This is a genomic window from Pseudocitrobacter sp. 2023LY-00077, from assembly GCF_055796175.1.
On the sequence record NZ_JBSPEI010000017.1, the window covers coordinates 1 to 57671 of the forward strand.

Sequence of the window (57671 nt, forward strand, 5' to 3'; positions counted from 1 at the left end):
TTGCCTGGCGGCACTAGCGCGGTGGTCCCACCTGACCCCATGCCGAACTCAGAAGTGAAACGCCGTAGCGCCGATGGTAGTGTGGGGTCTCCCCATGCGAGAGTAGGGAACTGCCAGGCATCAAATTAAGAAGTACGACTGATAAAAATCAGTCATAGTGACAAAGAAATTCGGTGGAGCGGTAGTTCAGTCGGTTAGAATACCTGCCTGTCACGCAGGGGGTCGCGGGTTCGAGTCCCGTCCGTTCCGCCACTTATTAAGAAGCCCTGAGTTAACGCTCAGGGCTTTTTTTCGTCCACTGATTGATTATTGCGTTATCAGCAAAAATCCTCTGCATTTTTCACTCTTTTTCTCCCCCATCCGTATCGCCATAATCCTCTTTACTATCAAAACAAAGGATTTAAGAGGAACACTATGTCTATCCCTGCATTTGGTCTTGGTACTTTCCGTCTGAAAGATGACGTGGTCATTGCTTCGGTAAAAACCGCGCTGGAACTGGGTTATCGCGCGGTTGATACCGCACAAATCTACGATAACGAAGCCGCCGTGGGTCAGGCGATTGCTGAAAGCAGCGTACCCCGTGAAGAGATCTTTATCACCACCAAGATCTGGACCGAAAATCTGAGCAAAGAGAAGCTGATCCCAAGCCTCAAAGAGAGCCTTAAAAAGCTGCGTACCGATTATGTCGATTTAACGCTGGTCCACTGGCCATCGCCAAACAACGCCGTCTCTGTCGAAGAGTTCATGCATGCGCTGCTGGAAGCCAAAAAACAGGGCCTGACGCGTGAAATCGGTATCTCTAATTTCACCATCCCGTTGATGGAGCAGGCGATAAGCGCGGTTGGTGCTGAGAATATCGCGACCAATCAGGTCGAGCTTTCCCCGTACCTGCAAAACCGGAAAGTGGTGGACTGGGCGAGTGAGCACGGCATTCACATCACCTCTTACATGACGCTGGCTTACGGCAAGGCGCTGAAAGATGAAACCATTGTGCGTATTGCCGCAAAACATAATGCTACGCCAGCACAGGTGATTCTGGCATGGGCGATGGGGGAAGGTTACTCGGTGATTCCTTCTTCTACCAAACGTGAAAACCTGGCAAGTAACCTGCTGGCGTTGAAACTGCAACTGGATGGCGAAGACAAAAAAGCGATCGCTGCCCTGGATTGCAACGATCGCCTGGTCAGCCCGGAAGGCCTGGCGCCGAACTGGGATTAACTCTCCTGCGTGCGGGTAGCAAAGCTGCCCGCATGTTCACTCAGGAAATCAATGAATGCCCGGATACGCGGGCTCACCGCTTTATCACTGTAATACACTGCGCTAAACGGCATCTCGACCGGTACCCGCTGTTCGGCGAGCAGTTCCACGAATTCTCCCCGCTCCAGTTCCTTCGTAATCATGTAATCCGACAGACACGCAATCCCATTTCCGTTCAGGCAGAGTTGTTTAATGGTTTCTCCACTATTGGACGACAGCCCACTGGTAATTTCATGCAACTGGCCATCACAACAGGAGACCGGCCAGGTATTCAACGTAGCCGGTTCGGTAAAGCCTAAACAGAGATGATCCTTAAGATCGGCGACGGTATCAGGTTTACCATGACGCGCGATGTATTCCGGCGAGGCGACTATCTTGCGATAACTGGTAAATAGCGGCCTGGCGCGCAGGCTGGAATCGCTTAACGCCCCGGCTCGAATCGCCACATCGACCTTTCTCTCAATCAGATTGATAAACGTCTCCGAGGAGACCAGCGAAAGCGTGATTTCCGGATAGCGTTCGCGAAAGGGCTTAATCAGCGGCGTCAGGAAATTGAGCGTCACGGGCGTCGCGGCATCCACACGTAGCACTCCACGCGGTACGCGGCGCGTCTCCATGACTTCATCTTCAGCAGCGGCCATCTCCTGAAGAATCACCTGCACACGGCGGAAATAGCGCTCGCCTTCTTCCGTCAGGCTGAGCTGGCGCGTCGTGCGGTTGAGCAGGCCGACGCCCAGCTTAGACTCCAGTTTTTTTACGGCCCGGCTGACCGCCGAGTTGGCCTGGCCGAGCTGCTCCGCCGCACGGCTGAAGCTGCCGCTTTCGACGACGGCAACGAAAATGGCAATTTCTTCTGAGGTTGCTTTCATTGTTGCACCTGATGCAAAATTCAATTGAGATTTTGATGGTTTTTGTTATTAAAACATCCCGGCATACTTCGTGTCATCTTAATACTGAATGATGTGGAGTAAATTATGCCTCTGGCTTTACTTGCGTTGACTATCAGTGCCTTTGCGATAGGCACAACGGAATTTGTGATTGTTGGACTGGTGCCAACCATTGCTGACCAGCTATCTATCTCTCTGCCGTCCGCCGGCCTGCTGGTTTCTATCTATGCATTAGGTGTCGCCATTGGCGCACCGGTTCTGACTGCACTCACCGGTAAACTGCCGCGCAAACAGCTGTTGCTGGGGCTGATGGTGCTGTTTACGTTGGGTAACCTGCTGGCCTGGCAGGCTCCGGGCTATGCCACGTTAGTGTTGGCTCGCCTGATGACGGGCCTGGCGCATGGCGTATTCTTCTCAATTGGCTCCACAATCGCCACCAGCCTGGTGCCGAAAGAGAAAGCTGCTTCCGCGATTGCTATTATGTTTGGCGGGCTGACCGTCGCGCTGGTGACCGGTGTACCGTTAGGCACGTTTATCGGTCAGCACTTCGGCTGGCGTGAAACGTTCCTCGCGGTCTCCATGCTGGGCGTGATTGCCTTAATCGCCAGTGCGATTCTGGTGCCGAATAACATTCCCAGCCGTGCGCCAGCCAGCCTGCGCGAACAGGTTAAGGTGCTGACACATCCGCGTTTACTGATGATTTATGCGGTAACCGCGCTCGGCTACGGTGGCGTATTTACGGCGTTCACCTTCCTTGCGCCGATGATGCAAAACCTGGCCGGTTTTACACCGAGTGCAGTGAGCTGGATCTTACTGGGGTACGGGGTTTCGGTGGCCATTGGCAATATCTGGGGCGGCAAGCTGGCAGATAAACATGGTGCGGTGCCGGCGCTGAAATTCATCTTTGCTGCGCTGATGGTTTTGCTGTTGGTGTTCCAGTTCACCGCCTCGATGCAGTATGCCGCGCTGGCGACGGTGCTGGTGATGGGGATATTTGCTTTCGGTAACGTTCCGGGTCTGCAGGTCTATGTGGTACAGAAAGCGGAGGAGTACACGCCTTCAGCGGTTGACGTGGCTTCCGGGCTTAACATCGCCGCCTTTAACATTGGCATCGCATTGGGTTCTATTATCGGCGGCCAAACGGTAGAGCATTATGGCCTGGCGCAAACCCCGTGGATTGGCGCTGTGATTGTTCTGGTTGCTCTGTTACTGATTGGCCTGAGCGGTCGCCTGGATAAGACGCCTCGCGTAGTATTAGGCTAATACAAACCGAGTAAGCACTTGCTTACAGAAGTTCACACAGCTTTATCGCGATTGGCGTTGAAACTGTAAGCAAAAATCCCTATAACTGAAGAACCACCCTGGAAACAGGTTGGTTCTTTGTTTATTGAGGTCAAAAAAAGAAAGTGCGAAAAAATACCTATGCTATGCGTTACATTGCCGGTCAACCTGCGGAGCGAATTTTGCCTCCGCCTGGGATGTATGCAGGTATGGGGCAGGCACTGCCCGCGGGTACACCGTTAAGTACTGAAGAAAATATTCGCGTTCTGGTGTGGAACATCTTTAAGCAGCAGCGAGCCGAATGGTTGTCGGTGCTGAAAAATTTTGGCAAAGATGCCCACCTGATGCTGCTTCAGGAAGCGCAAACCACGCCCGAGCTGGTAAAGTTTGCGACCACCAACTACTTAGCCGCGGATCAGGTTCCTGCATTCGTCCTGCCACAGCATCCCTCTGGTGTGATGACGCTCTCCTCTGCGCAACCGGTCTATTGCTGCCCGCTGCGCGAGCGCGAACCTATTCTGCGCCTGGCAAAATCTGCGTTAGTGACCGTTTACCCACTTCCTGACTCGCGTCTGCTGATGGTGGTGAACATCCACGCGGTGAATTTCAGCCTTGGCGTCGATGTTTACAGTAAACAACTGCTGCCAATTGGCGATCAGATTGCGCACCACAGTGGCCCGGTGATTATGGCCGGTGATTTTAATGCCTGGAGCCGCCCGCGCATGAATGCGCTCTATCGCTTTGCCCGCGAAATGTCGCTGCGCGAAGTACGTTTTTCCGATGACCAGCGCCGTCGCGCGTTTGGTCGCCCACTCGATTTTGTCTTTTATCGCGGTTTGAATGTGCACGATGCATCGGTTCTGGTGACGCGTGCTTCCGATCATAACCCGCTACTCGTCGAATTCAGTCCCGGCATACCTGTCAAATAGAGGTGCGTCAGGTCTGCCATGGGCAGACCTGTTCCTTCAGTGCTGCCCTTTATTTCAAACACAACCAAGGACAGCACAATGACAACACATTCCCACCATGACAACGTTGAAAAACAGTTTGGCTCTCAGGCGCAAGCCTATTTAACCAGCGCGGTACATGCCTCTGGCCGTGATTTACAGCGGCTGAAAGCCCGTCTGAGGGATTTTCCTGAGGCTCACCTGCTGGATTTAGGCTGCGGTGCAGGACACGCAAGCTTTGTCGCGGCGGGTGAAGTGGCGCAGGTCACGGCTTATGATTTATCCAGCCAGATGCTGGCGGTGGTCGCTCAGGCGGCAACGGAGAAGGGGCTGGATAATGTCTCTACCCGTCAGGGTTATGCCGAATCATTGCCTTTTGAAGCGGCTAGTTTTGATGTGGTGATTAGTCGCTATTCGGCGCACCACTGGCACGATGTGGGTCAGGCCCTGCGGGAAGTGAAGCGAGTACTGAAGCCGGGCGGTACGCTGATTATTATGGATGTGATGTCACCGGGTCATCCGGTACGCGATATCTGGCTGCAAACGGTTGAAGCGCTGCGCGATACTTCCCACGTTCGCAACTACTCCAGCGGTGAGTGGCTGGCGCTGGCGGCAGAAGCCGGGCTGGCGGTGGATAATCTGATTACCGACAGGTTGCCGCTGAATTTCGCTTCATGGGTTGAGCGTATGCGCACGCCTGCGGCGCTGTGCGAGGCGATACGGCTCTATCAGGAGAGTGCGTCTGCGGAGGTGAAAACGTGGTTTGCGTTACAGGAGGATGGCTCCTTTACCAGCGATACCATCATGTTTGAAGCGCATAAAGCACGCTAGAAACAAAAAAGGCACCGGAAAACGGTGCCTTTTTTCTTATTTGCCGATCAGGAATCCGGACGGTCGTTATTTTTCACAAACAACGTCAGCTGATCGCCGGGTTTCAGGTTGTCAGTATCATCGTTCCAGCGCATCACATCTTTGATGTTCACACCGTGACGTTTAGCAATACTGGACAGCGAGTCGCCTTTACGCACGCGATAGGTAATGCTATCGCTGTTTTTAGCAAGCAGCGCTGCGCTGTTACCTGCGCCAACCGTTAAGCTCTGACCAATCTTCAGATTATTGCCGCGCAGGTTATTCCACTGCTTCAGGTCGCTTGCGGACACGCCGAGACGTGATGCGATACCTGACAGGGTGTCACCTGAGCGCACTTTATAGCTGCGGCTCTGCAATGGCGTATTGTCAGCAACCAGCGTTGGCTGGACTGCGGCAATATCACCTGAAGCCAGCGATTCACGCAGCTGGTCAGCATGCTTCTGCGGTACCATCACGTACTTCGGGCCACTTGCGCCCAGCGTGGAGCCTTTTACGCCCGCGTTAAACGTCTTCAGCTTGTTGACTGAAATACCTGCCATATCGGCCAGTTGTTTCATTTCAACAGGGCTATCGAGACGTACTCGCGCCAGTGCACGGCTTTCATCTGGTGTTGGCAGTCGCACACCGTAACGTTTACTGTTTTTGAGAATATCGCTCAAAGCCAGCATTTTCGGTACGTAAAGCTTGGTTTCCTGAGGCAGCGGCAGCGACCAGAAATCGGTGGGTTTACCACGCGCTTTGTTCGCTTTCATTGCCTTCATTACACGGCCTTCACCGCTGTTGTACGCCGCCACGGTTAATAACCAGTCGCCGTCAAACATCTTGTTAAGACGCTGCATCATGTCCAGCGCTGCTGTTGTGGAGGCAACAACATCGCGACGTGCGTCGTAACTGCGGGTCTGTTTCAGACCGTAATTGCGCCCTGTGCTCGGAATGATCTGCCAAATGCCTGCGGCATTGGCGCCAGACGTTGCGTGCGGGTCAAAAGCGCTCTCCACTATGGGTAGTAATACCAGCTCCATAGGCATGTTACGTTTCTTAACTTGCCCGGCTATCCAGTACATATACGGCTCTGCCCGTAAAGTTACATCGTGGAGATAGCTCTTATTGCTTAAATACTTCTGTTTCTGTTCGCGAATCCGGGTATTTTCCGGAATTCCCATCTTTAGCTCGTCGCCAATGGAAGCCCACAAGTCCTGATCCTGCGCGTAGAATGTCCCATCGTCCATCCACCGCGCCTGACTTGCAAACTTACCCGCTTCTCCTTGACTAGCCGCAGAAAGGCTCTGTGCGTGCTGTTGGATATTGCCATCGTGCTTTGACGCCTGGCACCCCACGAGCAGGACAGAGGCGAGTAATATCGCTTTTGCCTTCATGTGTGTGTCAATAGTTGCTTAAAAGACGACCGATCATAACGGCGAACTTTTCAAAACGCAACCGTGAAGTATCAGAAGTTGTCTTTCTTTGCCCTTAACCATGCAAAACGCTCAGAAGGTTGTAGCAATTTTGTTTCTTTTGAAATTTCATTAATAAAATCAGTGTCATCCGTTCTTAAAAAAATATTATTACGACGCTCATTTTTCAGAGTAACGGGGAGTGTCTTTTGATTTTTAGCACGTAACTCCTTAACTTCTCGATAGTATTCATTTATGAACAAATCATGTGGTAGGATACTCAGGGCAAACTTCATATTTGATAAAGTGTACTCATGTGCACAACAAATTAACGTATCGTCAGGAAGCGCGCTTATTTTCTTAAGTGATTGATACATTTGGATTGCTGTGCCTTCAAAAAGCCGCCCGCAGCCGCCAGAGAACATAGTATCGCCGCAAAATAGATAAGGCATGTTAAAGAAACAGATATGTCCTAAAGTGTGACCTGGCGTGGCGATAATACAAAATTCCTGTCCGAGAACGGACACATTGTCCCCTTCAGCGACCACTTTAGTGGTTCCCTTATCTTGCGTTTCGGCAGGGCCATAGACCTCAATATGTGGAAAATGCTGACGCAATTCGGCCACGCCGCCAACATGATCGGCATGGTGATGGGTCAGGAAAATCGCTTCCGGCTGCCAGTTATTTTCTTTTATTGCACGCAGAACCGGTGCGGCCTCGCCGGGATCGACAATCAGGCAGCGGCCTGCGTCGTCGCTCAGAACCCAGATGTAGTTGTCCTGAAATGCGGGAATACTGTTAAGATTCATAAATTACCTCTTAAAACGAACGGAAGGTTGTGATGAAACCGGCAAGGATACCTCAAACAGTCGCAGCGCCCGGTCATTGGGCTGAAATGCCCTGGGGTGAGTATTATCGCGAGGCGCTGGAGCGTCAACTGAAACCCTGGCTTACGAAACTCTATGGTTTTCATTTGCTTAAAATTGGGAACCTGAGCGCAGAAATTAACACGGAAGCCTGCGCCATCTCGCATCAGGTTAACGTCTCGCTGGCAGGAAATCCGATTCAGGTAAAAGCCGACCCGCTGCAATTACCCTTTGCCGAGAAGTCGGTAGATGCCTGCCTGCTGGCGCATACGCTTCCCTGGTGTTCCGATCCTCACCGCATGTTGCGGGAAGCAGACCGCGTGCTGATTGATGATGGCTGGCTGATTATCACCAGCTTCAACCCCATCAGCCTGGTCGGTTTACGCAAGCTTGTCCCGGTGCTGCGTCATAAAATCCCGTACAACAGCCGCATGTTTACCCTCACGCGTCAGTTGGACTGGCTGGCATTGCTTAATTTTGAAGTACTGCATCAGGGAAGGGTGCAGGTTTTGCCCTGGACGAAGCAGGGCGGAAAACTGTTAAGCACGCATCTGCCGGCATTAGGTTGCGTGCAATATATTGTGGCGCGTAAGCGGACGATCCCCTTGACGCTAAACCCGATGAAGCAGAACAAAGCGAAAAGCCGCATCACACAGGCCGTGGGCGCAACGCGTCAATATAAAAAGCCAAACGCTTAAGCGTCTGGCTGGTATCCAGTATCTTCCTGAGTGGGCGAAGACGCCGCCGCGCGCGCCAGTTCATCACAGCGTTCGTTCTCCGGATGCCCGGCGTGACCTTTTACCCACATCCAGCGAATTTCATGCTGGCCAAGCGCCGCATCCAGACGTTTCCACAGATCGACATTCTTAACAGGTTTTTTATCTGCGGTTTTCCAGCCGCGCTTCTTCCAGTTGTGGATCCATTGTGTGATCCCCTGACGTACATACTGACTGTCGGTGCTTAATACCACTTCACAGTGTTCTTTCAGCGCCTCGAGTGCGACAATTGCCGCCATCAGTTCCATGCGGTTGTTGGTTGTCAGATAATAGCCTTCGCTGAAGGTTTTCTCCTTCTGACGATAGCGTAAAATGGCGCCATAGCCGCCAGGCCCTGGATTACCGAGGCAAGAACCATCGGTGAAAATTTCTACCTGTTTAAGCATCTCTGGTAGACTTCCTGTATTGAAATCGGCACGTAAACGACAAGTCTGACATAAATGAACGATATGAGCACTGCAATTACACGACAGATCGTCCTCGATACGGAAACCACCGGTATGAATCAGATCGGGGCGCACTACGAAGGGCACAAGATCATCGAGATCGGTGCCGTCGAGGTGATCAACCGTCGTCTGACCGGAAATAACTTCCACTTTTATCTCAAGCCCGATCGGCTGGTGGACCCGGAAGCGTTTGGCGTTCACGGTATTGCCGATGAGTTCCTGCTGGATAAACCGACCTTTGGCGAGATTGCCGACGAGTTTATGGATTACATCCGTGGGGCTGAACTGGTCATCCATAACGCATCGTTCGATATCGGCTTTATGGACTACGAGTTTGGCAAGCTGAATCGCGGCATTCCGAAGACCAATACGTTCTGTAAGGTGACCGATAGCCTGGCGCTGGCGAGGAAAATGTTCCCCGGCAAGCGTAACAGTCTCGATGCCTTATGTTCACGTTACGAAATAGACAACAGCAAACGTACTCTGCACGGAGCATTACTCGATGCCCAAATCCTGGCCGATGTTTATCTGCTGATGACCGGCGGCCAGACATCGATGGCTTTTTCGATGGAAGGCGAGGGGCAGCAGCAGGCGGGCGATGTCGGGATTCAGCGCGTTACCCGTGCTGGAAGCAAACTGCGCGTTGTTTTTGCCTCTGACGAAGAGCTGGCGGCACACGAGTCCCGTCTCGATCTGGTGCAAAAGAAGGGCGGAAGCTGCCTCTGGCGAGCGTAAAACACCTGTTTTTGCTGTGAAAATAGTCACGTGGGCGATTTTTGCAGCAAACGATTCAAAACGTCATAAAAAGCGTTGACGATTCCGAGGCTAACCCGTAATATTCGCCTCGTTCCCAAGGGAACACAGCGGAGCGGTAGTTCAGTCGGTTAGAATACCTGCCTGTCACGCAGGGGGTCGCGGGTTCGAGTCCCGTCCGTTCCGCCACTATTCAAAAGGCCTGAATCAGCAATGGTTCAGGCCTTTGTCGTTTCTGGTGGTTTGCAATCGTCTTAACTTCCCTCCGAAATGTATCTATTTTTTTTATATATCCAGTAAAACATTTGCCAAAACTATAGTTTAAAACGTAAGACTATTATCAGATTAATTTTCTCTTTATTACGTGAACATAAGTTTATAATCTATACCGCTATTGAAAGTGTGGCCTTTAACGGTTAGGGAGAAATTATGTTTTTCAGGGATGCTATTATTTTATCTTTAACATCATTGTTATTGATGGGCTGTATGTCTAAGTCATCTATTGATGCCAAAAAAACAGGAGCAGTTTCGTCAAAAAATGTTAATAGTAAAGATTCCGGTGCGTACTTAACGGACAAAGATATTTTTGGTAATGAGACTACCCTTGCTGTATCTGAAGAAGATATCCAGGCTGCATTAGAAGGAGATGAATTCCGAGTTCCCCTTAATTCTCGTGTGATCCTGGTTCAGTCCGGAAGCCGTGCGCCAGAATCGATAATGCAGCAGGAAATGAATAAATATTATATGGTCGCAACATTTTCAGGTATTCCGGATAGACAGAAAATAGGGGCCTGTAATAAAGATAAAAATAAAGATGATAATCAAGATGGGGCTATTGCTGACAACATGAATTGGATGCAGGCGCTGCGATTTGTTGCCGCAAAAGGTCATCAGAAAGCCATCGTCGTTTATCAGGATACATTACAGGCAGGAAAATATGATTCTGTGCTGAAATCAACGGTGTGGTCCGACTATAAAAATGAAAAACTTACCGACGCTATTTCACTACGTTACCTGGTACGTTTCACGTTGGTGGATGTGGCAACGGGTGAGTGGGCCACATGGTCGCCGGTGAATTATGAGTATAAAGTGCTTCCGCCACTTCCTGGGAAAACACAGGCCAGTGTCACTGATGTTACTGAACAACAAATTACACAGTTTAAGCAGAGAGCATATACTTCGATGGTGAAGGACCTGGTTAACCGCTACGAGTGATTAATTCTTGCTGCCGCCAGGAGGTTATGGTTGCAGCAAGATGGGATTGTAAGCATTTCGGAACGTAAACCGAATATTTTATCCAAAGTCCAGCAATCCAGGCTGGATTATTATCCGAATGGCTTGCAGTCCTTGATGTCTTTAGAAAATTCGCTCACTCCACAGGCTGTACGCACTGGTTCCGGCGATGCTATGCTCCCAATTAATGCTCTCATAGGTAAATGACACAGATTCTTCCGGCTGTCCTGGGCTGTCGTTAATGGTATGGGGAACGGAAAGGCCGATGTTTGAAATCCGGGCGTTAGTCAGTTTTAACTTGTAGTATGGTTCATTAATACCAAATCGGTTGGTGCGGTAGAATACAAAACCACAGGCTAGACATTCATTCTCTGAAATGGCCTTTCCCAGCAGGGGGGAGGATTTGTCCACCGGTTTCGTGATGGTAAGCTCCTGGTGGTTGACGTTCTGTGCGCGGCTCAGACCATGCGACAATGAGGTCACCATAATTTGATCCTGATGTGCAATTTGGGCTTTGTTACCGATGGACGGCATAGATGAACATCCGGACGATATCAGACCCTGAAGTTCTCCATTCAATGTCAGATAGACGAGATTTGCCATTATTGTTCTCCTTAACTTCAATGAATTGGATGGATTGGTCCGGTTCTGTTATCCGTTGCCATATCCTGTCCGGTATTTTTCAGCAGCAGCCAGCGGCTTAACAGCCCGTCCAGCCTTTCGTTGATCTCTTTTTCCAGCGCCTGTGTGTCCTGACCCAGTGCACGAGTCTCCTGGTACTGCGTCAGAATGTATTCCAGCGGTGTTTCCTGATTAAGTAACCGTTCTGCCTGCCAGGTCACCGTTTTGATATATGAGAGGGTGAATCCCTGTTTCTCCGTCTCCTTCTTCATCATCAGATCCGCAAAATCCCGTAAATTCTGCCGCGCCTGTTGCCAGCCCTTCATCTGCGGACTGGCTTGCGCTCGGTTTCTCAGCGTGTTACTCCACATCCGGCTGGCTTCCTGCTGTTGTAGGCTTTCCGGCCAGAGGGAGTCTGCGGTGTGCATCATCTGCATTCCGGTTTCCAGCGGTTGTAGTGGTGGGGCATTCAGAAGCTGTTGCAGGTAAGGTTCATATTCCTTTATTGTCGGTGAGGTCAGCCAGACTGTGGCAGCTCCCTGCGCGGTATCCCTTACTTGCGCAAGCTGCTGCTGCATTGGGGACGCCTGCCACCACCAGAGCGCGGCGGCGAAAACGGCAGTAGTGGCGGCACCGGCAACAAAACCTTTTACCATGCCGCCCTGCCTGACGTTGTCGGCGTTATCTGCCACACCACGCACCTCCACCCGCATTTTCGGCAGGTCGGGAAGGGGAGGCATGGCTTCCGCTGTCACGGAGTCTGTGCTTTCCGGCGCATAGACCAGCGTTCTGACCGTTGTCTGTGCCGCCCTATCGGTACGATTTCCGGGCTGTGGCTCAAACCGCTTACGTGTGTTCTGCACAAAATAAAGCAGGTTTTCCACGCGGGGCTGGCGCTTCAGTTCCACCTGTTGGAGTTTGTCGCAGATAAGCTGCAAAGCTCGTTCCGTGCGGTAGAGCAACGGCAGATCGTCTTCGGAAAAGGACACCTGCTGGCGCAGGATATTCCCGGTGCGGGTGTTGAACCAGTCCAGCATCTCAGTTCGCGCCGGGCTACCCTGCGGCCAGAATTTATCCCATTCGTGGTTGATCATCGCCGCCAGCAGTTCCGCGCCTTCACAGAACCCTGCCAGTCCCTGATTACGGGTACGCGCCAACGTGTAATAGGTGGCGGTATGCAAATCCACTCCGTTGGCCTTAAAAATCGACAGCGCCAGAGACTCCACCAGTTTCCAGTTCAGCTCCGGCTGTGACGGGTGATTAGCCTTGTTAATTTCTTCGCGGACGGCGCTGAACTCCGGCAGGGCGCGCGGATCGCTGCCGGTAACGATAGTTTGTGTCAGTGCGTTGTTGCTCATCACAACCCCCTTAATACAACGTATCCGGTAAACGGAACTGGCTGAACAGCCCGCCGGTGAACGGGTTGTCCTCGGTATCCACATGTACCCGGTAAACCATCGCGCCGCCGTCCACAGCAAACCGCACGTTAAAGGTGTCACTGGTCACGTTGGTTAACTGGCCCGCGCCGAACAGGCGGAACTGCGCCCACGGTCCGCTGAAGGCGATACTGCGCGGTGCTCCGCCGCTGGTGCCAATCAGCGTCAGCTTGCTTTCATTGCCTTCACGCATGTTGTTCGGCCAGACCAGATGGGCGGTATAGTTGCGTCCCTGGCTGTAGTCCACTAACTGGCCGTCCAGGTTAAGTACGCTGCGCCGTTTATTGCCGGAAAGCGACACCGTTTCCACGGCAAATTGTGTGCCCAGCCCGTTCTGCTGGCTGAAGAAGATGTCGCGGATTTTCTGCGCGGTATCCAGTTGTTGCCGGATATCTTCACGGATCAGCACCCTACCGTCCTCGCCAAAGGTCAGATCGTTTTCCAGGAACAGGCGCAGGTTGTCTTTATAGAATGTGTCCAGAATGCCATCCGGTTTAAAGAAACGCTCAAACGCATCCAGTGAGGCATCCTGTGGGGCGCGTGGATTAAACGGATAATTGTCGGCAAGCTGTTCGTTGAAGGGTTTTACTACATTGTCGCGCCAGTCCACTTCCATGTAATGAACGGCTTCCACCATCACCACATGCCAGGCCTGATCCGCCAGTTTGCCCACCCAGCGGTTAAGCGGCGCAGGCAGAGTTTTTGCCATCTGGCGGGTGGCGAAGATTGGATCGCTGCTGTTTTGATCCAGCCGCAGTTGTACTGCTTTCAGCGCCGATTTCCCCGGCACTGGCGAGTTCTGGATCGCCAGCAGGTAACGGTGCAACTCGGTCAGTTGCTGGTACACGGCCTGTAGCGTACTGGCCTTCTCCTTTTGCTCCTCCAGTGCGCTGTTTTCCGGCGCGAACTCATGCCCCAGCCGGGACAAGAGGCGGTAATCCATCTCATTTATCGCCGCTTCCCGCTCCTTATCGTCCAGTTTGCCGGAGAGCGTCAGCGCGTGGGTATTATCGCGCAGCGCCGTCAGCGCACGCTGGAACGGCTGATCGCCGCTGATAATCTGTTCCAGCGCGTCGGTCAGCTCCGGCATGGCCTCATAGTCACGGACGTTGAGGTTATCCATTCCGGCACGCCAGGTGGCGGTATAGTCGCTGATATACTGTTCGGTAATATGGCGCTGGATCTCTTCACGATCGGCCTCGCTGTAGGCGACGCTTTGCGTCAGGTTCAGTACCCACGAATCCAGCGCGGTCAGTTCAACGAGGCCCTCACGCTGTTTGACAAAATAGCTTTGCAGGCCATAGCGGGTGAGAAACTGCGGGATGACCAGTTTTTCATCATTACCAGCGACGAAAACTTTGTCGAAGGTGGGGCCAACCTGGTCGCGCAAATTCAAATCGGCGGGCAACACGCTTAATGCTTTGGTGCGCAGGGTCTGGTAGACACGCTGGTATATAGGCAGCTTGCTCAGTTCATGTTGTGCATTAATGACCGGTTTATCATAGGGTGTCCAGCGGCTGACAGCATCGCTGTCACCGGACTGGCGCTGCGCGTGCCAGTCCGTGTGCTCAAGCGCATACTCCAGATGCGCCATCAGTTGCGCCTGAATATCTCGCTGGCCGTGAAATTTATTGCTCCAGCGCCGCGCCATGTACTGTTTTACCGCCTCGTTGTTGCGCCCGCTTTTGTCTTCCATCATGCGCACTACGCGCAGTACAGCGAGCTTTTCTTCGCTCTCAGGCGGGGCATTGTTCAGATCCCGGATCAGGCCGTTCATTAACGAGGGGAGATAACGCTGCTCAAGAAGCTGAATGTAGGTTTGTTCCACATATGGCCCTACGCGGACGCCCTGGTACAATCCCATATCCGCCAGAAAACCGTGATCGCGGTAATCGCCGTAGGCGAGGGTGGCATCGCGTACCGGGTTGAGCAATGGCAGTTGCAGATTGCCAAATTCATCGGTTCCCTGCGGTGGTGGGACGTCCATAAAGGCTTTCGCCTGTGCAAGTACGTTAACGCCGGACTGCCAGTTCTGGTTGTAATAATGATGCCAGCCACCGACCAGCAATGCGGCCACCGCTGCACCACAAGTAGAAAAGGCGGTTAGCCTACGACGGGATCTACCCAGCCAGACGCTATTTTCACTCGCAAGGTTTGGCTCGGCCAGCAAGACTTCCGGGAAGAGGCGGCGGGTGAAATACGGAGCTGTCTCCACCATAGGCCAGGTCATCAGCGAGCTATTACCCAGTCCATACTGGCGGGCGGCGGACTGCGTGAAAAGATCGTCTACCTGGCCGCGCTGTAGCGAGGATGTGAGCCAGACGCCACGCAGCATTACGTCCATGTTCTCACCATCCAACAATGCGGCGAGCAGTGAGGCGACGATTTCTCCCGTACTCTGCATCTGACGAGAGAAACTGAACACGGCGCTGCGCAGTGCAGCACCGGTCTGCACAAGCATCAGGTCTGCCAGAGCCAGGTTCATCTGTTGCCCCCACGTCTGCCAGAAGGCGCTCAGCTCGCTGCGCCAGTCATCATTTTCATGAGCGCGGCGGGTAAACGTGACGCCGAGAATCGCATCGCGGTCCTTTTTATCCAGCGAATGGAACAGTGCGGCAAAGCCGGTCAGTTGATCCAGCCGGGTCAGCACCACATAAACGGGCAACCGGCAGTGCAGGCACTGGCGGATCTCCTGGAGTTGTTGACGCAGATTTTGTACCAGTGCTTCGCGGCGGGGTTTATCCGCCGTCAGCAGATCGGGAAGATCGAGTGTCAGGATCAGACCGTTGAGCGGTTGGCGTGCGCGTGTTTGCATCAGCCATCCCAGCCAGTGTTCGCGCAGGCGGCGGTGGAGCAGATCATCCCCTTCTGGGGAGGTCAGTACGCCGTCAACATCGAAAATCACCGCCTGGTTGCCCACTTGCGGTGTAATAAGCGGATGGTATTCCGTACCCCTGATGCTTTCCGGCGTGTAAATAATGTCAGATGGAAAGCCCTCTCGCAGCAGAGCGCTTTTACCGCTACCCGCAGGACCAATGACCATATACCACGGCAACTGCCACAGATAACGGCGGTTATCCAGATGGCGACGCAGGCGCAGTAGCCAGTGATCCAGATATTGTTGTTGGTGGTTGAGTTCCACCGTCAGTGGATCTTTTTCTTCCTCGCGCTGTTGTTTCTGTTGTTTTTCCAGCTTTTGTAGACGCTTCATCACTCGCCAGGTGAGCCAGATCAGAGCGATAAGTCCCCAGACGGCGGTCGCCAGCCAGCGGTTTGTTAGAGGCGCCAGCCAATGCTGCTCATAGAGCGTCCATTTCGGGCCTTGCCACCAGATCCACACCAGCAGAAAAACCCATGCCAGCGCCAGCAGCCAGGCGGCGGAAACTTTAAACCGCGGCATCGCTGGCCTGAGCGCAGATCTCAACGTGCTGAACAGTCGGGATGTGGGAAATTTGAACACAGTAACTCCTTGTTATCTTTTACTGTTCTGCCGTGAGTTTTTGTTCCAGTGCTTTCAGCAGGGAAGGCTCCCATTCGGATAGCATCATGTGTAAGCCTGTTCTGAGGAGCATCCGGTACTGCTGTTGTGCAAGCTGAACCATACCGGCCTCTTCCAGTAACTGCGCGCCGAAAAACTGGCGGTGAAACTGGTGGCGGGGATCACCTTCGGGCAGGTTTTCCAGGTACCGCAGCGCGGCTTCCAGCCCGTTTTCATCGAAGCACGCCCTGGCTGCCTGTAATTCTTCATCGGTCTGTACAACCGGGGGGGGGTGGTTGGCAGAGCCGGATGATGCCAGCCACTGTTTCGTCTGTTCGGAAACAAACGGAGTGCGGTCGTTAAACAGCAGGTTGAGCAGCATAGGAAGGCGGGCCAGAAAATCGGTAACTTCATCACGGATAGCATCCGCCACCTGTTTATAACCGAGGCGCAGCGCGGTCTGTGCTGAGAGGTAATGGCCGTCCAGCCAGTACGGGGCCAGCAGCAGGCTTTTTTCCACCTGCTGCCACAGCGCCATGTCGGCATTGTTCAGCCGCGCCAGATAATCATCCATCATATCGGCAGGGAAGGCTGCCAGAGGCGTCCGGCCATCGCTTTCTGCCTGCGGAGAGCTGGTGATGGTCTGCCACAGCGCATGGCGGCGCAGTCGGTATCCTTGCGGTGACTCCGGCTGGCGCTCACAGAGAATGGCGGCCACCTTCAGCAAGGTGTCGCGCCATGCTTTATCGTCGTGGCTGTCAACGGTGACCTGCGGGATTGGAGTGGCCGCAACAGAAGGCTGAGCGGCAACCGTGTGCGGTGACATATCCGGCACAGAGCTGGTCGTGGCCTGCGGCGCAATGGCGGCGGTTCTTGCCGATGATGGCATTTCAGGCGCTACATCACGAAACGCGCGCTGAAACAGGGCAAATAAATCGTCTGTCGCCTTAGCCAGCTCCGGCGCGTTGTGCGCCTGCCAGCACTGTGCCAGTTTTGCCAGCTCTCCCAGCAAAGCATCGCGCTGTGTTGTCGCAGCATTCCCGGCAAAGTCCTGAACGGCAGACTCAAAGCGTTTTATCACCTGGGCGGCAAAGCGCTTTTTGTGGGTCATGTTCTGCGGCGCGGCACATGTCCAGTAGTGCTCGGTATATTGTGCCAGCATTCTGGAGGCCAGCAGAATATCCCCGGCATGTTGCAGGGTACGCAGCAGGTGGGCCAGCAGGCGAAAATCTTTGGTTTCTGAGGCCAGAAGCATCAGGCCCCGGCGCTGAAGTTCCGGGATATCAAGCTGGCTGTGCGCCAGCGAGCCGAGCTTGACGATTTCGCTGTCGATAAACTCCCAGTCTGCATTGCCATCATCAAGCGCGGCGGACAGCTTATCTTCCGGCAGATTTTCCAGCAGGTGTGCAAGCCATACATCGGGATTACGTAAATCCATTGCCATATTATTCTCCCGCCCAGTGGCATGCGTCGCGTAGTGGCGCTATAACCCGTGCCAGCCCGTCAATGTTAAAGGTCAGCCTTCCGGCGGCGTTGTCTGCGCCGGTATCCACCGTCAGCGTTTTGGCGTCAAATAACTGCTTAATTTCATCAATCCCGGACAGCCCCCGGCTGGATTCCAGTAGGGTGCCGTTCTCGCGTACAAACCAGCGGCTGCGCAATGCCCGGCTGTCGGCATTCAGCGTGACGGCAATATCATGCGTATCCAGCGGGTGCATTAGCGCCACCTGCATGCGGGTGATATTGTCCACACAGCTGAACATCAGCACCGGGCGCGGCGGAACATGGCCGATAGCCGGGGTGGTGATCACCACTGTCGGGCGTTCCCCCGGCATCTGCGTCACCAGCAGCTCCGTGGTGTTGCCCTGGCGGCGTTTTTCCTGCTCCGTGGCGCGGGTCCAGGCTTCACCCACGAAGCTGGCTTTGACCAGCGCGGCGTTGCCAAAGCCGGGTTGTTCCGGCGCAAGAATGCGGTCATAACAGTCAAGCCGCTCCAGCGCAGCAGACTCCCGCCGACAGGACTGCATGGACTGTAACGTGGCTGTCATACCGTCCATTGACGAAGTATCTGCGGGCGCGGCACCAACTGGCAGGCCTGCCACCAGGCCCACTATTAGCCATCCTGTCTGCCGGAAAACGCGCATCCTCATAAAACGGTTTCATCCTCTGTCTGCGATGTCACGGCATCATCGGGCTGCGCATCTTCCACGTCTGCCGTGAACGCGCCGTCTGTTGCCGACAGACGAATCCGGGCAATCGCGGTGTTTGCCGCCATTTTCTGCAACAGCAGCAGCGAGAGCGGCGGCAACATGTCGCCATCGATGACCGATTCCAGCATCCTTGCGCCATTTTCCGCACGGGTGACACGGCTCATGATTTCGTCCGTCACTTCCGGTTCAATGACCACTTCTGCACCAAAGCGGCTGCGCAGCACGTTATCCAGACGGGCCAGTTTCCCGGCTATAATGGTGGCGAGCGTCTCGTTCGACAGCGGTAGGTACGGCACCACTTCCATACGCGCCAGCAGGGCAGGTTTAAAGAAGTCCGCCAGCACCGGATAGAGGGCTTCCTGCATGGTTTCCGGGTCATCGGCGTGCTCGACAATCACCTGGTAGCCGAGGTTAGACGTCAGGAAGAAGACGATATTTTTGCAGTCAATCAGGCGGCCTTCGCCGTCCGCCATCTCGCCCTTGTCGAATGCCTGGTAGAACAGGTTGAGCACATCCGGGTGTGCTTTCTCCACTTCATCGAGCAGCACCACCGAGTACGGTTTCTGGCGGATCGCTTCAGTCAGTACGCCGCCTTCACCGTAGCCGACATAACCCGGAGGGGAGCCAATCAGCCGCGAAACGGTGTGTTTCTCCTGGAACTCAGACATATTGATGGTGGTCAGGTACTGGCGACCGCCGTAGAGCAGTTCCGCCAGTTGCAGGACGGTTTCGGTTTTACCCACACCGCTGGGACCAGCGAGCAGGAACGCCCCGAGCGGGCGTCCCGGACGGCGCAGGTCGGCGCGTGCGGTCAGCAGATGCTTATGCAGGTTGGCAATCGCCAGGTCCTGGCCCTTGATGGTGTCGCCCAGCCATTTCGGCAGGTCGGTGATAACAGACATTTCATTCTGCGACAGGCGGTTGAGCGGTACACCGGTCCATTCGGCAATTACCGCCGCAATCTGTTTTTTATCGACGTGCGGAGAGACCAGTAGCTGGTCGTTATGCAGGGTGTCCAGTTCGGCGGTGAGCTGCGCCAGTCGCTGTGCCGGGGAAACGGGTTCAGTGATTTCTTCCACCGCAGCATCAGTGTTTTCTGCTTGATCCAGCAATGCCTGGCGCAGCGCGATAATTTCCTGTACCAGCGTCTGCTGTTGCTGCCAGGCCGCTTCCAGTTCGTCCAGCGCCGACAGCGTTTCATCATACTGCTCCAACACCTCAGTCATCCGTGAGGTGTCGGTACGCAGCCCGATGCGAAGTTCGCGCTCAAGCTGGCGAATTTCCGCCTCCTGCTGGTGGTTCATGGTGGTCAGCGCCGAGATTTGCTTCGGTGGCGATGAAAGGTTGATGGCCACGCGGGCGCAGGCGGTGTCCAGTACATCAATCGCTTTGTCCGGCAACTGACGTCCGGAGAGATAACGCTCGCTCAGTGTTGCTGCGGCTTGTAAGGCCTCATCGTCAATCAGCACACCGTGAGATTGTTCATAAACCGAAGAGAGGCCGCGCAGAATAATCGTCGCTTCGGCAGCGTTAGGTTCGCTGACCTTCACTAGCTGGAAACGGCGCGATAAGGCAGCGTCTTTTTCGAAGTATTTTTTGTACTCGCTCCAGGTGGTGGCGGCGATGGTTTTCAGTTCGCCACGCGCCAGCGCCGGTTTGAGCAGGTTGGAGATATCCAGCCCGCCCTGCTGGTTGCCCGCGCCAATCAAGGTGTGCGCTTCGTCAATAAACAGAATGACCGGCACCGGGGACGATATGACTTCCGCCATCAGCCCCTTGAAGCGTTTTTCAAACTCACCTTTCACCGACGCACCGGCCTGCAATGCGCCCAGGTCAAGGGTCATAATATCGGTGTTTTTCAGCTTGTCCGGCACCTGGCCTGCCACGATGCGCAGCGCCAGCCCTTCAATCAGCGCGCTTTTACCCACGCCTGCTTCGCCAACCACCACCGGATTGTTTTTACGACGGCGGCAGAGAATGTCGATCATCAGGTCGATTTCGTGGTCACGGCACAGCACCGGGTCGAGTTTTCCGTTACGGGCGTCTTCGGTCATGTTTTTGGCGTAACGGGCTAGCCCGCTATCGCCGGTTTCTGTTGCGCGGGGCGCTTGCCCGGCAACCAGATCCACAGATTCGGCGGATTCTTTTGTCCATGCGGCGAAATCCTGCTGTAACTGGTCGCGGTTTATGGCCGTCAGCAGACGGGCGGCGGCGGGTGGAATGTAGCGCAGCGGTGAATGCAGCAGGGTAAGCAGCAGGACGCCACCGCGCAGTTCGCTTTGCTGCATCTGGGCTGAGGCCAGTAGCCATGACTCCTTGAGCCATTCGACCAGCATCGGGGAGAAGCTGGGATAGCCTTCGGCCGAACGTTCTCCCGGGTAGCTCTCCATGGTCAGCGCCTGGCGTAAATCCTCCGTACTGATGCCTGCGTGTTCGGCAATTACCCTTAAGTCGCTGCGCGGGATAGCCAGCATCTGCAACAGCACATGGGCAACGGTGATCTCACTGGCCTGCTGGCTCATACACTCCGAGGCAGCCATTTCCAGCGCCTGTTTTGCGAAGGGGTTAAGCCGCTTTACCAGCGTGGCTAAATCAATCTGGATCATAAGATGTCCTTATCGGAGTAATTTATTGAGCTGATGCAGAATATCTTGCGTCTGGCTGTCCAGACGCAGCAGATAAAACAGATAAAAAACGACCAGCACGACAAGACCGCCGCACAGTACATGCCTGATGGTCAGCCTCCGGATTAACTGATAACGCCCGCTCTGTATGTTGTTCTTCTGGTGGAGTAGCGGAAATGGCGCGTCGCCGCGCAGTTTGTGCAGGGCATGGTGCAGGCGCTGGTAGATCCGCTCAAATTCATCCTGTTGCTGAATGGCCACCTTGTAGCGCCCGCGAAAGCCGAGCGAAAAGCAGAGGTATAAAAACTCCAGCAGATCCTGGTAACGTACCGGCTCGCGGATCAGGCGTTCGAGCAGGATAAACACTTTCTCACCGCCCCAGGCTTCGTTATGGAAATGAACCAGCAGCGACTGTTTAATCCATTCGTTTTTATTGGACCAACCGTTGCCTAGCGCCGCTTCGTCTATAAACGTGCAGAGAATGTAGCGGAACGAAACAATGACGCCCGGCTCGTAACCCTGCTCCTGGAGTAGTTGCTCCACAGCCTGGACATCGGTTACCACCTGGGCAAACAGGTGTTCCGGCATGGCCTGGCTGTTCATGGTGGACAGACGCATCACCATACCGAGTAGCGGCGTGGCGGCGTCAATCATTGGATTCAGACTATTGCCGCGAAGCGAAAGGCGGTACTGGCGTCCTGGGGTTCCGCTCTCCGGCTCCACGGGAAAAACTGACGCTTCACTCACATCGCTGATATCGCTCATTCAGTTATCCCCTTATCGCCCAAAGCTGGAGGTTCAGATCGGGGAAGGTGCCGGAGATATGCAGCGCCAGCGCGCCCGCTTTTATTACGTCCTGCCAGGCCGGGGTGCTTTTTTCCAGTTCGAAATAGACATAACCCTCATGATAGGGTAGCTGACGCGGCGCGGCGGTAAGCGTGTGCAGCGGAATACCCGGTACTTGAACGCTGACCACGCTGCGGATTTTGTCGGTAGCCGCCACTTTTGACTGCTGGATAAACTGACGCTGCACCTGGTCGTAGGGCATCCTGGCGCGCACCGCCAGTACCAGCTTGCAGGATTGCAACAGCGTGGGATCGCTGATGGTGGCTATCCATGTCCCCTCCGAGAAGAACAGTGGCAAGTTCTGCGCACGCGGCACCAGCACGGTATTCAGCGCGCGCCGCAGTTCAGGGAGCACGATTCTGGTGAAGGTCGCGGTAAGATCCCGGTGGTTATACGGCTCCACGGTGCAGGGCAGGCGATTACCTTCGGTGAAGGTCATCAGTTCTCCCAGCAGCTCCACCAGATCCCGGTAGAAGGCTTCCGGATGCAACGTGTGCAACTGTGAACTGTGCGTGAACCGCATTTGATGGCGGTTAAGCATCTGCAACATCATAAATTCGGCCACATCAGCAATCCCACTCTGCTCAGGCGAACCGATGCGTCCGGCCAGATCGGCGGAGCGGGTGGCAAGCAGCCCCTGTACCTCGCTGGAGAATGCCCCAAGCAACCCGCTGACGCGGACGGCCTGGATGGTGGGAATAAAGGTGTTGTCCAACACCAGCGCGCCGGTGGCATTTTTATTGAGGATACGGCACAGGGGGAGGGTCACCATCGCGCTGAGATCATCTGCGCCGCTGACTATCCTGGGGAGCAACTGCCCCAGACCGACCGGCTGTTCGTCGCCTTCGTCGGTGTGAAAATCACGGACGCGGGCATGGGTGAGGCGATAACGTTCCGTACCCTGACCGGCGCTATGCAACCCCTGGATTTCATTGATCACGTCGCTTATCACCGGCAGCGCCAGATAAATATTGTGGCTCTCTTTCGATGAAAGAGTTCCCGGCAGGAAAGGCTCTGGCAACAGATCCTGGTCTGGAATACTAAACACGGTGCCGTCAGGCATACAGCCCGCCGCACGATCAATCATGATTTTGCCCTGGGCGAGCAGTTCGGTATTGATGGAGAGTTCCGTAAAACCCCAGAAAAAATCACCCAGTGCATCCAGACGACGGGTCAGCAGATACTCGAAATGGCGCTGCTGTTGCTGAAAATGCTGCGGCAGAGCAAACAGCCCTTCCTGCCAGATCACCTTGTTTTTCATTGTTGCCATCGTCAGTTTTCCTCTTTTTTCATCTCAATCGCACTGGCGCGGATATGCACGAGCAGGCGATAGTGGTGCCCGATGCTTTCCACCGGCTCAATTTGTTTCCATTCTGTGGTCTGGTCGTCTGAAAAATAGACAATGACGCCGATATAGCCGGTCTTTTCATCCAGCTTGATCGGTGGCAGCGTTTTTACAGTGTCCGGCAACAGGTTGAAGTCCTGGTGATCGATATAGTTTTTTCCCAGCACGTCCGGCAACGCGGTGGTGGCAACCTGGTCGTAATCGGCTGCCTGGAATTTGGAATCGTCGCTCAGATAAACCAACTGAACATCCACCGGCGCGGCTTCACCGTCAGCCGTCAGATTGCTGTCCGGCTCGGTCAGCAGCGTGACGGTCAGCTCGGTTGACTGATCCATCAGCTTTCCGACCTGAATATCCGGATTGCGGATCACCTGGCTGATTTTTTTCGCTGTTTCACAGCCAGTTAACACAACGCTCATCAGAACGCAGGCCAGAAACGCTTTGCCGTTCATGCTTCCGGCTCCCGCTGTTTTTCGCGCAGCACCCGGTCATAGACCTGGGCATAGACTTCATTGAACAGCATTTCGAATCCCTGCTGTCGGCTGGAGGCCAGCTCATCGTAATAGTTGCTGTACATCTGCCATGCCCAGGCGTCGTCCATTTTCTGGCGTAGCTCATGGCTGCGGCGGTACTGCGCAAAGCGGCGCATCAGGTTGCCCGGCGAGAAGGCGTCCAGCATGACGCGCAACGCTTCCACAATTGCTGCCCGGTTGGCCTCGTCATGATGTCGGATGTTGCGCAGGCTTTCGCCGATGGCCGCGGGTGCTGCGAGATGTACCGGGCTTTTCCCTTCCGCGAACATGACGTTCAGCGCGGTGTCATAGTCCATATCAAGGCGCAACGGGTTGTCTTCCAGTGGACGCAAATGCTTATCTGACAGGCTGTTCTGTTGCTGTTGCAGACTCAGCAATCCCTTAATGGCAGCCTGCAACGCTCGTCCAGCTTCTTCGAGAAACTCATCCGCATCCTGAGAATCGTGCAGCGTCAGCGGGCACTCCATACCGCGCAGCAGCGGGGTCACGGCCAGGTGGTACTGCGCCATGGCAGAAAATTCATCGCCGTCCTCATAACGGGTATTGCCGGGCGGCAGATCCATAAATGGCGTATTGATCCCGTTTGCACCTGTTAGATCGGAGGCGGGGGCGACGGGCCGGGAAACGCGTGGTGCGATCGGATCATCTGCCACCATCAGGCTTTCCGTCTGTAGTGCCTGGAGAGGATCGCTGGAAAAACCGTGCGCCACCGTGGCGGCAAGCTGATGCTGGAACGGCATTCCCGGATACGCCGGTTGTCCCTCGGTGGTCAGCAGGGTGTCCGCCAGACTGTCGCGGTTCATCACAATCGTTTCCGGGGTTGCCATCCGCTCGTCGTAGGCGACCGCCGCGCCGTCATGCAGAAACGCTTTCAGCGCCAGTGTGCCGAGCTGAATCTCATCGCCCTGGCGCAGGCGGATCAGCGAATCGGAAGAGACCGGGGCCTGATTAATCATCAGTCCCGGCGTCAGGCACCGCAGGCAATAGGCTCCGTCGTGCCGAATAACGCTACAGGCACGTGCAGCTATGCCTCCCGCACGATCCTGTACCTGCCAGTGACATTCAGGTGTATGACCAATATCGCCGCCGTTTTCGCTGAACAGGCATTTTGCGGCGCGTCCGCTTTCCAGTTCGTTGCCATTCATCACCTGCAAAGTCAGTGAGGCCTGGCGGGATTGCTGTTTTTCCTCAGCCATAAGTGGTTCCATAGAGTTATTCCCTGATTCGGATGGTGATGGCGGGCGGGACTTTCGGCTGACCAATAAAACTGGTTCTGCCGAGGCGGGAACTGGCAGGATCGCCAAGGCGCATCCCTTTAGCCTGCTGTGGTGCCAGGCACAGCCGTAAATCCCAGGCAAACTGGTCGCGCAGAATAAAGGAAAGGAACATAGTCAGCGGCAGGTGATTTTCGCCATCGGGTAAAAATGAGAGATAACGCTCCAGCGACAGACCGCCAATCTGCAACAGGAATTTTCCGCTGCGATCCGGCACCCGCGCGCCAAGGGTAAAATTAACGCCGAGTATGGAGCGTCCCGGAACATGTCCTGCCGTTTTTCCTTTTGGATTACGTACGCCCAGTCGGTTCTGGTGTGCCAGATCAATGGCGACTTTACGCAGTTGCCAGCGTTCAATGGTGACATCTGGCAAATCAAAGCAGTGCGACACCAGATTACAGATAACCTCCGGCGCGCGGCCTGGTGTCGCCAGAATTCCGGCGTAGGCCAGCATTTTGCTGTGGTTGATGGCAAGCCTGTCACGCACGCTCTGGTTGCCCAGCCCGACCAGTGCATACATGCGTTGTGAAAAGGTGTCAGTACCGCCGTTACGAAAGCAAATGTAATAGCGGTATTTGCGCCAGGCATGGTAGGCAAACTGCGTCCAGCGGTGGCTGAACAGATCGAGAAATTCTTTCAGGCCGTCTTCGTTCTGTGCGGACTCCTGCGCCATCTGATCCAGATAATAGCCCGGAAGCGGCGACTGGCTGCCGGAAAAACCCAGGAACCGGGTTTGCAGTACATACTGTCCGTTCTGGCTACGGGAAAGCGCACTCAGGTCCGTACCAGGAAAACCGATACTGGCGTCGGAGCTGAAACGCACAATCTCCCGGGCAGGCTCGGTACGCAGGGAAATGTCCTGGCCCGGAGTGCTATTACGACGATACATAGCCTCCATTAGCACGTAGAAATTGCAGTTGCGCACATCCGCCGGTAACGGCGGTTTCGCCGCTATATCAGGGCGTGCTGGCCCATTTTCTCCTGCCATTCCCAGGCCTCCTGACTTTCCGTGTTGATAATTTTCAGACAGTGGTACGAATTGATGCTGGCGTAGAGGGCAAAAAAGTGCGATAGCACGGTACCCAGCAGATAAATTTCGCCTTCGCAGATAAACGGATCGGGACGTATCCACAGCGTGGTCGCCAGACCGCGAACCGGTACACCTTTAAACAGTCTGTCAACAGGTTTGGTTTCGAGTTTTTCTATGGCATCCAGCTTCTGACGTGACAGTCTGGCCCGCTGCGGATGGTGGGCGCCTGGCAGGTCGAAGGTCCGCAGGATCTGGATCAGCGTCTCCCTGTCCAGCAGGGAGAGGTAGTTCAGGTTCATCGCGGAAATCAGCGACCAGTGCATATCACCGTCCGTGACCGGCCATAGCGGCTGTGTTGGGCGAGTGACATTATGAAATGAGGCCACTGCCGGATTTTTGTTAACGGCCACGCAGATATCACCGGTATGCAGCCGGGCCGGGATCATACGGTTGGTACAGATTAATGATGTGGTAATCACATCATCGTTAAATAGTGAGTTGTCCGGTACGCTGCCGTCCGCATGGACAAAGGCGATAAAATGTTCAAGCCCGTGGTGAAACAGGGACGTTTTAGTCCGGTGGTGCCAGTAGACGACTTCACGCTGGCGGCTGTATTCCATCTGATGCTGGAAACTTTCAAATTCGGGCCAGATACGCGCCTGGCTGCGTGGGCTGGAATCAATACCAGACACTTTGATTTTACTGGTGACGGTGCTTATCTGAAAAATGTCATAGGCGTCGGGGTGCTGATGACTGGCGCGCAGCGGATATTCCGCCATCCGCCCATCCGGCCTGACGGGTTCCGCATAATGCGTAAACAGATTAATTGCTGGCGTACAATGCAGACGCAGCGAGTCCTGGCGTAGTTTGATGTCGACAGGTAACGGGCGGTTAAAGTGCAGGCGCAACGTAAACGCGCTCACCGGGAAATCGTCCGGTAGCGGCGCAACATCACGCAGATGAAAAAAGAAGAAGGCTTCGGGATAGCAAAAATACTCCTGAAGCACGCGGTAGCCGCTGTGAACATTTTTCGGCCACGGCAGCAGGGCATCTCGATTGTCAAATCCAGCAGCCTCCAGCCACAGATCCGGCAGTGGCTGGTGGCGCTCTCCGGCAATCAGCTCCGCATCCATCAGGCATTCGCAAAACCACAGATAAAGCTGATGTCGGGTATAATCGTCTTCATTACCCAACCAGAATGTGATTTTGTTCAGGTCAAGCATGGCAGGGGAGACATTGTTATCTGCGGTGAAACTGATATCGATAATGCCTTCTTTCAGACTGCTGGCGTTGCGGGTGTCGAGAATACGCAGCGGTTGCAGCCAGATATCACGCGCCAGCGTGAAATGGCAGGCGACGGAAGAGGCCGTTGCATCATTATTGTCAGCAAGTATTTTCTGAGTAGCCAGGGAGGACTTTTCTGATCGGCTTCTGATCAGTTCATTACGGCAGACCTGAACAGGGACTTTTAACTGATCGGTTTTGGGTTCATAGGCAATAACCGTCATGGCCGGAACCGGGCGTAAATAGTTTGCCCACAGCATGCGGATCAGCCCATGTGTGAATTCGGGAAACTCGTCCTCAAGTTTCTGACGCAGGCTACCGGACATAAAAGCAAAGGCTTCCATCAGACGTTCCACGTCCGGATCACCCTCTTTCTCGGCCAGAAAATGGGCCAGATGTGGTTTTTCCTGCGCCAGCAGTTTGCCAAGCTGGCGCAGATAATCCAGTTCTTCGCGGTAGTAACGTTCTTCAAAAGCCACAGAGCTCACTCCACACAATAGCGTTGATGGTTGTCCAGTAAAATGTCAAATTCAAACACTCCCCTGGTTTCGCTGACATCGACCGTAGCCACAATATGAAAACGCAGTTCCACAGGGGCGTATTCATCCGGTGCCGCAGCGGTAACAACAACATCAGTAATACGTGGTTCGTAATGTAAAATGCATTGGCTAATGGAATTACGGATTACTCGTCTGAAATCGCTGGAGGCCAGCGATTCATCATTTAAATCGGTAATCCCCAGCTCCGGTGATCCATAGCAACTACCGAAGCGGGTATTCAGGACCTGTCGCAAATTACGTCTGATGGAGCGTATCAGTGCTTCTTTGGGGTTCTGGTATGAAGGCGAATTTGCCTCATCACGGATACGTTCAAAAAGACTGCCGGTTGGTCCTGAATCCCTCCTCTGCATCGGATTATTCCTTATCCAGTCGTCCAACCAGACTCAGGTCGAAACTGGCACCCATGTATTTAAAATGCGGTCTGACAGAAATCGCGACCTGATACCAGCCTGGCTCACCTTCCACATCCAGTACTTCGATCCTCGCCTGACGTAATGGCCGGTGGCTACGGACTTCGGCAGGCGGATTTTCCTGGTCTGCCACGTACTGGCGTATCCAGGCGTTAAGCTCGCGCTCCAGGTCACCGCGTTCTTTCCACGCACCAATCTGCTCGCGCTGAATCACTTTAATGTAGTGAGCTAAACGGCTGACCACGAATAGATACGGCAACTGAGTACCGAGTTTATAGTTGGTTTCGGCTGTCTTACCTTCGGGCGTTTTAGGGAACATTTTCGGTTTCTGCACCGAGTTGGCCGAGAAAAAGCATGCATTATCAGACCCTTTACGCATGGTCAGTGTGATAAAGCCCTCTTCCGCCAGTTCATACTCTCTCCGGTCAGTTATCAACACTTCAGTCGGAATTTTTGCCTGCATTTGCCCCATGGATTCGTACAGATGAACCGGCAGGTCTTTGACTGCGCCGCCGCTGGATGGACCAATAATATTTGGGCACCAGCGATACTTCGCAAAACTTTCTGCCAGGTTGGCGGCCAGTAAAAACGCGGTATTTCCCCACAAATAAGATTCGTGACTCTGGCTGACGTCTTCATGATAACGGAAGGTTTTGACAGGATTCTCATCCGGCGAATAAGGGTGGCGTAGCAGGAACCGGGGTGCGGTCAGGCCCAGGTAACGGGAATCTTCCGATTCACGCAGGGCGCGCCAGCGGGAGTAGGCCGGGCCTTCAAAGATGGCGCCCGGTTCTTTGATCCCCGGTAACTCTGCCCATGAGTCCAGACCGAAAAATTCTGATGATACTGATGACAGGAACGGGCTGTGCGCCATCGCGCTGACCTGGCTGATATATTTCAACAGCTTCATATCCGGCGTGGTGTTCTTAAAGGCAAAGTTGCCGATTACCGCCGCGATTGGCTCACCACCAAATTGTCCGTAACCACTTGAATATACATGCTTATAATACGCGGATTGCGTGATTTCAGGTGCAAATTCAAAATCATCCAGCAATTCTTCCTGAGTGACATTCAGGAAATGGACTTTGATGTTTTCCCGTGTATCGGTGCGCTCAACCAGCAGCTTCAGCGAGCGTAACAGGGATTCCAGTTCCTGAAACTCCGGGGCATGAATAATGGCGTCCATCTGCCTACCTGTGCGGGCATCAATATCAGCAATCATGGCGTCCACGGCCAGGATATTAATGGGGTTGGCGCTACTGTCGCCTTGTAACATTGCGGCAATAAAGGCGCTCACTCCCTGGCGGGTGATATCGTAGCTTTCTGATTTGGGCTGGACGCGGGTTTGCGCCATGATTTCATCAAGCAGGGATGAGGTGGCAGCTGTCTGCGACGCACTGATAGGAGCAATTTCTTCCTGTACTGACATACTGAAATCCTTTAGTGAAAATTATTTCTGAACGGCGATGCCCAGTTCCTGGATCAGCTGCTCGCGTGTGTCTTCGTTTTCCAACAGAGCCTGAAGCTGTGCACGGAAGGCAGGTATGTTGCCCAATGGGGATTTGAGTGCGACCAGCGCTTCACGCAGTTCCAGTAGTCGTTTTATTTCTGGTACCTGGTTGGCAATATTGTCCGGAGAAAGATCGTTCATTGATTTAACTTTTAGGCTGACTTTTAAACATTCATTGGGTTTATCATTAAGTTCAGCCGGAACATTAAATTCGCGTTCAATATCTGCTTCTGCAATCACTGCGTTTAGGTTATATCGGTTGACAGCAATAGTTATACGCTCATCAAGAGGAGTGTCATCTTGTTTCCCCTTCAGATTTCCGGTGATAAGAAGATTTAACGGTAGTTCTACGTCAGTAGCCACTCCGTCAATTTTCGGCGTATATCGGACACTTATTCTTTCTTTCGGTGCGACGCTTCCGCCATCGGTGTTCATTTTGCTCATAAAAATGTTCTCACTCAGGCCATGAGTACAGCATGTTCGTACTGCAAAAACACGAAATTGCCGTTCCAGTGGTGGTTGATTGGTTTTTTGAATCAATTGGCATTCCGGATTCTACCTGCAAAAATAAATATTAAAAGAACTTTTTATATATTTAAAAGAGCGGTATTCTTTCTTTCTAAATACACGAATGAAACATAATTGCGAATTATATAATGAGTTTAATAAATATATTTATTGTATTGATAAAAAAATAGCTCATTGATTTTTATGTGTTTATTTAATTTATTTTTATGTGCCTGATGTATGGGTTGTTGGGTTTGTTATATGATTTTAATAATGAATCTCTTGGTTTTCTGAGACGTGTCTTGCTGGGTTTCTGTAATAACGGGAAATGGAGTTATATAATATTTATTCTTGATACAGCTGCGACCTTAATCTTTATATAGATAGGTATTTGGATGATTTTTATTCTCTCTGCGGATATGTTTATTATTTATGAAAGTGAATCAAATTATTAATTTTTAATATGTCTAAGTATTGCAATGGTGAGTTCCTGCTTCGCGGAGAATTATGGTTTGTCCTTAATCAGGATAAATGATGTGACTCATAGAGAGCTGCATCACATATCAACCTGTCGTGGATTGTGATGGGTTGTTCAAAAAAACAGTAGTCGATAATTTCACAAGGAGTTTATAAATGCCAACCCCATGTTACATTTCAATAACGGGACAAACCCAGGGGAACATTACTGCCGGGGCTTTCACCGCTGATTCTGTCGGCAATATCTACGTTCAGGGGCATGAAGACGAAATGCTGGTGCAGGAGTTTCTGCACAACGTTACTGTCCCAACCGATCCTCAGTCCGGCCAGCCTTCCGGCCAACGCGCTCATAAACCGTTCATTTTCACCGTGGCACTGAACAAAGCCGTCCCGCTGCTGTACAACGCGCTGGCTTCCGGTGAAATGCTGCCAAAAGTGGAACTGCACTGGTGGCGTACCTCTGTTGAAGGCAAACAGGAACATTATTTCACCACCCGCCTGACTGATTCCACCATAGTGGATATGAAGCTGCACATGCCTCACTGCCAGGACCCAGCACAGCGTGAGTTTACGCAGTTACTCGCAGTATCACTGGCATACCGTAAGGTTGAGTGGGAGCACATCAAATCCGGTACTTCTGGCGCCGATGACTGGCGTGCACCGTTGGAAGCATAAACCAAAATCAACAACATCCTGCCTTCGTGCAGGATGTTGTTTTTGTACGTCTAAAAAATGAGTTTCAGTAAGGAGTTACGCTTTCATGAGGGAGATGGCGGATGCCGGAAACCCGGGCGGTAGCGTACCCGAAGACGAGCGTAACACAGTACTGACATTCTCTAACTATTGTGAGTCGGTTAATCAATCAGGGAGGCATTATGTCCTTAAAAGGTCTTCGCTTTACGCTGGAGGTTGACGGCCAGGAGCCGGACACCTTTGCAGTGGTGAGCTTCCGGTTAATCCAGAACCCGTCTTATCCGTTTGTACTGAATGTGGATGTCGCCAGCGACTCTTTTATGCAGACAGCAGAGATGCTGCTGGAGAAGAAGGCGACGCTGACCATCTGGCAGGGCCCGGAATCACTGCGTTATGTCACCGGCGTGGTGGCGGGTTTTGGTATGCAGGAGAACAACGGCTGGCAGATGCGTTATCACCTGCGTATCGAGCCGCCATTATGGCGGTGCGGGCTGCGGCAGAACTTCCGTATCTTCCAGCAGCAGGATATCCGGACGATATCGGCCACGTTACTGAACGAGAACGGCGTTACGGAATGGACGCCGCTGTTTTATGAAGACCATCCGGCGCGGGAGTTTTGTGTCCAGTACGGTGAAAGCGACCTGGCGTTTTTGTCCCGGTTATGGGCGGAGGAGGGGATTTTCTTCTTTGAGCGGTTTGCAGCGGGCGGTCCGGAGCAGAAGCTGACGCTGTGTGACGATGTGGCGGGGCTGTCGCAGGCGGGAGCGTTTCCGTTTAATCCGAACACATCGGCAGGGGCGGAGACGGAGTGTATCAGTATGTTCCGTTATGAAGCTCATGTGCGCCCGTCGTCGGTGCAGAGCCTGGATTACACGTTTAAGGTGCCGGACTGGCCGGGGATATACGAACAGCAGGGTGAGAGCCTGAACGGACAGCACGCGCAGTACGAGATATTTGATTATCCGGGAAGGTTCAAGGATGAACAGCACGGAAAGGATTTCACGCTGTATCAGATGGACAGCCTGCGCAGTGATGCGGAAAAGGCCACAGGTCTGAGTAATTCGCCGAAGCTGTGGCCGGGAACGCGGTTTACGCTGACGGGACATCCGCAGAAGATGCTGAACCGTGAATGGCAGGTGGTCAGGAGTGTGCTCTCAGGAGACCAGCCGTAGGCGCTGCACGGCAGCCAGGGAAAGGGAACCACGCTGGGAAATCAGCTAGAGGTGATACCGGCGGACCGGACCTGGCGCCCACGGCTGCAAAGCAAACCGAAGGTGGACGGGCCGCAGAGTGCGATAGTGACGGGGCCTGCGGGAGAGGAAATCTTCTGCGACGAATACGGTCGTGTGCGGGTGCGGTTTCACTGGGACCGTTATCACGGGGAGACGGAGGAGAGTTCGTGCTGGATACGGGTGTCGCAGGCGTGGGCGGGAGCGGGTTTTGGCAATCTGGCGATACCGCGGGTGGGTCAGGAGGTGATTGTTGATTTTCTGAACGGGGACCCGGACCAGCCGATAATCATGGGGCGGACATACCATGAATTCAACCACTCACCGGGTGACCTGCCAGGAACGAAGACGCAGATGACCATTCGTTCGAAGACGTATAAGGGCGGTGGTTTTAACGAGCTGCGATTCGAGGACGCGACGGATAATGAACAGGTCTATATCCACGCGCAGAAGAACATGGACACGAAGGTGCTTAACGACCGGACAACGGACGTGAAGCATGACCATACGGAAACCATCGGTAACGACCAGAAGATAACGGTGGGACTGGGTCAGACGGTGACGGTGGGTAAGGAAAATGCCGGGGGGCATGATCAGACGGTAACGGTGGCGCATGACCAGAGTATGAGCGTTGGGAATGATCAGACGTTGAATGTGACCAATGACCGCAAAAAGGATGTGGGTAATAACCAGGACAGTAAGGTGGTCGGCGATGATACAGAAGCAGTGGAGAAATCCCAGAATATTACGGTAGGGAAGGATTACACCCTGACGGTAACTGACAGCCTGACCATTAAAGTAGGGGAATGTGTACTGAAAATGAACAAGGACGGCACGATCATGTTGAACGGTGTGAAGATTCAGTTTAAGGCAGACGACAGCATTAAGGGTGTTGCCAGTACGGTTCACTTTAACTGATATCACAGAGGCCGTTCTATGTTAGCACGAACAGTACACCACCTGATTGTTGAACAATACACCGATATGCTGGCTCAGGATTATCGTCTGCGTAATGTATTGCTGTCATCCTACCACCATGATTTTAGCAGTTTGTTGCAGTTTGACAGACGAATGCAGGCATATCTGGAGGGGATGTTGTACCTGAAAGAGGAAACAGCAGAGTATCTTCGGGGGCAGTTACAGGAGTTATTATCTCCGGGGGAAGTGTTTTCTGTCGCGCTTTTTGCGGCAAATGCGAACGATGAATTTCTTCTGTCGGGATGTCTGGGGCTTGTGCAGGGAATACCGCGTCTCTTGCCAGCGCTACTGACTGTCGTTGGCTGGATGGACGTAAATTCAGCCTTATGGCCGTTGGTGATGTCACATCCGGGCTGTCGGGCTTTTGCTGCTGTGATGAGGGCGGATATATCTGGCCCGATAACGTTTACTCAGCAGGAAATTATTACACTGTTTGAAAACAGGCAATGTGTGGATTTTCTTCTCTGGTTTCTCGGTAAAAGTCATTCATCGTTGCTTGAACCCGCTTTGGCGCGAGTCTTTGATTCAGGTCAGGACGATCTTATCTTGCAGGGATGCCGTGCGGTTTTGTGTCTGCGCCCGCAGGCGGGTGAGTATACCGACGTTACCAGAGAACAGTTATTACGGCTTGTTCACAGTAACAGAGAGGATGTTCGTACGCTGGCGGTTAAATATCTTTTGGCTTACTCCGTTTGCGAGCCTCGGGCGCTCATCAACACGCTCTCTGAAAAAAAGAGTGACACCCGTTTATTAATTCAGGCTATGGGCTGGTCTGGTCTTACAGACTGTATTCCTCCCTTAACAGATTATTTTGATGAGCCAGAGTATGCGAGGCTGAGCCTGTTGTCAGTTGTGGCAATTACAGGTTCTCTGCCTGAACGGGATGGCTGGCAAATTAAGAAAGAGGATGAAACTTCCAGTACCGTGGATTCTGATTCAGCAGGTATACCAGAAGATGAGCCAGAGCAGGGCGTTAGCTGGCCGGACAGAGCAGCATTTCAACGCTGGTGGATGGTGAATCAGGGGACTCTGAACTCCGGGCTGCCCGGTCTTTGTGGGAAGCCAGTAACAACAAAAGGGCTAGCCGCTGTTATTGCAAATGGCTTACTGAACTTACGCTCTCTGGCTGTCATGCGATCCGGACGCTTTTCTGAACTATCTGCCCTGCCTGCGATAAACCAATATGAGATTTTCAATATGCAATCTGAAAACAGATGAGGGAACAGTAATGCAGCAGACATTATTAAAAGAAGTACTATTCAGCGAAAATGAAACGAAGGACGAAAAAAGATCGGCCATCCCGGAAGAGCTTATTTTTACAGCACAACAGAAAATCACGCTGAGTTGTGGTAAATCGCAGATTACACTTTACCCAAACGGGAAGGTGGTGATTAAGGGGGATTATATCCTCAGTGATGCGGAAGGCGTGAATAGACTGTCAGGTGGACGAGTTGAGGTAAATTAATTCGCATCAGGGATGGCAAAATATGATAACTGTTAATATCAATGGATTAACGCTATGTCACAAGGGGAGCGGTGGTGTCAGCCATAATACTTTGCCGGACGTTTGTAAAACACCGGGAGAAGGTGTTCCGGTTCCGTATGAGAATGAGGCTTATTCGAGTAACCTGGTGAAAGGCACCGTCAGCGTATTTGCAGACGGTGGAAATATGATCGCAAATGTCGGTTCACAGTTTGCAAGGAGCGTATTTGATGAGCCGGGAAGTATGGGAGGGATAAAATCGGGAACAAACAAGGCTGAAACGGACTGGATATCACATTCATTTGATGTTTTTTTTGAGAAAAAACCAGCGTGCCGTTTGACAGATAAACTGTTTATGAATCACCAGAACACGGTGAATATGGCAGGGTTGAATCAGGCTTTTCTTTCAGAAGACTATGATAAAGAGTCTCAGTCTGAAGATAGCATAAACAAGGAAATTTCACTGACAATCGGCGTGTTTTTTGATGGTACTGGGAATAATGCCATTAATGTTGAAAATATGATTGCAGCATGTGACAGAGAAAATTTTGACATCAATAGTCAGGATGCACAATCAATTCTGGAAGAATATGCTAAAAATAATATGGGTTTTCTTCGCTCGAGTCAGGTAGCCATACTTGCTATTATACCAATATTCATTGGTTATACACTTTATACGGTCAGTTTGTCGACAGCTCTACTAATAATTCTCAGACCTCAATCTATATAGAAGGGATAGGAACCGAAAGCGGAAAACCTGATAACCCAATTGGTCTTGGGCTTGGTGAAGGCGATACTGGTGTTCTGGCAAAAACTGATGAGGCCGTATCCCTTATTACGAATACCATCCAGAAAAATCTGAGGGGAGTCAATAGGGTAAAAACACTGCAATTCGATATTTTCGGTTTCAGCCGGGGGGCAGCGGCAGCACGCCATTTTGCCAACCGTATATATCACAGCGATCCGGCAATTATAAAAGCCATTGAACAGGGAATGACGGGGCGACAATATGATGGTGCTCCGTCGGGAAAAACTCGCTTTATTGGAATTTTTGATACGGTTGCAGCTATCGGCACACCGCTTAATGGGATGAACCCACATAATGCTGATACGGGAGATGTGGATTTAATTCTTCATTCTGGTATTGCTGAAAAAGTATTTCATATTGTTGCTCAGCATGAGTGTCGCTTCAATTTTGCCCTTAATAGTGTGAAACCCGCCTGGCCAGAGTTAATGTTACCCGGCGTTCACAGTGATATTGGTGGCGGTTACTGGCCGCTGGAGGTCGAAAATTATTTTCTGACCCGCCCTCAAGGCGAAACAGTTCCATTGAATCAACCTGATGGGGATTCGCACGTCTATCAACGAATTTTTGACGAACTCAGACAGATGAGCAAGTCCCCGGCAATAGCCCCCATATTACGTACTAATGATGTCACGGCCAGAGTCTGGAACAGTGATAAGGTTCCATCGGATCACAGAGGCAATCTGCAAAAGAGAACATTTGCTGCACTGACAATGTCTGAACGGCAGGTAAAAAATAGTTGGTCAGCAGTTATATTTCAGGTGATGCTGGATGCAGCTATTGAGGCTGGATGTGTTTTTTATCCAATTGGTGATAACAGGGCTTTATTGATTCCGCATAATTTACAACCATTCTGCAATAAAGCACAGGCAATGGGAAAGTCAGTCCGAAACGGACAGGTTGTTGCAGGTTTTACCACGGACGAACTGGATATTTTAGCAAAAGATTATATACACTGCTCTGCAAACTGGAACAGCATAAAAATGGATGCACAGAAAAATATTTCCGGAGGCACTGAGGCTCTGGAGTTGATTTTTGCTAACCGGCCTGATGAGCGATGGTTGAGAACAATTTATGATATGAATGGTCTTCAGAGGTACATATGAAACGAGTTTATTTATTTATATGCCTTATCATCCTGGTCGCTTGTCACTCTCCCCAGAAAACATCTGCGTTTAATCAGGGGAATTACACATTGCCGTTCAATCAATGGGGTTTTGTTTTTTTTACGCCAAAATTTCTTCGTGCTCTGGTCACTGATGCTATCGTAGTAGATACTACTGGCAGAATGTACCGTTTCCATACTCTCGATATGTCCGGGGATGACTTGGATAGCAAAGGAACCTGGAATAAATTTTATAATGGTCATTATTTTTTTAACACGGTAAAACATCCTGCGCCGCCTCAATATATTGTTTTTTGCTGGGACTCCTGGGTAGACAAAAAGCATTATGAAACCAGTATGTTCTTCCTTGAACCTGTATGGCGCCGGATGATGACACCAACTGGTCATAAAACGTATCTGGGAGAAACATACTGGTACGATACATTACTTATTGGTTTGGCCCCGGGAGGGACTGTCAGAGTCTGGTTCCGTGATGTTGAACAATATCCGAATGTTCCTGTTCAGCCAACAAACCTGAAAACTTTGTCCGGAGATAAACTGAATGTTTGCAAAGGAATATCTCAGAATATATTTTCAAAGGACATGGCTCCGGATACTGCGGAATTTATAAAAGGGAAGAAATATCCTTATGGAGAATGGTGAGGAGTATTATTAATTAATTTTTATTCTAAATATCTGATTGGCGATATATATAGAAGTCATTATATTTTAACCCAAGGAAGGCAAAGACATGATAACTGTTAATATCAATGGATTAACGTTATGTCACAAGGGTAGCGGAGGAATTAGCCATAATACTCTGCCGGACGTTTGTAAAACACCGGGGGAAGGTGTTCCGGTTCCGTATGAGAATGAGGCTTATTCGAGTGACCTGGTGAAAGGCACCGTGAGTGTATTTGCAGACGGTGGAAATATGATCGCAAATGTCGGTTCACAGTTTGCAAGGAGCGTGTTCGATGAACCGGGAAGTATGGGGGGAGTACGCTCAGGAACAAATAAGGCTGAGACAGACTGGATATCACATTCGTTTGATGTGTTTTTTGAGAAGAAACCAGCGTGCCGTTTGACAGATAAGCTGTTTATGAATCACCGGAATACGGTGAATATGGCAGGGGAACAACAAGGAGCATTGGCACCACCTCTTGATAAGCAATTATTAAAAGAAATATGTGAAGTCATTTGTGAATGCAAAGATGCGCTCAAAATGTCTTTTATGGAGATTAATTTGCGTCTGGAATTATTTTTGAGCGAGGTGCTGGGCATTGATAGAAGTGATATTTTAGAGTTTTATAATTTTAATGAGTATAATAACAGACAACATTGCTTTGCTGCTAAATACAATGAAGAACCCTATGATGAATTTCGTGGTGGGAGATCAATAGATCCATCTAAATTAACCGAAGTTCCATATGAAATATATCCGCCACATAAACTTATTAAGGATGATGGTTTTTTTAAGAGGAAAACTAAAGGAGGTGCAACTGCTCCAGCAGGAAAAACGGATGCGTTGAAAAAATCTAGAGAATTAGGGGCTGGAAAAGTTGTTATATGGGATTTGGTTGTTTTGCTAGACCCCACAAAAGAGGCTGAGTTAAGTAATGTAAAACATATTATTGAAATAAAATTTGAAGGTGATACTGCTACAAAAAATCAACAAAGAGCAAGAAAAGAAGTACTTGTACAAAGTAAATTAACATTTATAGAAGAAAAACGATGTGGATGTAAGCCTGATGATGACGAGGATAAGGAATCGCAGGGTAATGCCATCAAGCTCTTAATAATATTAATATTATTAAGAGGTCGTAAAATACCAAAAATACCAGGCCCACGTCCTCGTCCAGCGCCGGTTCCACTGCACTGAGGTATATAATATGAATATTGAAGATTTTACTCTTGAGTTTAATGGTGTAAAGTGTATCACACCTTGTTTTTCTATAGTTTTGTACTCAAACATTGATATTAATGAAAATATTTATAATATAAATGGGGTTATCAATCCGTATAATGTTTTTATTAATGAATTCATGGGGGAACTTGACTGGTGTATTTATTCCTTCAATCAAGTTCGATCCGTTAAATCAAAGTTGGATCACTTCTCATTATATAGTGAATGGCTATCAAATCCTAAGAAAAGGTGTAAAGGGAATTTTACTCTTGAATTTAGATCTGGGCGAACATCTGAAGAGTGGAGTCCTCCTGGTATTTTTATAAATTATGAAAGATATAATGATACTACATTATTGCTTACAGAAATGGCATTGCCAGTGGAATGGTTGAAAAATAATGATATTGTTACATACATCAAAAAAATTATAAAAGACTATCCTCTCTCTTATGGCTATGCTGGATGGTCACTATTGCAAAACCCCTATTCAGTTGACCTGGAGTCATTAATCGATGGTTATTTAAATGCTTGGTTATTGCGATATCCTGGATTATTAGCACCACTACCTAGTAGTTTTATTCCTGTAGCAGACAAGACACTCCCTGATATTGGATGGATTACATTGCTCGATGAAAAGTATTTCGAATTAATAGGCGGTAGAAATGAGGTTATTTCTAAAATTAATGAAGTAGAAGACTTGAAAAGTGAAATTGTAGATGGAAATTTGATATTAACGATAGGTGAAAAACCCATCATTGGCGATATTAATAATGGTGATTTTCTACCATTATATTGTGATGCGGGTAAAATTCTGTCGCCTTTACACAACGGTGATCTAATTTATGAACGCGCAATTTTACCTGGCTTCAGTAAAGATAGAGTATCAGGGAAAAAGTGGGTTAATAGATTCTTCGGTAAATAGTTATGACTCAGTTAAATATTCCTTTCAGTAAAAATATATCCATGATACCCACTCTTGATATATATGCATTTCATTATCCTTGTGAGTTTGTTGATGTTTTTGATGGCGTCATTACCATATTAAAGCGCAATGGAATTATGACTATATGGAAAGAGTCTGTTTTTTTCAATAGAAATGGCATGAAAACTTTTATCCCCAATAGCTACATTGAACTTATTGATATTTTAAAGCAAGGTTGTCTGGAGTCTATCCGTAGTGCTCCCGTTACACTCATCATGCCATGTAATATAAATGAGCTTAATTTTGATGGTTTTCACCTCACTATTTCTATTTCTAATAATACATTTCATGATGAGCCATCCATACTTACCATAAGGATAATGTCAAGTGTTAATGATGTGACTGTTTGGGAAAAACTATCAGATATTATGAGTGAAATATCTAATCTGTTAAGTTATAGGTTCCATTTTTCAACGCTTGGATTTGGTTTTTTTTCGACAATGAATATTAATTCTTTTCAAGAAATGAAATTTTCTAGTTTCAGGTATCTCGGCGGGGTATTATTTGATCCATTATGTACAAATTCAATGGATCTTATATATGGGTTGCGTAGTATAAGTTGGAAGATTCTTATTTCAAGCCATTCCTTATTGGAGTGGGGGGCGAAAGATATTTTAGATAGTACTGAGCACTCTGGTGATAATGTTTTTTTTCAGACAGGAAAAATGGCTTCTATATGTGATAGGAATTCTTTGGAGCGTGGGATGAAAGAGTATATGGAACTAAACAATAAATTGAAAAGTGTCATTTATACTCCGAAAAATGATTGGCTGCCAGGTATAAACAATGATAAATATGAACGTTGGGCAAGACGATGGGATGAGATAAAAGTAATTAATAATGCACTTTAAAAACCTTCTTTATTGAATGTGATGGCGTTTTTGAGAATATTACGTAAATAAGAGTGGTGATGGTTTATTAGACTTGAGGTTTTTATGTCAGTATAAAATAAACAAAATATTCCCACTCAATAAAGGAGATGTATATGTGGCAGATAAACAACCGGACTGCATATTCCGCAAAAGGATCTTGGGTTCGTGGCAGGCAGGGGGAAGAAATCTGGACTGTGGCAATAAAAGCAACCTGGGATATACGTCCTGACGGAACGACAACATTATCAGAAACCCAGCAGCAAGTTAATGCCGGGCCAATGATACACTCCGATGGCAAAACACTGTTATACGATACCGACCTTGGTCCGGGGAAAAATGCCACAGATATTATTCTGAATGGACATGCCATTGTACCGGATGGAAAATTTGCTACCTCTGTGCCTGTAGGACTGAAAGTTGGCAGCGTTTCCCGACTTGCCAGGGTTTATGGCGACAGAGTATGGGACGGTAAACGGTACAAAGAGCCGCACCCTTTCAATAAAATGCCCATTAGTTATAACAAAATGAGCCGGGGCGATTATTTTCCTGCTTATAAGAGTGATTTTAACCCGGCAGGTATTGCCGTTAGCACAGAACCTGAAATCTGGGTATCTGCTTTGCCCAATATTGAATTTTATGGCGATGAAACGATACCGGGATTTGGTGCATTACCCCGCCACTGGCCGGGACGGCTGCAATTTGCCGGGACATATGATGACCGCTGGCAGAAAGAGCAGTCGCCGTTACTGCCCGAAGATCTGGATGAACGCTACTGGCAGTGTGTACCTGCACCATTATATGCCGGAGGACAACTGAAAGGGGGAGAGGTGGTTTGCCTGGGGAATCTTACGCCACCTGGTTACGGCAACAATGGGCTGTTGATTTTTGAGCTTCCTCGCATCGTTCCTGCATTCCGGACACTGTTTTATGACGGGAGTGTGCGGCATCACCATGGCCGACTGCACACGGTTATTATTGAACCTGATTTTCCCCGCGTCAGTATGCTCTGGCACAGCGCATTGCCCTGTCATCATCTGGTGAACCAGCTCGAATCCACAACGGTTTCAGAAAAACGGCGGCTGTTTATCAGGCCAAAAGCACTTCCCGGACACTTTCCTGAATGGGAGGCATTACTGTGACAGCTATTATTTCAGCGTCCTGTACTTTTCCTTCTGGTCCTGAACTTCCGCTGGCGGATATTGCCCATCGTTTGCAGTTTTCTCTGGTGAGGAAACATCCTCTGTGTGTGGACAGTTGTGGTTATCCGATTAAAGCCAGTTATTTTCCTGACATTATTTATGCTTCCCCGGAAGAACGGTTCCGGCAACTGACACAGCAGGTACTGACTGAGCTGATGGAGCATCAACCTGCGCTCAAAACAACGCTGCAACCCCGGCGGATATGGCTGTTGCTTCCTTCTCTGGACCGGCCAGGAATGGTCCCGGATGTGATAACGGTTGTCAGGGACACCATTGTGATGTGTACGGGATGGATACACAGTGAAATTCAGATCTTGCATGGTGGACAGGCGGAAATAGCGACTGCACTGGAGGTTATCCGGCAAAGTCAGCAGGGTGCCATTGAAATTCTGTTAGCCGTGGACTCCTGGTTGCCGCCTGCTTCACTGATGTGGCTGGAGCAAGAGAATTTATTACACGGTTCCCAACGCTATTTTCAGGGAACAATACGCCCCAACCCTTATGGGCGAATTCCTTCAGAGGGTGCTGCTGCTCTGGCATTAATAGCATCAACATCTGATATTTCTCCCTGGTGCTTTATTCGCGGCTCAGGAATGGCTGATGAATCCGTTACATACCATGACGAGGGGGTGTGTCTGGGAAAAGGGCTGATTCAGGCAGCATTAGAGGCTCTGGATGTCGCCGGGACAACACCAGTCATGAATGTAGTCAGTGATGTTAATGGTGAGCCATATCGTGCTGATGAACTGGGATTTACTTTGCTGCGGTTGAGTGAAGACCTGGATAAAGACTACCAGCGAGAGACGCCGGTTCTGGCAAGTGGTGATTTAGGCTCTGCCAGTCTGCTGGCTCATATCGCTTTAGTTGCGTGGAGCATGCGCAATACCGCTGTGCGTGCTGACACGCTGATATTGTCCAGTTCGGATGATAAACGACGCGGCGCCGTAGTTATTTCGCGCGAGTTATAACAAGAGAAAGCAAAATGATAACCATCAATATTAATGGATTAACACTGTGCCATAAGGGCAGTGGTGGTGTCAGCCATAATACCTTGCCAGATGTGTGTAAAACGCCGGGGGAAGGCACACCGGTTCCCTATGAAAATGAAGCGTATTCCGCCGACCTGGTAAAAGGTACGGTCAGCGTGTTTGCCGATGGCGGCAATATGATAGCTAACATGGGGTCGCAGTTTGCGCGCAGTGTGTTTGATGAACAGGGCAGCATGGGGGGAGTAAAGTCGGGAACCAACAAAGCTGAAGCCGAATGGATAAGCCACTCATTTGATGTATTTTTTGAGGGAAAACCTGCCTGTCGTTTGACTGATAAAATGTTTATGAATCACCGGAATACGGTCAATATGGCGGGAGAACAGCAGCCCTGTCTTGCCCCATGTCCGGTGCTGGAGGAAAAATCTCGCCTTCCTCCACCAGAGGATAAAAACAAGGATAAAGAACCCGCCATGCCCTGCATTGTGATACTGGTGCATGGTGTGAATGACGTCGGGGAAGCGTATCAGAATCAGGATGAAGGTCTCTGCCGGGGGCTAAACAGACGGCTGGGACGCAATGATTTACAGCCACATACATGGCAGTCGGAAAAACACATGATTTCGGATGTGGAGGGTAAGGTCGCCCGTTCGCCAGTTATCCCTTTTTACTGGGGATATAAACCGGTTGAGCATTCAGAATGGGAAAAAGACCAGAAACGTTACCGCGATGAGCTGGATCATAAACATGACGACACTGATCTGGCCTATGATACTTATCAGCAGGATGACAAGAATATCATCCACGCCCATGCCGACGAATCCATTGATAATCTGAATAACTGGCTGGATAAAGAATGCGATAATACCAAAGGTGGCGGCACGTTTGCCAATGCCACTACTAATATTCCCGATATGTTTGGCCCGGGAGCTAACGGTTTTGCGCTGGGGCTGGTCGGGGAATTTTCCCGTTCATTTATGAATGAGGGAGACTGGAGCCACCCTATTTACAACAACCCTCACCGTATTTACCAGGCCTATGCTGCCCGTCGGCTGGCGGATTTGATTATAGCAATTCGGCAGAATAAAAAAACAGAAACAGACACCATTAATATTGTGGCCCACAGCCAGGGAACAATAATTACCATGCTGGCCAATATGTGGGTAAAAGCGGAAGGCTTTACACCTGCGGATTGCGTCATTCTGAATCATTCCCCCTACTCGCTGGAGAACCGCTGGCTGGAGAATGCACAACCGGGGAATCAGCAAACCGATGCTGCACGGCAGCAGACACTGGCACATTTTTGTGCTCTGATGGCACAGAATTCGCTTTATCAGCAGGGGGCCGGGTCACATACAAAAGGGTATATTCAGAAGCTGACGGATACCGGCTGTCTGTCACCCATAGCAAACTGGGATGACCCGCAGTTCAACCGCAATAACTTTGGGATGGTATATAACTATTTTTGCCCCAACGATCATGTTGTTTCTATGACGCCCATCCAGGGGTTTGGCTGGCGTGGCGTACCGGATAAAATCCGTGCCGGGCTGGGACATAATTTCTGGCAGCGGGTGTACTGTAAAGGAATAACCGTTGGCGACAAAAATGGGTACCATTTTTCGATGCCTGAAAAACACTGGGATGATCCGGATATTCCTGCAACCTGCGAGAAGTACAGCTACAGTGATGTGACAATCAATGCCCCGACGTTGCCGATGCCGTTTGTTTTTTTACTTCAGGCTCAGGCGTCAGGATATAAAACAAAACTGGCGGGTAACGACCCGGCAATTTGTCGTGCAGCCATTAAAGCCGAATATTTTAAAACAGAGTCAGTGGATTTACCGGATAAAGACCCTTTCCGTTATTTACATGATGGACAGGTCCTTAATGCCAGCCAGCTTAATGAGTTGAAAATCACTTTCGAAATAGAAGAACCCATTCGGGGTGTGGTTCAGGGCGACTATGGTCCCGGTCAGAAAGCGAATGTGACGCGATATCTTACAAATAAGGAACTGGAAGAAATGATGGGTAATACGGTATTGAGCCAGCATTCTTCAATCGTGGGCAGTAAATATGTACCGGAAATGGCAATGACTTTCGACTTGGCCATCGGGGAGTGTAAGGCATTTGAGGATACCGAATTCTGGCGTGACTTGTTGTTGCGGGCTGACTGGCGTAGAGAGAAGAATCCTGATGCTATAGTGAAAAAATATTATCAACAAGGATTTTTACCACCTAATGTCAAACCACTTATGAACAAACCCGAGCGTCCTCACGGAATGCCTTCAGGTGAATACGGTGTGGTTAATGATTACGGTCCCCGGACGCGAAAAGAATCTACCGGAACCAGAGATATCAATGGCAAACCAGAAACAGTGGAAAAGACGGTGCTTCAGTGGGATATGCCGAAACCGCTGGTCTAGAAGGAGATTCGTTTATGAAAGCAAAAAGGATCCTTATTTTAACGGGAGTGTCGTTGTTAATTGCCTGTCACGCCGTTTCAGGAAACCGACAACCGCCGACACAGGTAGTTTATCGTTTTGACGACCATCGTTATCTGGAACTGACGGGATTTAATTGCGAAGGAGGGCTTATTTATAACGACACAGTAAAAAATATCCACAGCGTAATTTATGACATATCAGACGGATACCGGATCTTTACAAAAAAATTTATTCACTCATCTAAGCGTTATATCGTTATCCCTCAATACGATGACAGTAGTAGTTTTTTAATTTCTAAAGATTATGGAAAAACATGGCAAGGCGCGCGTTTTTCACCGGGAGGTGGGGCAGATCCTTATGGGAAAAGAATTCCTGAACGAACAGATAGCTTCGGGACAACCTATGTTGCAGGGGAAAATACTAATCCATTATACCAGGATGTAGTTTCACTTACTGTCGTTAACGACCAGGGATTCATGCTGACTAAATGGGGAGACCTGTATATAAGCTCAAAACCGTTTGACGACCCCCGACTTCAACCGGGAGGAGGAGGTATCCCCTATACTTATAAAGATTATGACGGAATACCGCAGCATGATCGCCTGATGCCAGGTACCTCGGGTCTGAATTGGGGAGAAGAATACACCTCATGGAATTCAGTAGATGGTTCTGAGCACTGGTCAACTGATGCACACAAACCCAACTGGCAGGGCATTCCCAATAAAGTCCCGGAAGTGAAAAACTACACAGGCTGGGATCATATGCGCTGCGATCCGGAGCTGGGGTTGAAGGAAAAAGATGAATAAATTCTATTATACAATAGTGGAATATGCAGAAACCGCAGGCCTGAATGGAACCTGGTTTGTAAAAGTAAAAAGGCTTCTTATCTTAACGGGAGTGTCGTTGTTAATTGCCTGTCACGCTGTTTCAGGAAACCGGCAACCGCCGACACAGGTGGTTTATCGTTTTGACGACCATCGTTATCTGGAACTGACAGGATTCAATTGCGAAGGAGGGCTTACTTATACCGACACAGTAAAAGATATCCACAGTGAAATTTATGAAATATCAGACGGATACCGGGTCTTTACTAAAAAATTTATTCACCCATCTGAGCGTTATATCGTTATCCCTCAATACGATGACAGTAGTAGTTTTTTAATTTCTAAAGATTATGGCAAAACATGGCAAGCTGCCCGTTTTTCACCGGGAGGTGGGGCAGATCCTTATGGGAAAAGAATTCCTGAAAGAACAGATAGTTTCGGAACAACCTATGTTGCAGGGGAAAATACTAATCCATTATACCAGGATGTAGTTTCACTTACTGTCGTTAACGACCAGGGATTCATGCTGACTAAATGGGGAGACCTGTATATCAGCTCAAAACCGTTTGACGATCCCAGAATGCAGCCAGGAGGCACTGGTATCGATTATATCATCGAGGGAGTTAAACACCATCTCAATCCCAGAGACAATGGTACCAGCGATAACAGTTACTGGGGGAAGCACTACACATCATGGGCATCAGTTGATGGACCCGATGCCTGGTTAACATTTTCCGAGGAAACTAACTGGAAAAATATCCCCAATAAAGTCCCGGAAGTGAAAAACTACACAGGCTGGGATCATATGCACTGCGATCCGGATCTGGGCTTGAAGGAAAAAGATGAATAAATTCTATTATACAGTAGTGGAATATCCAGAAACCGCAGGCCTGAATGGAACCTGGTTTGTAAAAGTAAAAAGGCTTCTTATCTTAACGGGAGTGTCGTTGTTAATTGCCTGTCACGCTGTTTCAGGAAACCGGCAACCGCCGACACAGGTGGTTTATCGTTTTGACGATCATCGTTATCTGGAGTTGACGGGATTTAATTGCGAAGGGGCACTCTGGTACACTGATACCCAGAAGGAAATACATACTGAGGTTACCAGCCAGTTTTATCGGGTTTTCACCAGAAAATACGTTCATCCATCGGAGCGCTATATTTCTATCACTTACTGGGATGTGTCTGGATTTATCATTTCAAAAGATTATGGCAAAACCTGGCAAAATGCACGTTTCAGTCCCGGAGGGGGAGCAAAGCGGTATGGAGCATCCTACCCTGTCATGGAAGAGGTCGAGTCTTTTACCGTCGTTAATGACCAGGCTTTTTTGCTGACGAAAGAGCATGACCTGTATATAAGCTCAAAACCGTTTGACGACCCCCGACTTCAACCGGGAGGAGGAGGTATCCCCTATACTTATAAAGATTATGACGGAATACCGCAGCATGATCGCCTGATGCCAGGTACCTCGGGTCTGAATTGGGGAGAAGAATACACCTCATGGAATTCAGTAGATGGTTCTGAGCACTGGTCAACTGATGCACACAAACCCAACTGGCAGGGCATTCCCAATAAAGTCCCGGAAGTGAAAAATTACACCGGCTGGGATCATATGCGCTGTGATCCGGACCTTTGGGAACGAAAAAATGAATAAATTTAATTATTCTTTTGTGAAATATCACTGAAATAGTGAGGGGGAATATATTTAATCTCATACAAAGTTAGAAACCAGAATATATTAATTGATTCGGTTTTTATAACGAATGTTGTCGTTAGGGATTTTGATGAAGTTTTGCGATTTAAACAAATAGCATATCTACCTCTTCGTTTCTTATATTTTATTGTGTATAGTAGGTAACCCTATAGGTTAAATGAATATATTTTTAATTTAATCTTATCACAGATAACCACTCTTGATTAATTTATATTTGAGATTTTGCAATATGATCTATAATTCGAGTAAAGGCTCTGAAGGTTCTCTGCGTAGATTAACGCCAGGAGAAATGAAAATGCTTATGGATGTTTTTGGCAATAATATTAACTCCTCTATAATATGGGTAAGAAAAGAGAGTGCCCTTCCCTTTGGGCTTCAATTTGATAACTATGGTATGACTCCCTTGGGCGATCTTTATGTTCGAGATACACTCTATAGTGACGATTACTCTCTTGAGCAAAATCATAATAAGCATTTTTTTGTGCATGAAATGACTCACTCTTTCCAGTATCAACATGGCATGGCGGTTTGGTTGAGGGGCCTTGCAAGTTGTGTAGCCGGGTATATGTATAAACTTGAAGCCGGGAAATTATTTTCTGAATTTAACATGGAGCAACAAGCTTCAATTGTGGCTGATTACTATTATTTGAAAAATTTCGGGGGGAAGGCGTTTTTCAGCCTGGCAGATAGGAAGTATATTGGAGTTATCGATGCCAACACAATGATGTTATTTCAGAAAACATTAATCGGTTCAGGGGTGTCACTATGAAGTGCTTATGTATATTTTTTCTTACATTTGTGCTCACGGGCTGTATTTTTCCTCATAAATTACCTTACTCCACGGCATCAGTATTCGTTAATGATGATAAGATCTGTGTATCTGTATTAGAAAAGGATTTAATTTTAAAAGAGGAAATTCTCTCAATAACAGTCTATGAATATGGACAAAAACATGAGCTGTTTAAAAAAAGTTATCTCAATTCTAATGATAGTATCAATCTTATTTCAGGGCAATGTATTAAGGATTTGTATTCATTCTCATATGAAATAGGAAAAGGATATACTGTATTAATACGTACTCCTTTACATCTATATGAGTCAAAATTTATCGTGTGGAATGCGTTGGGCAAAGTGGCTATTAAAATGATGTAGCTTATCTAAGCACGTCCTATCAACTCATGTTTATTGCAATATTAAATTAATGCCAGTAATCAGGTACGAGGTTTGACATAGTAGATAATCCTGGCCGTCTGGTCTGCTTAAGACCAGAGCGGATGAGAATTTAGTATTAACCGATGCGGTTGTATTGTTCAGATAAATCCCCTGCGAGCTCAAGAAAAATTACCAGTGGAATCTTACTGGGGTGTCTTTTCTGGCTCACCCCAGCCCAAACCCATCCGCATCCCGCCATGCCGGAAACTTCTCTCTATACTCCCGCAACGCCGTCATCGACAGCTCAGCATCAATGCGCGTCGCCTGGTGTGCGTCGGCGGTGGCGATAATCTCGCCCTGTGGGTTAATCACCCGGCTGTCGCCGCGGTAGTGGTGGCCGTTGCCATCGGTGCCGACACGGTTACAGCCTGCGACGTATGCCTGATTCTCAATCGCGCGGGCGACCAGCAGCGCCTGCCAGTGCAGGGAACGCGGTGCAGGCCAGTTGGCGACGTACAGGGCGAGGTCGTAATCGTCGCGATTGCGCGACCACACCGGGAAACGCAGGTCGTAACATACCAGCGGCAGAATGCGCCAGCCGCGCCATTCAAACACCACGCGTTCGTTGCCCGCTTCATAATGATGATGCTCATCCGCCATGCGGAACAGATGGCGCTTATCGTAAAAATGCACGTTACCTTGCGGTTCGACCAGTAAAAAGCGATTCACCGGGCCGCGATCGGTTTGTAGTGCCGCGCTGCCTGCAATCAGGGCGTTGGTACGTTGTGCCTGCTTCTGCATCCACGAAATCACCTCCTCCTGAGAAGGCGACTGTTTCGCGGCTTCCATCGCAAAACCGGTGGTAAACATCTCCGGCAGGACGATGACATCGCGCCCGCTAATCTCTTCCAGTTGACGATCGAAATGGCGCAGGTTGGCAGGGCCATCCATCCACACCAGCGGTTGCTGCAAAAGCGTAATTTTCAAACCAGGCACGGCGGTCAACTCCTTTATTGCAGGGGGATTTTATAACTTTAACACCTTATCAGGCTGTTGCCGTGCTGCGGAATATTTCGATAAAAAAAGCTGTTATTGGAAATATCTGATTTGCATTTGGCTAGCTTGCCGCTCACTCTTAAGGGGATGAACAACAAGGGCAGGATAAGCCCGGGAGGAATGATGTATAAGGCAATAACCGCTGTCGCTGCGCTGGTCTTTGCAACCAGCGCTATGGCGCAGGAAGACTTGACGATCAGCAGCCTGGCAAAAGGTGAATCGACCAAAGCGGCGTTCAACCAGATGGTGAAAGGGCATAAGCTGCCGGCATGGGTGGTGAAAGGGGGAACGTATACCCCTGCGCAAACCGTTACGCTGGGTGATGAATCTTATCAGGTGATGAGCGCATGTAAGCCGCATGATTGCGGGACCGAACGTGTGGCGGTGCTGTGGTCTGAAAAGTCTAAGCAGATGACCGGCCTGTTCTCGACCGTTGATGAAAAAACGTCGCAGGAAAAATTAACCTGGCTGAACGTGAATGATGCGCTGTCTATTGACGGCAAAACGGTGCTGTTTGCAGCGTTGACCGGCAGCCTGGAAAATCACCCGGACGGGTTTAATTTTAAATAATCGGTTAGTTTGAGCCTGGAAACCATTGCCCGGTGGCGCTGCGCTTATCGGGCCTACGGTTCAACAGATAACAAAACGGAGCCTTTCGGCTCCGTTTTTACATTACGCTGCTTCAATCTTGCGGACTTTCTCCGGCAACTTTACCGGTTTGGTCGCCAGCGCGTCAGCGTCGAAATCATCTACGTTAATACTGCGCAGACGGCTCTCTTCAGCCTTAATCAGAATATTGGCTTCTTCCTGATCGATAAGCCCTTTCGCCAGTGCATTACGCGCCAGTTCATCCAGACGGGTAAACGGCAGGTTTTTGCCAATCTCTTTGCAGAGCCGCTGGTGGATAGGGTCCGCGGCCATCACGTCGATCAACGCTTCTTCCAGCAAACCGACCGGGTTATGTTCGCTCGGCGTCAGATACTGACCACGGCCAATACGGGAGCGCGTGGCACATGGCGTTTGCAGGATCTTCGCCACCTGATGGTCCAGCTTATCCGACGGCGCATGATAATGGCGACCGGTCGGGAAGATAACCACGCTCAGCGCACCGGCCACAAAGCGATTCGGGAAGTTTTTCAGCAAATCATCTATCGCCTGCTCTGCCTGATACAGCGCATCCTGCACGCCCCAGTGAACCAGCGGTAAATCGGCTTCGTTACGCCCTTCATCGTCATAGCGTTTCAGTACCGCAGAGGCGAGATAGAGCTGGCTCAGCACATCGCCCAGACGCGCGGAGATACGTTCACGGCGTTTCAGGCTGCCGCCAAGTACCGCCATTGACACGTCAGAGAGCAGCGCGAGGTTGGCGCTCAAACGGTTCAGATGCTGATAGTAGCGGCGCGTCTGGTCATGCGTCGGCGTGGCGCTGGTTAAGCCGCGCGTCAGGCCAAGCCAGAAGCTGCGCACTTTATTGCTGCCCACATGGCCGATGTGTTTAAACAGCAGGTTATCAAACGCTTTCTCGTCTTTGTTCTGCGCGGCGGCCATTTCATCGAGCACATACGGATGGCAGCGAATCGCGCCCTGGCCGAAGATCATCATGCTACGGGTCAGGATGTTCGCGCCCTCAACGGTGATAGCAATCGGCGCGCCCTGATAAGCACGGGCGAGGAAGTTGCCTTCGCCGAGCATAATGCCTTTACCGCCGGCGATATCCATTGCATCAATAATTGACTGCTGACCACGGTGGGTACAGTGATATTTCACAATCGCCGACAGCACCGCCGGTTTTTCGCCGAGCATAATGCCATAGGTAATTAACGATGCAGCCGCGTCCATCACGTAGGCGTTGCCGCCAATGCGTGCCAGTGGCTCTTCAATCCCTTCCATTTTACCGATGGAGACTTTGAACTGACGGCGGATATGCGCATACGCCCCGGTCGCCAGTGCGACGGATTTCACGCCGCCCGTCGAGTTCGACGGCAGGGTGATCCCACGGCCAACCGACAGACACTCAACCAGCATACGCCAGCCCTGTCCGGCCATTTTCGGGCCGCCGATGATGTAGTCGATAGGTACGAAGATATCCTGACCACGGGTCGGGCCGTTCTGGAACGGCACGTTCAGCGGGAAGTGGCGACGGCCAATTTCCACGCCTGGCGTGCTGGTCGGAATCAACGCACAGGTAATGCCCAGATTCTCTTCGCCGCCCAGCAGTTTATCCGGGTCGGTGAGTTTGAACGCCAGCCCCAGCACGGTGGCGATAGGCGCCAGCGTAATGTAGCGTTTGTTCCAGGTCAGGCGCATGCCCAGCACCTGCTCGCCCTGCCATTCACCCATGCAAACGACGCCGGTATCCGGAATGGCACCCGCATCGGAACCCGCTTCCGGGCTGGTCAGCGCAAAGCAAGGGATCTCTTGGCCACGTGCCAGGCGAGGCAGATAGTGGTTTTTCTGCTCTTCAGTACCGTAATGCTGTAACAGCTCACCCGGCCCTAATGAGTTCGGTACGCCCACGGTGATCGCCAGAATACCCGACACGCCGGAGAGTTTTTGCAGCACACGCGCCTGAGCATAAGCGGAGAACTCCAGCCCGCCGTACTCTTTCTTAATGATCATCGCAAAGAAGCGATGCTCTTTCAGATACGCCCACAGTTCCGGCGGCAGATCCGCCATTTCATGGGTAATTTCGAAGTCGTTAGCCATACGGCAGGCTTCTTCTACCGGGCCGTCGATAAACGCTTGTTCTTCCGCCGTCAGGCGCGGCTGCGGATAGTTATGCAGCTTTTTCCAGTCCGGGTTACCACGGAACAGGTCGCCTTCCCACCAGGTGGTACCGGCATCAATCGCTTCTTTCTCCGTGCGCGACATCGGTGGCATCACCTTACAGAAGGTGCGGAACACCGGCGCAGAGATCATCGCGCGGCGCATGGAAGGTACGTTGAACGGCACCAGAATAATCGCCAGCGGCACCAGCAGCCAGAGATTCCAAAGCCCTGCTGCGCCAAGTGCAGCGGTCCAGGCCAGTAATATCAGGCTGCTCAGCGTTAAGCTGACGCGGTGATAGAAGAGCACACCGAGTAAAGCAATGGTTGCAACAATACTCAAAATCATCATAGAGAAATGCTCCCTGTCTTGTAGGAGGTCTGACCACTTGTGATAGTATTGTTCTAGTTGATGTCATTTCTTTTAGCAATGTGATTACAAAATAATTACAACTCAGCTCACATTGTTGCCGCTTTCATAGGCACCAAAAATCAAAAGCCATCGGGAAGTGGTGGGCTTTAGCTTCTCGCTGCTGATGCTATCCGGTACACTGTGAAAAAGTTATTTCACCCATACTGAAGGATTATCCTCATGTACCAGGATCTTATTCGTAACGAACTGAACGAAGCGGCAGAAACGCTGGCTAACTTCCTGAAAGATGAAGCCAATATCCACGCGATTCAGCGTGCAGCGGTGCTGCTGGCCGACAGCTTCAAAGCGGGTGGTAAAGTGTTATCTTGCGGTAACGGTGGTTCCCACTGTGACGCGATGCACTTTGCTGAAGAGTTAACGGGCCGCTATCGCGAGAACCGTCCGGGCTATCCGGCGATTGCGATTTCCGATGTCAGCCACCTCTCTTGCGTGAGCAATGATTTCGGCTATGAATATGTCTTCTCTCGTTACGTCGAATCCGTAGGTCGCGCAGGCGACGTGCTGCTGGGGATCTCCACGTCGGGAAACTCCGGCAACGTGATCAAAGCGATTGAAGCGGCGCGCGCGCAGGGGATGAAAGTGATCACCCTGACCGGTAAAGACGGTGGCAAAATGGCGGGATCTGCGGATATCGAAATTCGCGTGCCGCACTTTGGCTATGCCGATCGCGTTCAGGAAATTCACATCAAAGTGATCCATATCCTGATCATGCTGATCGAAAAAGAGATGGTTAAAGCGTAAGAACGACGGGGCTTCGGCCCCGATTAGTGGTGGGGGTGTAGAATGTGTGAACTGCTCGGGATGAGCGCCAATGTGCCAACCGATATCTGCTTCAGTTTTACCGGGCTTGTTCAGCGCGGTGGCGGCACCGGCCCGCATAAAGATGGCTGGGGAATCACCTTTTACGAAGGCAAAGGGTGTCGCACATTCAAAGATCCCCACCCAAGCTACCAGTCACCTATCGCCAAACTGGTGCAGGAATATCCGATAAAATCCTGCTCGGTGGTGGCGCATATCCGTCAGGCCAACCGTGGCAACGTGGCGCTGGAAAACACTCATCCGTTTACCCGCGAACTGTGGGGACGCAACTGGACCTACGCCCACAACGGCCAACTTGACGGTTATAAATCGCTGGAAACCGGCAACTTCCGCCCGGTCGGCGAAACCGACAGTGAGAAAGCTTTTTGCTGGCTGCTGCACAAGCTCACCGAACGCTATCCGCGTACGCCAGGCAATATGCCTGCGGTATTTAAATACATTGCGACGCTCGCCGCACAACTGCGCGAAAAAGGCGTGTTCAACATGCTGTTGTCCGATGGGCGCTACGTGATGGCGTTCTGTTCCACCAACCTGTTCTGGATCACCCGTAGGGCGCCGTTTGGCGTAGCGACGCTGTTGGATCAGGACGTGGAAATTGATTTTCAGCAGGAGACGACCGCCAACGACGTGGTCACAGTGATTGCGACCCAGCCGCTGACGGGTAATGAAACCTGGCAAAAGATTATGCCAGGCGAATGGCGCTTATTTTGTCTCGGGGAGCGTGTAATTTGACACCAGCTGCGGCTGCACCACTTCGTGGCTCAGCGGCTTGCTGACGACATAGCGCCCGTCAACCACAGAAACGATAGGCGGCTTATGCGTCTGCTGGAAGTAGTCGTACCCCGGCTTTAGCTGCTGCCAGAAATCTTTATAGGTTGAGTATTTATGACGTTCCATATTGGCATCGTTCATGCGGAACGGATAAATGCTCACCTGCACGCTCTGCTGGCCGAAGACTAACGCCCCGGTCACAAACTGGAAAATCTCATCAATGCCGGAATCGGTCATCGCATAGCAACCCACCGACACACACGCGCCGTGGATCATCAAATATTTCCCTTCATAACCGTGTGCGCGGTCATAAGCATTAGGGAAACCGATGTTAATGGCTTTGTAGAAGCGGCTGTCAGGCTTCAGCTGGCTGCGCTGTACGGAGTAAAACCCTTCCGGGCTTTTGAAGTCACCCTGGCGACGTTTCGGGCCCAGGCCGCCGGAGTAATTACAGATGCGGTAGCTATCAAGGAGCTGATACGTCTCGCCCATCTTGACGTACAGGTCAAGGGCGCGCTCTTCTTTGAAGATCTGAACGTAAACCGGTGAACCCATTAACTGTTGCTTATATTCTTTACTGACCGGCGTCATCGGGCTGTTGCTGCTCAGCAACCCGGCAAATGACATGCACGGCATTAGAAGCATCGCAATGAAAAATGCGATTTTGCGCATACTACGTGTTCCTTGATAAACAAAAACCACATGCCAGGAAGGCAAGAGAGAGACAAAATCAGAGTTATCTGTCTTTAGAGCGCTCACATTAGCATCACAGCATTTTTTCGCAAGAGGGTGATTATTGTGTTTACAATTAAGTTTTCACCCGCCAGTAAAAATCACTCCATAACCCGCCTCAATATCAATAAATTGCGTACTGAAGCCACGCCGGACAAGTCATTCGCTCTCAGGCAAAAATGTCGATGCTTTGCGTAATAGCTCGCATTTTAGCGCCGAATTCAGCGGAACTGCTGCGAGCCGCAGAAATATAGTGTTAAGATTCACTAACGTTATCATTCTGGGGAAAATATGCCTTTTCTATATGGCTATCCTGTCTGATTCGTTCCTCAACGTCTGACAGACACCCTCAGGTGGTGGAAGTGTAAGAAAGGATGCGTTTCTCTCCTCATCGCCCATCATGGAATGATTCGGGGTTAATACCGCCACTCCTTTCTTTATGTATCGTTAATCACAACGCTGGCCTTAACGGATACCTGCTAACAGTATGATTAAAATAACAAAGGGTCTCGATATTCCCCTTGCGGGCGTACCCGAACAACAACGCATCGATAATGTCCCGGTGACGCGCGTCGCGGTTAAGGGCGACGATTATGTCGGCCTGCGTCCTTCAATGGCGGTGCAGGAAGGCGATCGCGTACTGAAAGGGCAACTGCTTTTCGACGATAAAAAAATTCCCGGCGTGCGCTTTACTGCGCCCGCCAGCGGCATTGTCAGCGCTATTCATCGCGGTGAGCGCCGAGTACTTCAGTCTGTCGTCATTGATATCGACGGCGATGACGCTGTTGAATTTCCCCATTTTGCCGCCGATGAACTGGCAACGCTGTCGCGCGAAACCGTTGAAGCACAACTGATTGAGTCCGGTTTATGGACTGCAATGCGTACCCGTCCTTTCAGCAAATCGCCAGCGCCGGGCACGCAGCCAGCGGCGATTTTTGTTACCGCGATGGACACCAATCCGCTGGCCGCCGATCCGCAGCCGATTATTCTTGCCCAGCGCGAAGCGTTTGACGCGGGCCTGACGCTGCTCACGCGCCTCACCGACGGAAAAGTGCACGTCTGTCAGGCGAGCGGCGGCAAGCTCGGTGGTCATCCGTGTGGGCAGGTAACGTTTAATCAGTTCACCGGGCCGCATCCGGCGGGGTTAGTGGGTACGCACATTCACTTCCTTGAGCCGGTAAGCCTCGAAAAACAGGTCTGGCACCTGAACTATCAGGATGTGATCGCTATCGGCAAACTGTTCCTCGACGGTGAGTTGTGGGTGGAGCGCGTGATTGCGCTCGGCGGGCCGCAGGTGAAACAGCCGCGCCTGCTGCGCACGCGTCTGGGCGCCTCGCTGGAGGAGCTCACACAGGGTGAATTGCTGGAAGGCGAGAACCGCGTGTTGTCCGGTTCCGTACTCAACGGCAGCCAGGCGGTTGGCCCGCAGGCATTCCTGGGGCGTTTTCATTTGCAGGTGAGCGTGCTGAAAGAAGGGCGCGAAAAAGAGCTGCTCGGCTGGGTTGCGCCGGGCCGTGACAAATTCTCCATCACCCGCACCACTATTGGCCACTTCCTGAAGCGCAAACTCTTTAATCTCTCCACCGACACTCACGGCGGCGCACGCGCGATGGTGCCGATTGGCAGCTATGAGCGCGTCATGCCGCTGGATATTTTGCCGACGATGCTGCTGCGCGACCTGCTGGCGGGCGCTTCCGACAGCTCGCAGGCGCTGGGGTGCCTGGAGCTGGATGAAGAAGATCTGGCGCTTTGTACCTACGTCTGCCCTGGGAAATATGAGTACGGCCCGGTGCTGCGCAGCGTGTTAACCCAAATTGAGCAGGAAGGATAAGTGATGGGCTTAAAGCATCTGGTCGAAAAACTTGAG

General features: G+C 50.8%; 51 protein-coding genes, 2 tRNA genes, 1 rRNA gene and 1 pseudogene (1 of these 55 running past the window's edge). 33 read left to right on the forward strand and 22 right to left on the reverse strand.

Annotated elements, in window-relative coordinates; genetic code table 11:
* The first annotated feature begins 3 nt into the window (after positions 1-3).
* From rrf to dkgB, 3 genes are all read left to right on the forward strand, one after another.
* A 5S ribosomal RNA gene (rrf, locus tag ACWWFX_RS19610) occupies positions 4-119 on the forward strand.
* A 56-nt stretch (positions 120-175) separates the two neighbouring features.
* Positions 176-252 (forward strand) — tRNA-Asp (locus tag ACWWFX_RS19615).
* A 162-nt stretch (positions 253-414) separates the two neighbouring features.
* The gene (gene dkgB / locus ACWWFX_RS19620; RefSeq protein ID WP_276223043.1) at positions 415-1218 is read left to right on the forward strand and encodes a 2,5-didehydrogluconate reductase DkgB; all 804 of its coding nucleotides are present in this window, start codon (positions 415-417) and stop codon (positions 1216-1218) included.
* Here the strand turns inward: dkgB and yafC are convergent.
* Entirely contained in the window at positions 1215-2126 is a 912-nt protein-coding gene (yafC, locus tag ACWWFX_RS19625; protein WP_276223041.1) for a DNA-binding transcriptional regulator YafC, read from the reverse strand. The two genes, dkgB and yafC, sit on opposite strands and share 4 nt — an antisense overlap.
* A gap of 105 nt (positions 2127-2231) precedes the next feature.
* Here yafC and ACWWFX_RS19630 point away from each other — a divergent pair, with 105 nt between their 5' ends.
* From ACWWFX_RS19630 to ACWWFX_RS19640, 3 genes are all read left to right on the forward strand, one after another.
* Positions 2232-3407 (forward strand): MFS transporter, encoded by a 1176-nt coding sequence (locus ACWWFX_RS19630; RefSeq protein ID WP_276223040.1) that lies wholly within the window; start codon positions 2232-2234, stop codon positions 3405-3407.
* Between the two features lie 143 nt (positions 3408-3550).
* Complete coding sequence (locus ACWWFX_RS19635) at positions 3551-4354, forward strand: endonuclease/exonuclease/phosphatase family protein (RefSeq protein ID WP_041686313.1); 804 nt, start codon at positions 3551-3553, stop codon at positions 4352-4354.
* Positions 4355-4432: 78 nt separating this feature from the next.
* Entirely contained in the window at positions 4433-5203 is a 771-nt protein-coding gene (locus ACWWFX_RS19640) for a class I SAM-dependent methyltransferase (RefSeq protein WP_473224555.1), read from the forward strand.
* 47 nt (positions 5204-5250) lie between these two features.
* Here the strand turns inward: ACWWFX_RS19640 and mltD are convergent, their stop codons facing one another.
* Both mltD and gloB read right to left on the reverse strand, forming a co-directional pair.
* On the reverse strand, positions 5251-6618 hold the full coding sequence (gene mltD / locus ACWWFX_RS19645; RefSeq protein ID WP_473224556.1) for a murein transglycosylase D: 1368 nt from the start codon (positions 6616-6618) through the stop codon (positions 5251-5253).
* A gap of 71 nt (positions 6619-6689) precedes the next feature.
* Complete coding sequence (gene gloB, locus ACWWFX_RS19650) at positions 6690-7445, reverse strand: hydroxyacylglutathione hydrolase (RefSeq protein WP_276223033.1); 756 nt, start codon at positions 7443-7445, stop codon at positions 6690-6692.
* A gap of 32 nt (positions 7446-7477) precedes the next feature.
* On the opposite strand from gloB, the gene ACWWFX_RS19655 reads away from it, so the two are divergent.
* Positions 7478-8200, forward strand: coding sequence for a class I SAM-dependent methyltransferase (locus ACWWFX_RS19655; RefSeq protein WP_276223031.1), 723 nt, complete (start codon positions 7478-7480; stop codon positions 8198-8200).
* On the opposite strand, the gene rnhA is transcribed toward ACWWFX_RS19655, so the two are convergent.
* Positions 8197-8664, reverse strand: coding sequence for a ribonuclease HI (gene rnhA, locus ACWWFX_RS19660; protein WP_015965807.1), 468 nt, complete (start codon positions 8662-8664; stop codon positions 8197-8199). The two genes, ACWWFX_RS19655 and rnhA, sit on opposite strands and share 4 nt — an antisense overlap.
* Positions 8665-8727: 63 nt before the next feature.
* On the opposite strand from rnhA, the gene dnaQ reads away from it, so the two are divergent.
* From dnaQ to ACWWFX_RS19675, 3 genes are all read left to right on the forward strand, one after another.
* Positions 8728-9459, forward strand: a complete 732-nt coding sequence (gene dnaQ, locus ACWWFX_RS19665) for a DNA polymerase III subunit epsilon (RefSeq protein ID WP_276223027.1) — start codon at positions 8728-8730, stop codon at positions 9457-9459.
* Between the two features lie 130 nt (positions 9460-9589).
* Positions 9590-9666 (forward strand) — tRNA-Asp (locus tag ACWWFX_RS19670).
* A gap of 240 nt (positions 9667-9906) precedes the next feature.
* Complete coding sequence (locus tag ACWWFX_RS19675; protein ID WP_473224557.1) at positions 9907-10692, forward strand: lipoprotein YafT; 786 nt, start codon at positions 9907-9909, stop codon at positions 10690-10692.
* 141 nt (positions 10693-10833) lie between these two features.
* On the opposite strand, the gene ACWWFX_RS19680 is transcribed toward ACWWFX_RS19675, so the two are convergent.
* Genes ACWWFX_RS19680 through tssB form a run of 15 tightly spaced genes read right to left on the reverse strand, consistent with a single transcriptional unit; the run spans position 10834 to position 30315 of the window.
* Entirely contained in the window at positions 10834-11313 is a 480-nt protein-coding gene (locus ACWWFX_RS19680) for an Hcp family type VI secretion system effector (RefSeq protein ID WP_473224558.1), read from the reverse strand.
* Between the two features lie 17 nt (positions 11314-11330).
* Positions 11331-12689 carry a VasL domain-containing protein gene (locus ACWWFX_RS19685; protein WP_473224559.1) on the reverse strand — a complete coding sequence of 453 codons (1359 nt, stop codon included), beginning with the start codon at positions 12687-12689 and terminating at the stop codon, positions 11331-11333.
* A gap of 10 nt (positions 12690-12699) precedes the next feature.
* Positions 12700-16227: a type VI secretion system membrane subunit TssM gene (tssM, locus tag ACWWFX_RS19690; protein WP_473224560.1), complete on the reverse strand. Its 3528-nt coding sequence runs from the start codon at positions 16225-16227 to the stop codon at positions 12700-12702.
* A gap of 19 nt (positions 16228-16246) precedes the next feature.
* Positions 16247-17689 carry a type VI secretion system protein TssA gene (gene tssA / locus ACWWFX_RS19695; RefSeq protein ID WP_473224561.1) on the reverse strand — a complete coding sequence of 481 codons (1443 nt, stop codon included), beginning with the start codon at positions 17687-17689 and terminating at the stop codon, positions 16247-16249.
* A gap of 1 nt (position 17690) precedes the next feature.
* Positions 17691-18395: a type VI secretion system-associated protein VasI gene (gene vasI, locus ACWWFX_RS19700; RefSeq protein ID WP_473224562.1), complete on the reverse strand. Its 705-nt coding sequence runs from the start codon at positions 18393-18395 to the stop codon at positions 17691-17693.
* Complete coding sequence (gene tssH, locus ACWWFX_RS19705) at positions 18392-21061, reverse strand: type VI secretion system ATPase TssH (protein ID WP_473224563.1); 2670 nt, start codon at positions 21059-21061, stop codon at positions 18392-18394. The genes vasI and tssH overlap by 4 nt, the downstream gene beginning before the upstream one ends.
* Positions 21062-21070: 9 nt before the next feature.
* On the reverse strand, positions 21071-21844 hold the full coding sequence (gene icmH, locus ACWWFX_RS19710) for a type IVB secretion system protein IcmH/DotU (RefSeq protein ID WP_473224564.1): 774 nt from the start codon (positions 21842-21844) through the stop codon (positions 21071-21073).
* Positions 21845-21848: 4 nt separating this feature from the next.
* Positions 21849-23195 (reverse strand): type VI secretion system baseplate subunit TssK, encoded by a 1347-nt coding sequence (gene tssK / locus ACWWFX_RS19715; RefSeq protein WP_473224565.1) that lies wholly within the window; start codon positions 23193-23195, stop codon positions 21849-21851.
* A 2-nt stretch (positions 23196-23197) separates the two neighbouring features.
* Complete coding sequence (tssJ, locus tag ACWWFX_RS19720; RefSeq protein WP_473224566.1) at positions 23198-23722, reverse strand: type VI secretion system lipoprotein TssJ; 525 nt, start codon at positions 23720-23722, stop codon at positions 23198-23200.
* Positions 23719-24999, reverse strand: a complete 1281-nt coding sequence (tagH, locus tag ACWWFX_RS19725; RefSeq protein ID WP_473224567.1) for a type VI secretion system-associated FHA domain protein TagH — start codon at positions 24997-24999, stop codon at positions 23719-23721. The genes tssJ and tagH overlap by 4 nt, the downstream gene beginning before the upstream one ends.
* Positions 25000-25015: 16 nt before the next feature.
* On the reverse strand, positions 25016-26065 hold the full coding sequence (gene tssG, locus ACWWFX_RS19730) for a type VI secretion system baseplate subunit TssG (RefSeq protein ID WP_473224568.1): 1050 nt from the start codon (positions 26063-26065) through the stop codon (positions 25016-25018).
* Positions 26029-27870, reverse strand: coding sequence for a type VI secretion system baseplate subunit TssF (gene tssF / locus ACWWFX_RS19735; RefSeq protein WP_473224569.1), 1842 nt, complete (start codon positions 27868-27870; stop codon positions 26029-26031). The genes tssG and tssF overlap by 37 nt, the downstream gene beginning before the upstream one ends.
* Positions 27871-27875: 5 nt before the next feature.
* Positions 27876-28301: a type VI secretion system baseplate subunit TssE gene (tssE, locus tag ACWWFX_RS19740; RefSeq protein ID WP_473224570.1), complete on the reverse strand. Its 426-nt coding sequence runs from the start codon at positions 28299-28301 to the stop codon at positions 27876-27878.
* A 4-nt stretch (positions 28302-28305) separates the two neighbouring features.
* Positions 28306-29790, reverse strand: coding sequence for a type VI secretion system contractile sheath large subunit (gene tssC, locus ACWWFX_RS19745; RefSeq protein WP_473224571.1), 1485 nt, complete (start codon positions 29788-29790; stop codon positions 28306-28308).
* A 21-nt stretch (positions 29791-29811) separates the two neighbouring features.
* Complete coding sequence (gene tssB, locus ACWWFX_RS19750; RefSeq protein WP_473224572.1) at positions 29812-30315, reverse strand: type VI secretion system contractile sheath small subunit; 504 nt, start codon at positions 30313-30315, stop codon at positions 29812-29814.
* Between the two features lie 696 nt (positions 30316-31011).
* On the opposite strand from tssB, the gene ACWWFX_RS19755 reads away from it, so the two are divergent.
* The 18 genes and pseudogenes from ACWWFX_RS19755 (at position 31012) to ACWWFX_RS19840 (ending at position 49228) form a co-directional block, all read left to right on the forward strand.
* Entirely contained in the window at positions 31012-31530 is a 519-nt protein-coding gene (locus ACWWFX_RS19755) for an Hcp family type VI secretion system effector (protein ID WP_473224573.1), read from the forward strand.
* A 200-nt stretch (positions 31531-31730) separates the two neighbouring features.
* Positions 31731-33695, forward strand: a pseudogene (locus ACWWFX_RS19760) (type VI secretion system Vgr family protein).
* A gap of 18 nt (positions 33696-33713) precedes the next feature.
* A complete protein-coding gene (locus ACWWFX_RS19765; RefSeq protein WP_473224574.1) occupies positions 33714-34973 on the forward strand; it encodes a hypothetical protein in 1260 nt (419 codons plus the stop codon).
* 10 nt (positions 34974-34983) lie between these two features.
* Entirely contained in the window at positions 34984-35220 is a 237-nt protein-coding gene (locus ACWWFX_RS19770) for a hypothetical protein (RefSeq protein ID WP_473224575.1), read from the forward strand.
* Positions 35221-35242: 22 nt separating this feature from the next.
* A complete protein-coding gene (locus ACWWFX_RS19775) occupies positions 35243-35968 on the forward strand; it encodes a DUF4150 domain-containing protein (RefSeq protein WP_473224576.1) in 726 nt (241 codons plus the stop codon).
* A gap of 263 nt (positions 35969-36231) precedes the next feature.
* Positions 36232-37149 (forward strand): phospholipase effector Tle1 domain-containing protein, encoded by a 918-nt coding sequence (locus ACWWFX_RS19780; protein ID WP_473224577.1) that lies wholly within the window; start codon positions 36232-36234, stop codon positions 37147-37149.
* Positions 37146-37811 carry a DUF2931 family protein gene (locus tag ACWWFX_RS19785; protein WP_473224578.1) on the forward strand — a complete coding sequence of 222 codons (666 nt, stop codon included), beginning with the start codon at positions 37146-37148 and terminating at the stop codon, positions 37809-37811. Before ACWWFX_RS19780 ends, ACWWFX_RS19785 begins: the two co-directional genes overlap by 4 nt.
* Positions 37812-37899: 88 nt before the next feature.
* Positions 37900-39030 carry a DUF4150 domain-containing protein gene (locus tag ACWWFX_RS19790; RefSeq protein ID WP_473224579.1) on the forward strand — a complete coding sequence of 377 codons (1131 nt, stop codon included), beginning with the start codon at positions 37900-37902 and terminating at the stop codon, positions 39028-39030.
* Positions 39031-39040: 10 nt separating this feature from the next.
* Entirely contained in the window at positions 39041-39976 is a 936-nt protein-coding gene (locus ACWWFX_RS19795) for a type VI immunity family protein (protein ID WP_473224580.1), read from the forward strand.
* 2 nt (positions 39977-39978) lie between these two features.
* On the forward strand, positions 39979-40887 hold the full coding sequence (locus ACWWFX_RS19800; protein WP_473224581.1) for a hypothetical protein: 909 nt from the start codon (positions 39979-39981) through the stop codon (positions 40885-40887).
* A 134-nt stretch (positions 40888-41021) separates the two neighbouring features.
* Positions 41022-42047, forward strand: coding sequence for a DUF2169 family type VI secretion system accessory protein (locus ACWWFX_RS19805; protein WP_473224582.1), 1026 nt, complete (start codon positions 41022-41024; stop codon positions 42045-42047).
* Positions 42044-43075: a hypothetical protein gene (locus tag ACWWFX_RS19810; protein ID WP_473224583.1), complete on the forward strand. Its 1032-nt coding sequence runs from the start codon at positions 42044-42046 to the stop codon at positions 43073-43075. Before ACWWFX_RS19805 ends, ACWWFX_RS19810 begins: the two co-directional genes overlap by 4 nt.
* Positions 43076-43089: 14 nt before the next feature.
* A complete protein-coding gene (locus ACWWFX_RS19815; RefSeq protein WP_473224584.1) occupies positions 43090-45516 on the forward strand; it encodes a DUF4150 domain-containing protein in 2427 nt (808 codons plus the stop codon).
* A gap of 14 nt (positions 45517-45530) precedes the next feature.
* Positions 45531-46343 carry a T6SS immunity protein Tli3 family protein gene (locus tag ACWWFX_RS19820; RefSeq protein WP_473224585.1) on the forward strand — a complete coding sequence of 271 codons (813 nt, stop codon included), beginning with the start codon at positions 45531-45533 and terminating at the stop codon, positions 46341-46343.
* Positions 46336-47211 carry a T6SS immunity protein Tli3 family protein gene (locus tag ACWWFX_RS19825; RefSeq protein WP_473224586.1) on the forward strand — a complete coding sequence of 292 codons (876 nt, stop codon included), beginning with the start codon at positions 46336-46338 and terminating at the stop codon, positions 47209-47211. The genes ACWWFX_RS19820 and ACWWFX_RS19825 overlap by 8 nt, the downstream gene beginning before the upstream one ends.
* Complete coding sequence (locus tag ACWWFX_RS19830; protein ID WP_473224587.1) at positions 47204-48016, forward strand: T6SS immunity protein Tli3 family protein; 813 nt, start codon at positions 47204-47206, stop codon at positions 48014-48016. Before ACWWFX_RS19825 ends, ACWWFX_RS19830 begins: the two co-directional genes overlap by 8 nt.
* A 349-nt stretch (positions 48017-48365) precedes the next feature.
* Positions 48366-48845, forward strand: coding sequence for a hypothetical protein (locus tag ACWWFX_RS19835; RefSeq protein ID WP_473224588.1), 480 nt, complete (start codon positions 48366-48368; stop codon positions 48843-48845).
* Positions 48842-49228, forward strand: coding sequence for a putative T6SS immunity periplasmic lipoprotein (locus ACWWFX_RS19840; protein ID WP_473224589.1), 387 nt, complete (start codon positions 48842-48844; stop codon positions 49226-49228). Before ACWWFX_RS19835 ends, ACWWFX_RS19840 begins: the two co-directional genes overlap by 4 nt.
* A 225-nt stretch (positions 49229-49453) precedes the next feature.
* Here ACWWFX_RS19840 and ACWWFX_RS19845 read toward each other — a convergent pair whose 3' ends face one another.
* Positions 49454-50224, reverse strand: coding sequence for an amidohydrolase (locus ACWWFX_RS19845; RefSeq protein WP_473224590.1), 771 nt, complete (start codon positions 50222-50224; stop codon positions 49454-49456).
* A 183-nt stretch (positions 50225-50407) separates the two neighbouring features.
* Here ACWWFX_RS19845 and ivy point away from each other — a divergent pair, with 183 nt between their 5' ends.
* Positions 50408-50854 (forward strand): Ivy family C-type lysozyme inhibitor, encoded by a 447-nt coding sequence (gene ivy, locus ACWWFX_RS19850; RefSeq protein ID WP_223145812.1) that lies wholly within the window; start codon positions 50408-50410, stop codon positions 50852-50854.
* A 102-nt stretch (positions 50855-50956) separates the two neighbouring features.
* Here ivy and fadE read toward each other — a convergent pair whose 3' ends face one another.
* Complete coding sequence (gene fadE, locus ACWWFX_RS19855) at positions 50957-53401, reverse strand: acyl-CoA dehydrogenase FadE (RefSeq protein WP_473224591.1); 2445 nt, start codon at positions 53399-53401, stop codon at positions 50957-50959.
* 240 nt (positions 53402-53641) lie between these two features.
* Here fadE and lpcA point away from each other — a divergent pair, with 240 nt between their 5' ends.
* Positions 53642-54223, forward strand: a complete 582-nt coding sequence (gene lpcA / locus ACWWFX_RS19860; protein ID WP_015965778.1) for a D-sedoheptulose 7-phosphate isomerase — start codon at positions 53642-53644, stop codon at positions 54221-54223.
* 42 nt (positions 54224-54265) lie between these two features.
* The gene (locus ACWWFX_RS19865) at positions 54266-55033 is read left to right on the forward strand and encodes a class II glutamine amidotransferase (RefSeq protein ID WP_149464924.1); all 768 of its coding nucleotides are present in this window, start codon (positions 54266-54268) and stop codon (positions 55031-55033) included.
* Here ACWWFX_RS19865 and dpaA read toward each other — a convergent pair.
* Positions 55004-55744, reverse strand: coding sequence for a peptidoglycan meso-diaminopimelic acid protein amidase (gene dpaA / locus ACWWFX_RS19870; protein ID WP_015965776.1), 741 nt, complete (start codon positions 55742-55744; stop codon positions 55004-55006). The genes ACWWFX_RS19865 and dpaA overlap by 30 nt on opposite strands.
* A 547-nt stretch (positions 55745-56291) precedes the next feature.
* Here dpaA and ACWWFX_RS19875 point away from each other — a divergent pair.
* Together ACWWFX_RS19875 and ACWWFX_RS19880 are read left to right on the forward strand one after the other, a co-directional pair.
* On the forward strand, positions 56292-57635 hold the full coding sequence (locus ACWWFX_RS19875; protein WP_473224592.1) for a Na(+)-translocating NADH-quinone reductase subunit A: 1344 nt from the start codon (positions 56292-56294) through the stop codon (positions 57633-57635).
* A 3-nt stretch (positions 57636-57638) separates the two neighbouring features.
* Positions 57639-57671: the beginning of an NADH:ubiquinone reductase (Na(+)-transporting) subunit B gene (locus tag ACWWFX_RS19880; protein ID WP_473224593.1), read on the forward strand. 1206 nt of this gene lie beyond the right edge of the window; the window shows 33 of its 1239 coding nt (coding positions 1-33); the start codon lies at positions 57639-57641; the stop codon falls past the right edge of the window.

Coding starts and splice junctions, on each gene's coding strand:
- ACWWFX_RS19785 (WP_473224578.1), top strand. CDS start 37,146: ATGAAACGAGTTTATTTATTTATATGCCTTATCATCCTGGTCGCTTGT.
- tssA (WP_473224561.1), bottom strand. CDS start 17,689: ATGGCAATGGATTTACGTAATCCCGATGTATGGCTTGCACACCTGCTG.
- tssK (WP_473224565.1), bottom strand. CDS start 23,195: ATGGCAACAATGAAAAACAAGGTGATCTGGCAGGAAGGGCTGTTTGCT.
- ivy (WP_223145812.1), top strand. CDS start 50,408: ATGTATAAGGCAATAACCGCTGTCGCTGCGCTGGTCTTTGCAACCAGC.
- rnhA (WP_015965807.1), bottom strand. CDS start 8,664: ATGCTTAAACAGGTAGAAATTTTCACCGATGGTTCTTGCCTCGGTAAT.
- ACWWFX_RS19770 (WP_473224575.1), top strand. CDS start 34,984: ATGCAGCAGACATTATTAAAAGAAGTACTATTCAGCGAAAATGAAACG.
- yafC (WP_276223041.1), bottom strand. CDS start 2,126: ATGAAAGCAACCTCAGAAGAAATTGCCATTTTCGTTGCCGTCGTCGAA.
- ACWWFX_RS19840 (WP_473224589.1), top strand. CDS start 48,842: ATGAAGTGCTTATGTATATTTTTTCTTACATTTGTGCTCACGGGCTGT.
- ACWWFX_RS19800 (WP_473224581.1), top strand. CDS start 39,979: ATGACTCAGTTAAATATTCCTTTCAGTAAAAATATATCCATGATACCC.
- ACWWFX_RS19755 (WP_473224573.1), top strand. CDS start 31,012: ATGCCAACCCCATGTTACATTTCAATAACGGGACAAACCCAGGGGAAC.
- ACWWFX_RS19805 (WP_473224582.1), top strand. CDS start 41,022: ATGTGGCAGATAAACAACCGGACTGCATATTCCGCAAAAGGATCTTGG.
- ACWWFX_RS19655 (WP_276223031.1), top strand. CDS start 7,478: ATGAAACCGGCAAGGATACCTCAAACAGTCGCAGCGCCCGGTCATTGG.
- tssH (WP_473224563.1), bottom strand. CDS start 21,061: ATGATCCAGATTGATTTAGCCACGCTGGTAAAGCGGCTTAACCCCTTC.
- ACWWFX_RS19825 (WP_473224586.1), top strand. CDS start 46,336: ATGAATAAATTCTATTATACAATAGTGGAATATGCAGAAACCGCAGGC.
- mltD (WP_473224556.1), bottom strand. CDS start 6,618: ATGAAGGCAAAAGCGATATTACTCGCCTCTGTCCTGCTCGTGGGGTGC.
- dkgB (WP_276223043.1), top strand. CDS start 415: ATGTCTATCCCTGCATTTGGTCTTGGTACTTTCCGTCTGAAAGATGAC.
- ACWWFX_RS19775 (WP_473224576.1), top strand. CDS start 35,243: ATGATAACTGTTAATATCAATGGATTAACGCTATGTCACAAGGGGAGC.
- ACWWFX_RS19835 (WP_473224588.1), top strand. CDS start 48,366: ATGAAAATGCTTATGGATGTTTTTGGCAATAATATTAACTCCTCTATA.
- dnaQ (WP_276223027.1), top strand. CDS start 8,728: ATGAGCACTGCAATTACACGACAGATCGTCCTCGATACGGAAACCACC.
- tssG (WP_473224568.1), bottom strand. CDS start 26,065: ATGGCAGGAGAAAATGGGCCAGCACGCCCTGATATAGCGGCGAAACCG.
- ACWWFX_RS19765 (WP_473224574.1), top strand. CDS start 33,714: ATGTTAGCACGAACAGTACACCACCTGATTGTTGAACAATACACCGAT.
- ACWWFX_RS19815 (WP_473224584.1), top strand. CDS start 43,090: ATGATAACCATCAATATTAATGGATTAACACTGTGCCATAAGGGCAGT.
- ACWWFX_RS19790 (WP_473224579.1), top strand. CDS start 37,900: ATGATAACTGTTAATATCAATGGATTAACGTTATGTCACAAGGGTAGC.
- tagH (WP_473224567.1), bottom strand. CDS start 24,999: ATGGCTGAGGAAAAACAGCAATCCCGCCAGGCCTCACTGACTTTGCAG.
- ACWWFX_RS19795 (WP_473224580.1), top strand. CDS start 39,041: ATGAATATTGAAGATTTTACTCTTGAGTTTAATGGTGTAAAGTGTATC.
- ACWWFX_RS19675 (WP_473224557.1), top strand. CDS start 9,907: ATGTTTTTCAGGGATGCTATTATTTTATCTTTAACATCATTGTTATTG.
- ACWWFX_RS19640 (WP_473224555.1), top strand. CDS start 4,433: ATGACAACACATTCCCACCATGACAACGTTGAAAAACAGTTTGGCTCT.
- vasI (WP_473224562.1), bottom strand. CDS start 18,395: ATGAGGATGCGCGTTTTCCGGCAGACAGGATGGCTAATAGTGGGCCTG.
- ACWWFX_RS19875 (WP_473224592.1), top strand. CDS start 56,292: ATGATTAAAATAACAAAGGGTCTCGATATTCCCCTTGCGGGCGTACCC.
- ACWWFX_RS19830 (WP_473224587.1), top strand. CDS start 47,204: ATGAATAAATTCTATTATACAGTAGTGGAATATCCAGAAACCGCAGGC.
- ACWWFX_RS19865 (WP_149464924.1), top strand. CDS start 54,266: ATGTGTGAACTGCTCGGGATGAGCGCCAATGTGCCAACCGATATCTGC.
- fadE (WP_473224591.1), bottom strand. CDS start 53,401: ATGATGATTTTGAGTATTGTTGCAACCATTGCTTTACTCGGTGTGCTC.
- lpcA (WP_015965778.1), top strand. CDS start 53,642: ATGTACCAGGATCTTATTCGTAACGAACTGAACGAAGCGGCAGAAACG.
- dpaA (WP_015965776.1), bottom strand. CDS start 55,744: ATGCGCAAAATCGCATTTTTCATTGCGATGCTTCTAATGCCGTGCATG.
- tssE (WP_473224570.1), bottom strand. CDS start 28,301: ATGCAGAGGAGGGATTCAGGACCAACCGGCAGTCTTTTTGAACGTATC.
- ACWWFX_RS19820 (WP_473224585.1), top strand. CDS start 45,531: ATGAAAGCAAAAAGGATCCTTATTTTAACGGGAGTGTCGTTGTTAATT.
- tssB (WP_473224572.1), bottom strand. CDS start 30,315: ATGAGCAAAATGAACACCGATGGCGGAAGCGTCGCACCGAAAGAAAGA.
- tssJ (WP_473224566.1), bottom strand. CDS start 23,722: ATGAACGGCAAAGCGTTTCTGGCCTGCGTTCTGATGAGCGTTGTGTTA.
- ACWWFX_RS19780 (WP_473224577.1), top strand. CDS start 36,232: ATGACGGGGCGACAATATGATGGTGCTCCGTCGGGAAAAACTCGCTTT.
- icmH (WP_473224564.1), bottom strand. CDS start 21,844: ATGAGCGATATCAGCGATGTGAGTGAAGCGTCAGTTTTTCCCGTGGAG.
- ACWWFX_RS19680 (WP_473224558.1), bottom strand. CDS start 11,313: ATGGCAAATCTCGTCTATCTGACATTGAATGGAGAACTTCAGGGTCTG.
- gloB (WP_276223033.1), bottom strand. CDS start 7,445: ATGAATCTTAACAGTATTCCCGCATTTCAGGACAACTACATCTGGGTT.
- ACWWFX_RS19630 (WP_276223040.1), top strand. CDS start 2,232: ATGCCTCTGGCTTTACTTGCGTTGACTATCAGTGCCTTTGCGATAGGC.
- tssC (WP_473224571.1), bottom strand. CDS start 29,790: ATGTCAGTACAGGAAGAAATTGCTCCTATCAGTGCGTCGCAGACAGCT.
- ACWWFX_RS19685 (WP_473224559.1), bottom strand. CDS start 12,689: ATGAGCAACAACGCACTGACACAAACTATCGTTACCGGCAGCGATCCG.